The organism is Archangium lipolyticum (assembly GCF_024623785.1).
Classification (GTDB): domain Bacteria; phylum Myxococcota; class Myxococcia; order Myxococcales; family Myxococcaceae; genus Archangium; species Archangium lipolyticum.
This window is the reverse complement of the sequence record NZ_JANKBZ010000035.1, coordinates 1-56,785: the sequence shown is the minus strand read 5'-3', so window position 1 is coordinate 56,785 and position 56,785 is coordinate 1. Positions and strand designations below refer to the sequence as shown.

General features: G+C 69.3%; 48 protein-coding genes and 2 pseudogenes (1 of these 50 cut by a window edge). 22 read left to right on the top strand and 28 right to left on the bottom strand.

Translation table 11 applies throughout. The annotated features are described in order from the left end of the window. The 3 genes in view from gatA to NR810_RS43460 are tightly spaced (at most 14 nt apart) and all read right to left on the bottom strand, a layout consistent with a single transcriptional unit that may run on beyond the window. Positions 1-278 carry the 5' end (the start) of an Asp-tRNA(Asn)/Glu-tRNA(Gln) amidotransferase subunit GatA gene (gene gatA, locus NR810_RS43470; RefSeq protein WP_257461383.1) on the bottom strand. It extends 1,183 nt beyond the left edge of the window, so 278 of the gene's 1,461 nt are visible here — the first part of the coding sequence; the start codon lies at positions 276-278; its stop codon lies beyond the left edge, outside the window. Positions 279-282: 4 nt separating this feature from the next. Then, on the bottom strand, positions 283-570 hold the full coding sequence (gatC, locus tag NR810_RS43465; protein WP_257461382.1) for an Asp-tRNA(Asn)/Glu-tRNA(Gln) amidotransferase subunit GatC: 288 nt from the start codon (positions 568-570) through the stop codon (positions 283-285). A 14-nt stretch (positions 571-584) separates the two neighbouring features. Then, positions 585-914 carry a TFIIB-type zinc ribbon-containing protein gene (locus NR810_RS43460; protein WP_257461381.1) on the bottom strand — a complete coding sequence of 110 codons (330 nt, stop codon included), beginning with the start codon at positions 912-914 and terminating at the stop codon, positions 585-587. A gap of 184 nt (positions 915-1,098) precedes the next feature. Here NR810_RS43460 and NR810_RS43455 point away from each other — a divergent pair, with 184 nt between their 5' ends. From NR810_RS43455 to NR810_RS43430, 6 genes are all read left to right on the top strand, one after another. After that, entirely contained in the window at positions 1,099-4,215 is a 3,117-nt protein-coding gene (locus tag NR810_RS43455) for a DNA translocase FtsK (RefSeq protein WP_257461380.1), read from the top strand. A 393-nt stretch (positions 4,216-4,608) separates the two neighbouring features. Beyond that, a complete protein-coding gene (locus tag NR810_RS43450) occupies positions 4,609-9,078 on the top strand; it encodes an HYR domain-containing protein (protein ID WP_257461379.1) in 4,470 nt (1,489 codons plus the stop codon). Between the two features lie 216 nt (positions 9,079-9,294). Further along, positions 9,295-10,725: an OmpA family protein gene (locus tag NR810_RS43445; protein ID WP_257461378.1), complete on the top strand. Its 1,431-nt coding sequence runs from the start codon at positions 9,295-9,297 to the stop codon at positions 10,723-10,725. 10 nt (positions 10,726-10,735) lie between these two features. Continuing rightward, positions 10,736-11,785, top strand: coding sequence for a thrombospondin type 3 repeat-containing protein (locus tag NR810_RS43440; protein ID WP_257461377.1), 1,050 nt, complete (start codon positions 10,736-10,738; stop codon positions 11,783-11,785). A gap of 43 nt (positions 11,786-11,828) precedes the next feature. Then, the gene (locus NR810_RS43435; RefSeq protein WP_257461376.1) at positions 11,829-12,128 is read left to right on the top strand and encodes an antibiotic biosynthesis monooxygenase family protein; all 300 of its coding nucleotides are present in this window, start codon (positions 11,829-11,831) and stop codon (positions 12,126-12,128) included. Between the two features lie 69 nt (positions 12,129-12,197). Then, positions 12,198-13,445 carry a THUMP domain-containing class I SAM-dependent RNA methyltransferase gene (locus NR810_RS43430; RefSeq protein WP_257461375.1) on the top strand — a complete coding sequence of 416 codons (1,248 nt, stop codon included), beginning with the start codon at positions 12,198-12,200 and terminating at the stop codon, positions 13,443-13,445. On the opposite strand, the gene plsY is transcribed toward NR810_RS43430, so the two are convergent. After that, positions 13,362-13,943 carry a glycerol-3-phosphate 1-O-acyltransferase PlsY gene (plsY, locus tag NR810_RS43425; RefSeq protein WP_257461374.1) on the bottom strand — a complete coding sequence of 194 codons (582 nt, stop codon included), beginning with the start codon at positions 13,941-13,943 and terminating at the stop codon, positions 13,362-13,364. The genes NR810_RS43430 and plsY overlap by 84 nt on opposite strands. Before the next feature lie 10 nt (positions 13,944-13,953). Then, positions 13,954-14,385, bottom strand: a complete 432-nt coding sequence (locus NR810_RS43420) for a DUF2752 domain-containing protein (protein WP_257461372.1) — start codon at positions 14,383-14,385, stop codon at positions 13,954-13,956. Between the two features lie 67 nt (positions 14,386-14,452). Between NR810_RS43420 and NR810_RS43415 the strand changes: the two genes are divergently transcribed. Both NR810_RS43415 and NR810_RS43410 read left to right on the top strand, forming a co-directional pair. Then, entirely contained in the window at positions 14,453-15,004 is a 552-nt protein-coding gene (locus tag NR810_RS43415) for a DUF4920 domain-containing protein (protein ID WP_257461370.1), read from the top strand. A 3-nt stretch (positions 15,005-15,007) separates the two neighbouring features. Continuing rightward, positions 15,008-15,607, top strand: a complete 600-nt coding sequence (locus NR810_RS43410; RefSeq protein WP_257461369.1) for a hypothetical protein — start codon at positions 15,008-15,010, stop codon at positions 15,605-15,607. Between the two features lie 206 nt (positions 15,608-15,813). Here NR810_RS43410 and NR810_RS43405 read toward each other — a convergent pair whose 3' ends face one another. The 4 genes from NR810_RS43405 to NR810_RS43390 all read right to left on the bottom strand — a co-directional run bounded on the left by NR810_RS43405 (position 15,814) and on the right by NR810_RS43390 (position 22,626). Then, entirely contained in the window at positions 15,814-16,731 is a 918-nt protein-coding gene (locus NR810_RS43405; protein ID WP_257461368.1) for a hypothetical protein, read from the bottom strand. A gap of 93 nt (positions 16,732-16,824) precedes the next feature. Continuing rightward, positions 16,825-18,360, bottom strand: a complete 1,536-nt coding sequence (locus NR810_RS43400) for a B12-binding domain-containing radical SAM protein (protein ID WP_257461367.1) — start codon at positions 18,358-18,360, stop codon at positions 16,825-16,827. 144 nt (positions 18,361-18,504) lie between these two features. Then, entirely contained in the window at positions 18,505-19,386 is an 882-nt protein-coding gene (locus NR810_RS43395; RefSeq protein ID WP_257461366.1) for a hypothetical protein, read from the bottom strand. A 30-nt stretch (positions 19,387-19,416) separates the two neighbouring features. Further along, the gene (locus NR810_RS43390) at positions 19,417-22,626 is read right to left on the bottom strand and encodes a TonB-dependent receptor (RefSeq protein WP_257461365.1); all 3,210 of its coding nucleotides are present in this window, start codon (positions 22,624-22,626) and stop codon (positions 19,417-19,419) included. 241 nt (positions 22,627-22,867) lie between these two features. On the opposite strand from NR810_RS43390, the gene NR810_RS43385 reads away from it, so the two are divergent. From NR810_RS43385 to NR810_RS43365, 5 genes are all read left to right on the top strand, one after another. Further along, positions 22,868-23,623: an energy transducer TonB gene (locus NR810_RS43385; protein ID WP_257461364.1), complete on the top strand. Its 756-nt coding sequence runs from the start codon at positions 22,868-22,870 to the stop codon at positions 23,621-23,623. Between the two features lie 68 nt (positions 23,624-23,691). Further along, complete coding sequence (locus tag NR810_RS43380; RefSeq protein WP_257461362.1) at positions 23,692-24,387, top strand: MotA/TolQ/ExbB proton channel family protein; 696 nt, start codon at positions 23,692-23,694, stop codon at positions 24,385-24,387. A gap of 97 nt (positions 24,388-24,484) precedes the next feature. Further along, positions 24,485-24,910 (top strand): ExbD/TolR family protein, encoded by a 426-nt coding sequence (locus tag NR810_RS43375; protein WP_257461360.1) that lies wholly within the window; start codon positions 24,485-24,487, stop codon positions 24,908-24,910. A 2-nt stretch (positions 24,911-24,912) separates the two neighbouring features. Continuing rightward, positions 24,913-25,419: an ExbD/TolR family protein gene (locus NR810_RS43370; RefSeq protein ID WP_306819006.1), complete on the top strand. Its 507-nt coding sequence runs from the start codon at positions 24,913-24,915 to the stop codon at positions 25,417-25,419. 51 nt (positions 25,420-25,470) lie between these two features. Continuing rightward, positions 25,471-26,094, top strand: coding sequence for a DUF2378 family protein (locus NR810_RS43365; RefSeq protein WP_257461358.1), 624 nt, complete (start codon positions 25,471-25,473; stop codon positions 26,092-26,094). Here the strand turns inward: NR810_RS43365 and NR810_RS43360 are convergent. Beyond that, positions 25,995-26,567, bottom strand: a complete 573-nt coding sequence (locus tag NR810_RS43360) for a hypothetical protein (protein WP_257461356.1) — start codon at positions 26,565-26,567, stop codon at positions 25,995-25,997. The two genes, NR810_RS43365 and NR810_RS43360, sit on opposite strands and share 100 nt — an antisense overlap. Before the next feature lie 281 nt (positions 26,568-26,848). Between NR810_RS43360 and NR810_RS43355 the strand changes: the two genes are divergently transcribed. Next, complete coding sequence (locus NR810_RS43355; protein ID WP_257461355.1) at positions 26,849-28,483, top strand: YifB family Mg chelatase-like AAA ATPase; 1,635 nt, start codon at positions 26,849-26,851, stop codon at positions 28,481-28,483. Here the strand turns inward: NR810_RS43355 and NR810_RS43350 are convergent. Continuing rightward, positions 28,431-29,771 (bottom strand): NAD(P)/FAD-dependent oxidoreductase, encoded by a 1,341-nt coding sequence (locus tag NR810_RS43350; RefSeq protein ID WP_257461354.1) that lies wholly within the window; start codon positions 29,769-29,771, stop codon positions 28,431-28,433. The genes NR810_RS43355 and NR810_RS43350 overlap by 53 nt on opposite strands. Positions 29,772-29,871: 100 nt before the next feature. Between NR810_RS43350 and NR810_RS43345 the strand changes: the two genes are divergently transcribed. Together NR810_RS43345 and recA are read left to right on the top strand one after the other, a co-directional pair. Continuing rightward, positions 29,872-30,663 carry a lysophospholipid acyltransferase family protein gene (locus tag NR810_RS43345; protein WP_257461352.1) on the top strand — a complete coding sequence of 264 codons (792 nt, stop codon included), beginning with the start codon at positions 29,872-29,874 and terminating at the stop codon, positions 30,661-30,663. A 232-nt stretch (positions 30,664-30,895) separates the two neighbouring features. Beyond that, positions 30,896-31,942, top strand: a complete 1,047-nt coding sequence (recA, locus tag NR810_RS43340; protein ID WP_257461350.1) for a recombinase RecA — start codon at positions 30,896-30,898, stop codon at positions 31,940-31,942. On the opposite strand, the gene NR810_RS43335 is transcribed toward recA, so the two are convergent. The 4 genes from NR810_RS43335 to pssA are packed head-to-tail and all read right to left on the bottom strand — an operon-like array spanning position 31,939 to position 36,178. After that, complete coding sequence (locus tag NR810_RS43335) at positions 31,939-32,466, bottom strand: DUF1285 domain-containing protein (protein WP_257461349.1); 528 nt, start codon at positions 32,464-32,466, stop codon at positions 31,939-31,941. The genes recA and NR810_RS43335 overlap by 4 nt on opposite strands. A gap of 51 nt (positions 32,467-32,517) precedes the next feature. Then, positions 32,518-34,017 (bottom strand): hypothetical protein, encoded by a 1,500-nt coding sequence (locus NR810_RS43330; protein WP_257461348.1) that lies wholly within the window; start codon positions 34,015-34,017, stop codon positions 32,518-32,520. After that, positions 34,014-35,279, bottom strand: coding sequence for a competence/damage-inducible protein A (locus NR810_RS43325; RefSeq protein ID WP_257461347.1), 1,266 nt, complete (start codon positions 35,277-35,279; stop codon positions 34,014-34,016). Before NR810_RS43325 ends, NR810_RS43330 begins: the two co-directional genes overlap by 4 nt. Before the next feature lie 53 nt (positions 35,280-35,332). Next, a complete protein-coding gene (pssA, locus tag NR810_RS43320) occupies positions 35,333-36,178 on the bottom strand; it encodes a CDP-diacylglycerol--serine O-phosphatidyltransferase (protein WP_257461346.1) in 846 nt (281 codons plus the stop codon). Between the two features lie 101 nt (positions 36,179-36,279). Here pssA and NR810_RS43315 point away from each other — a divergent pair, with 101 nt between their 5' ends. Next, the gene (locus tag NR810_RS43315; RefSeq protein ID WP_257461345.1) at positions 36,280-37,419 is read left to right on the top strand and encodes a lysophospholipase; all 1,140 of its coding nucleotides are present in this window, start codon (positions 36,280-36,282) and stop codon (positions 37,417-37,419) included. Here the strand turns inward: NR810_RS43315 and NR810_RS43310 are convergent. Next, positions 37,411-38,640 carry a right-handed parallel beta-helix repeat-containing protein gene (locus tag NR810_RS43310; protein ID WP_257461343.1) on the bottom strand — a complete coding sequence of 410 codons (1,230 nt, stop codon included), beginning with the start codon at positions 38,638-38,640 and terminating at the stop codon, positions 37,411-37,413. The genes NR810_RS43315 and NR810_RS43310 overlap by 9 nt on opposite strands. A 527-nt stretch (positions 38,641-39,167) precedes the next feature. On the opposite strand from NR810_RS43310, the gene NR810_RS43305 reads away from it, so the two are divergent. Beyond that, the gene (locus NR810_RS43305) at positions 39,168-39,437 is read left to right on the top strand and encodes an HU family DNA-binding protein (protein WP_108073827.1); all 270 of its coding nucleotides are present in this window, start codon (positions 39,168-39,170) and stop codon (positions 39,435-39,437) included. A 31-nt stretch (positions 39,438-39,468) separates the two neighbouring features. Here the strand turns inward: NR810_RS43305 and NR810_RS43300 are convergent, their stop codons facing one another. Together NR810_RS43300 and NR810_RS43295 are read right to left on the bottom strand one after the other, a co-directional pair. Beyond that, positions 39,469-40,500, bottom strand: a complete 1,032-nt coding sequence (locus tag NR810_RS43300) for a M23 family metallopeptidase (RefSeq protein ID WP_257461341.1) — start codon at positions 40,498-40,500, stop codon at positions 39,469-39,471. Positions 40,501-40,530: 30 nt separating this feature from the next. Beyond that, positions 40,531-41,559: a threonine aldolase family protein gene (locus tag NR810_RS43295; RefSeq protein ID WP_257461339.1), complete on the bottom strand. Its 1,029-nt coding sequence runs from the start codon at positions 41,557-41,559 to the stop codon at positions 40,531-40,533. A gap of 79 nt (positions 41,560-41,638) precedes the next feature. On the opposite strand from NR810_RS43295, the gene nth reads away from it, so the two are divergent. Then, entirely contained in the window at positions 41,639-42,307 is a 669-nt protein-coding gene (nth, locus tag NR810_RS43290; protein ID WP_257461336.1) for an endonuclease III, read from the top strand. Here nth and def read toward each other — a convergent pair. Continuing rightward, positions 42,273-42,794 (bottom strand): peptide deformylase, encoded by a 522-nt coding sequence (def, locus tag NR810_RS43285; protein WP_257461335.1) that lies wholly within the window; start codon positions 42,792-42,794, stop codon positions 42,273-42,275. The genes nth and def overlap by 35 nt on opposite strands. Before the next feature lie 239 nt (positions 42,795-43,033). On the opposite strand from def, the gene NR810_RS43280 reads away from it, so the two are divergent. Next, complete coding sequence (locus NR810_RS43280; protein ID WP_257461334.1) at positions 43,034-43,741, top strand: hypothetical protein; 708 nt, start codon at positions 43,034-43,036, stop codon at positions 43,739-43,741. Positions 43,742-43,759: 18 nt separating this feature from the next. Here NR810_RS43280 and NR810_RS43275 read toward each other — a convergent pair whose 3' ends face one another. From NR810_RS43275 to NR810_RS43255, 5 genes and pseudogenes are all read right to left on the bottom strand, one after another. Continuing rightward, the gene (locus tag NR810_RS43275) at positions 43,760-48,025 is read right to left on the bottom strand and encodes a hypothetical protein (protein WP_257461333.1); all 4,266 of its coding nucleotides are present in this window, start codon (positions 48,023-48,025) and stop codon (positions 43,760-43,762) included. Between the two features lie 17 nt (positions 48,026-48,042). Further along, the gene (gene priA, locus NR810_RS43270; RefSeq protein WP_257461331.1) at positions 48,043-50,286 is read right to left on the bottom strand and encodes a replication restart helicase PriA; all 2,244 of its coding nucleotides are present in this window, start codon (positions 50,284-50,286) and stop codon (positions 48,043-48,045) included. A 111-nt stretch (positions 50,287-50,397) separates the two neighbouring features. Beyond that, on the bottom strand, positions 50,398-51,090 hold the full coding sequence (locus tag NR810_RS43265; protein WP_257461330.1) for a hypothetical protein: 693 nt from the start codon (positions 51,088-51,090) through the stop codon (positions 50,398-50,400). Next, positions 51,080-51,361: pseudogene (locus NR810_RS53080) on the bottom strand (hypothetical protein); the annotation flags it as partial. The gene NR810_RS43265 and the pseudogene NR810_RS53080, both read right to left, overlap by 11 nt. A 300-nt stretch (positions 51,362-51,661) precedes the next feature. After that, positions 51,662-52,033: a hypothetical protein gene (locus tag NR810_RS43255; protein WP_257461325.1), complete on the bottom strand. Its 372-nt coding sequence runs from the start codon at positions 52,031-52,033 to the stop codon at positions 51,662-51,664. Between the two features lie 18 nt (positions 52,034-52,051). On the opposite strand from NR810_RS43255, the gene NR810_RS43250 reads away from it, so the two are divergent. Further along, the gene (locus tag NR810_RS43250) at positions 52,052-52,369 is read left to right on the top strand and encodes a hypothetical protein (protein WP_257461323.1); all 318 of its coding nucleotides are present in this window, start codon (positions 52,052-52,054) and stop codon (positions 52,367-52,369) included. Here NR810_RS43250 and NR810_RS53075 read toward each other — a convergent pair. Then, positions 52,344-52,625, bottom strand: a pseudogene (locus NR810_RS53075) (Wall-associated protein precursor); the annotation flags it as partial. The gene NR810_RS43250 and the pseudogene NR810_RS53075 sit on opposite strands and share 26 nt — an antisense overlap. Positions 52,626-53,059: 434 nt before the next feature. On the opposite strand from NR810_RS53075, the gene NR810_RS43240 reads away from it, so the two are divergent. Next, positions 53,060-53,734, top strand: a complete 675-nt coding sequence (locus NR810_RS43240) for a PaeR7I family type II restriction endonuclease (protein WP_257461319.1) — start codon at positions 53,060-53,062, stop codon at positions 53,732-53,734. An 18-nt stretch (positions 53,735-53,752) separates the two neighbouring features. On the opposite strand, the gene NR810_RS43235 is transcribed toward NR810_RS43240, so the two are convergent. The 3 genes from NR810_RS43235 to NR810_RS43225 all read right to left on the bottom strand — a co-directional run bounded on the left by NR810_RS43235 (position 53,753) and on the right by NR810_RS43225 (position 56,587). Next, positions 53,753-54,304 (bottom strand): hypothetical protein, encoded by a 552-nt coding sequence (locus tag NR810_RS43235; protein WP_257461318.1) that lies wholly within the window; start codon positions 54,302-54,304, stop codon positions 53,753-53,755. 205 nt (positions 54,305-54,509) lie between these two features. Then, positions 54,510-55,361: a DUF2381 family protein gene (locus NR810_RS43230; RefSeq protein ID WP_257461317.1), complete on the bottom strand. Its 852-nt coding sequence runs from the start codon at positions 55,359-55,361 to the stop codon at positions 54,510-54,512. Positions 55,362-55,456: 95 nt separating this feature from the next. After that, the gene (locus NR810_RS43225) at positions 55,457-56,587 is read right to left on the bottom strand and encodes a protein NO VEIN domain-containing protein (RefSeq protein ID WP_257461315.1); all 1,131 of its coding nucleotides are present in this window, start codon (positions 56,585-56,587) and stop codon (positions 55,457-55,459) included. Between the last annotated feature and the right edge of the window lie 198 nt (positions 56,588-56,785).

Genomic DNA, 56,785 nt, shown 5'->3' with positions numbered 1-56,785 from the left:
GAGGCGCAGGTGGTCTCCACGCCCTCGGTGAGGAAGATGTCCTTGACGGCCACCGGCACGCCATCGAGCGGCCCGTGCGGGTTGCCGGACTTGCGGCGCGCGTCACTGGCCTCGGCGGCCGCCAGCGCCCCGTGCTCGTCCAACCGCAGGAAGGCCTTCACCTTCCCGTCCACCTGGGAGATGCGCGCCAGGCAGGCCTGGGTGGCTTCCACGGAAGTCACTTCCCCCGAGGCCAGCTTCGCCGCCAGCTCCAGCAGGGTGAGATCGGTCAGCTGCATGGCGTCACTCCAGGATCTTCGGGACGGAGAAGCTGGTGCCCACCTTGGCCGGTGCGTTGGCCAGCGACTTCTCCGGTGGCAGCGAGGGCCGCGTCACGTCCTCGCGCAGCAGCGAGGACGCGAGCGTGGCATGCGAGGTCGGCTCCACGCCGCTCACGTCGAGCTCCTGCAACTGCGCCACCGCGTCCAGGATGGCGGAGAGCTGCGTGGCGTAGCGCTCCTCCTCCTCGGACGTCAGCGACAGCCGCGCCAGGGTGGCCACGTGTCGGACCTGCTCGACGGTGAGCTTCATGGGGCTCCTCCGCGCTACTTGTTCTTGAACAGGTTGAGGACGGCGCCCATCCACTTGCCGCTGTTCTCGTGCGACATCTGCTGCTGGAGCCGCCCCAGCTCGCCCGCGTCCAGGAAGATGCCGTGGCAGTTGAAGCAGGTCTCGATCTCCACGTCGCCGTGCTTGACCGGCTGCAGGTCCATGCCGCACTTGGGGCACTTCATCCAATGGAGCTTCTTGAGCTCCTCGCGCTGCTGGGCGGCCAGGGACTGGGACTGCTCGAGCGCCAGCTTGCGCTTCTTCTCGATCTCCTCGCGCGCGAAGTATTCCTCTTCAGTCGACGACGGCTTGTCCGGGTGGGCCATGATGTAGGTCTCCTTGGTCCTGATACTCGGCCAGGGCAAGATACATGCTCCGCCCCCGGCTGGTGCTTCAAAGTGGTAGCCCCGTATACCTCCGGACGGCCAGCCGGAAAATTGACCCTACCCCCTCCCTCCCTACACTCCGCGGACGGCTGCTACAGCCCGCTACGGGGAGTGTGAGGAAGTCATGGCGGAACGGAAGGCCAGAGCGGAGAAGACGGTCCTTTCGAGGCAGGACATCGCCACGCGCCGCAAGGCGCTCGCGGAGAAGAAGGCCAAGAGAGGGGGCGGAGACGCGGGTCCCGGTCAACGGGCCCTCGTGGGCCTCTTCCTGATGGTCGCCTCGGTATTGTCCTTGATCGCAGTGGCCACCTTCGACGTGAAGGACCGCAGGGGGCCGGGCTTCCAGAACGCGGTGGGCCCCATGGGCCACCTCGTCGCCGAGGCCCTGCGGGGAATGCTCGGGGTGTGGGCCTATCTGCTCCCCCTGTGCGGCGTCTACGCGGCCATGGTGGTCTTCGTGGGCAGCCGGGAGCGGCGCCGCTGGCCGCAGCTGGTGGCCTTCGTGCTGCTGACGCTCAGCGGCGCGGTGCTGGCCCAGCTCTTCCTGGGCAACCAGCCCGGCCAGGCCCACCCGCCCGGCGGCTTCGTGGGCGCCACGCTCGGCGGCATGCTGGTGGGGCTGTTCTCCACCGTCGGCACCGTCATCCTGGTGACGTCGGTGTGCGCCGCCGCGCTCATCGTCGGCACCCAGTACACCTTCCTCAAGCTGTGCTCGCTGGCGTGGGCCGGTGCCACCGTGGTCGGCCGGCGCATCCAGGAGAACGCCCTCTCCTTCTGGGAGCAGCAAAAGGTCAACTACAAGGAGCGGCAGGAGCGCCTCGCCCAGGAGAAGGAGGAGGAGGCCGCCTTCCTCGCGCAGCTCGAGGAGGAGGAGGCCGAGCTCGAGGAGGCGGAGCGTCTGGCGGCGGAGGCCGAGGCCGCCGATGCGGAGGCCATGGCCGAGGAGGCCGTGCGCCTGGCCCGCCAGGAGGAGAAGGAGCGCGCCGCCGCCGCGAAGCAGGCCGCCAGGGAAGCTCGCGAGGCCGGGAAGAAGAAGCCCTCCGACGAGCCCGCCAGCACGCCCGTCATCGTCACGCCGCCCGCGCCCTCCCGTCCGGCGCCGGGAGCCGATCCGGTGTGGGCGTCCTTCCTGGCCCCCTCGGGTGCCGCCAACTCGGTGCCCAACGCGCCGCCCCCCGCGTCCGCCGAGGCCCCGCGTGGCAAGCGGGGCAAGATGCCGAACATCGTCACCGGACCGGCTCCGGCCGCCGAGCTGCCCGAGGCGGCTCCAGCCGACGAGGTGGTGGCCGCCCGGCCCGTCGTGCCCGCCCTGCCCGCGCAGGTGGCCCCGGCCGCGCCCTCGGCGCTCGTGCCAGCTTCGCCCTCGGCGCTGGCCGCGCGCACGCCGCTCATCGTGGAGCCCAAGGCCCCGCCCAAGCCCACCGCCGTCGTCGCCAAGAAGAAGGAGCAGGAGCAGTTCCAGTTCGTGGGCGGCCGCACCAGCTTCTCGCTGCCCCCGCTGGACGTGCTGGAGATCGAGAAGAAGGAGCGCTCCGCGCTGGACAAAGAGGCTTTCCTCACCACGGCGGAGAAGCTGCGCGCGAAGCTCGCGGACTTCGGCATCTCCGGCGAGGTGGTGGAGATCCGCCCCGGCCCCGTGGTCACCATGTACGAGTTCCTCCCGGGGCCCGGCATCAAGGTGAGCAAGATCGCCGCGCTCCAGGACGACCTGGCCATGGCCATGGAGGCCATGCGCGTGCGCATCGTGGCGCCCATCCCCGGCAAGGGCGTGGTCGGCATCGAGGTGCCCAACCGCGACCGCGAGACGGTCTACCTCAAGGAGATCGCCGAGCAGGACGTGTTCCAGAAGTCCGCCAGCAAGCTCACCATGTGCGTGGGCAAGGACATCGAGGGCATGCCGTACGTCTTCGACCTGGCCAAGGCGCCCCACCTGCTCATCGCGGGTACCACCGGCTCCGGTAAGTCCGTGGCGGTGAACTCGATGATCATGAGCATCCTCCTGAAGTCCACGCCGGAGGAGGTCCGCTTCATCATGGTGGACCCGAAGATGCTCGAGCTCTCCGTGTACGAGGGCATCCCCCACCTGCTGCTGCCGGTGGTGACGGACCCGAAGAAGGCGGCGCTCGCGCTGCGCTGGGCCGTGGAGGAGATGGAGCGGCGCTACCAGATGCTGTCCGAGGCGGGCGTGCGCAACATCGCCGGCTTCAACAAGTTCGTGGAGACGCAGGACGCGGAGAAGGCCAACGCGAAGCCCGCCGAGGAGTCCGCGAGGAAGGCCGCGCCGAAGAAGCCCAAGAAGGTGGTCGTGGTGGACGTGGCCACGCCCGAGGACGCCATCATCGAGGAGTCCACTCCGGCCAGCGCCAGCTCGGGCCCCGGGGTCGCCGCGCCCAGGGATGACATGGAGGACCTGCGCGAGGCCCTGCCCGAGCCCGAGGAGGCCCCGGTGGCCGCCGAGGCCGCGGGCGAGGACGACGACGACGGAATGTCCGATGCCGTGGAGGCCGCGCTCGAGGGCGCCGGGGACTCGGAGTCGTCCCGGGAAGAGAAGAAGGAGTGGAAGAAGCTGCCCTACATCGTCGTCATCATCGACGAGCTGGCGGACCTGATGATGGTGGCCAGCCGCGAGGTGGAGACGTACGTGGCGCGCCTGGCGCAGATGGCTCGCGCGGCCGGCATCCACCTGATGGTGGCCACGCAGCGCCCGTCCACGGACGTCGTCACCGGCATCATCAAGGCCAACTTCCCCACGCGCATCAGCTTCATGCTGCGCTCCAAGCCGGACTCGATGACGATTCTCGGTACGGTGGGCGCCGAGGCCCTGCTGGGCATGGGCGACATGCTCATCATGCCGCCCACGAGCGCGCACCTGCAGCGCGTGCACGGCGCCTTCGTGTCGGAGAACGAAATCAAGAAGGCGGTGGACCACCTCAAGTCGCAGGGCAAGCCCGTCTACGACGAGTCCATCCTCAAGCCGCGCGACGAGGACTCCGAGGGCGGTGGTGGCGAGGAGGACGAGCTGTCCGACGAGCTGTACGACCAGGCGCTCGCGACGGTGAGCGAGATGCGGGCGGTGTCCATCTCGATGCTCCAGCGCAAGATGCGCATCGGATACAACCGCGCGGCGCGCATGATCGAACGCATGGAGCGCGACGGCGTGGTGGGTCCGGCCGACGGCGCCAAGCCGCGCGAGGTGCTCATCCGCGGCGTGGGCGAGATGCCCGGAGCTGGCGCCGCCTGAGCGGGATGTGCGGGAGGGAGGCCCCGGGGAGGGGGGCCTCCTTCGTGTCAGTGTTTCCGTATATCTTCAGCGGAAATGACACCCTGGCATCGCCCTCCCGTTTCCCAGAGGAATGGGAGCCCCCTTCTCGTCTTCACGCTGAGTGCTTGTCTGACATTGCTCTTCACGGCCTGTTCTCCCACGGAGAACGCCCGGGAAGAGACCTCCGGAGCCCAGCCCTCCGCCAACGTCTCGCCCCCCTTTGACATACAGGCAGTGATCCGCCGGGTGGGCCTGTCCTTCCGTGCCGAGGAAGGGTCCTTCACGGGCGGTCAGGCAACGTACACGGCCCGTGTCGGAGCGGACGGTTCCTTCCAATTCTCTCCGCGCCACCAGCGGGAGAACCCGAGCACCGTGGCCTCCCTCGGAGCTCCGGACAGCTCGCGGCGGGCGCTGGAGCGCGAGCCAGAGCCGCTCGTCACGGGCAAGCCCCTTCGGGTGAGGACGGAGTCGATCTCCCGTGGAGGGCGGTCGCTGCTGAAGCCGGCACGGGCGTTGGTGCGTGAGGACGGCGCGCTGGCGCTGGAGCGGGGCCCGGTCGTGGAGGTGCTGCGGAACAGCGAGGAGGGAACGGAGCAGCGCTGGGAGCTGGCCTCCAAGCCCACAGGCACGGGCGACCTGGTGGTGCGGGTGGAGCTGGCGGGCCTGGAGTACGTGGGCGTAACGGAGCAGGGGCACCACTATGTGGACCCCGAGACGGGGCTGGGGGTGCGCTACGGCAAGGCGACGTGGGTGGACGCCGAGGGAGTGAAGACCCCGGTAGAGCCCGTCCGCGAGGGCGGTGCGCTGGTGATGCGCGTGCCGGCACGGGTGCTGGAGGACTCGGCCTGGCCGGCGGTGTTGGACCCGATCATCTCTCCGGAGATCAGCCCCGACACCCCGGTGCCCGCTCCCGCCAGCGGTTCGGAGTCGTCCCCCGTGGTCGCCTACGGTGGCGGCATCTACCTGGTGGCGTGGTCCTTCACCACCTACACCGAATACGACATCCAGGCCACGCGCGTGCGAGCCTCGGACGGTGTGGTGCTCGACGTGTCGGGTATCTCCCTGGCCACCGCCACGGGCAATCAGCTCGTGCCCGCCGTGGCCTCCAATGGGAGCGACTTCCTGGTGGCCTGGGTGGACAGTCCTGGCTTCGGAAGCTCCAGCATCCGGGGCGCGCGCGTGCGAGGCTCGGACGGCAAGGTGCTCGATAGCGCCAGCCTTGGCATCTCGACGGCCGCGAGCAGCCGGTTCTCGCCCGCTATCGCCTCCGACGGTACCAACTACTTCGTGGTCTGGGACGACACCCGGTCCTACTCGTATTCCGACATCTACGGCACCCGGGTGAGAGCGTCGGATGGTGCGGTGCTCGACTCCTCGGGCATCCCCATCTCCACCGCGACCTACGGCCAGTCCAGCCCGGCCATCGCCTTCGACGGAAGCAAGTACCTGGTGGTCTGGAGTGACTCCCGGAGCAACTCTTCTTCCGATATCTATGGCGCACGGGTGAGTGCAGCTGGAACGGTGCTCGATACCTCGGGCATCCCCATCTCCACCGCGGCCAACAGCCAGGGCTCCCCCACCATCGCCTTCGCCGGAGGCCACTTCCTCGTCGCGTGGGATGACTATCGGAATGGCTCGACGAGCGACGTCTATGCCGCGCGGGTGAGAGCCTCGGATGCCGTGGTGCTCGACCCCTCGGGCACCCCCATCGCGACGGGTTCCGGAAGCCAGGGTGCGGTGTCCGCCGCCACCGATGGGAGCCAGTTCCTGTTGGTGTGGCAGTACTCCACGGGCTCGAGCAGCTACGACGTCCACGGCGCGCGGGTCGGGGTGGATGGAGTGGTGCTCGATACACCGGGGGCCATCCTCTTCGCGTCCGCCACGGATTACGAGCGGGTTCCGGCCGTGGCTTTCGATGGGAGCCACTTCCTGGTGGTGTGGGAGGGCTATCAATCCAGCCGCTATGACATCTACGGCGCGCGGGTGAGGCCCTCGGACCTGACGATCCTCGACACACCGGGGAGGATGCTGTCCACCCAGGCCAACGCCGAGGGTTCGCCCGCCGTGGCGGGTGGCCGTGACAGCTACCTGGTGGTGTGGCAGGACACGCGAGATCTGAATGGCCGCTACGACGTCTACGGCGTGCGGGTCCGGGCCTCGGACGGGACCGTGCTCGACCCCGCCGGCATCCCCATTGGCACGGCGACCAACTCCCAGGCCTCTCCCGCCGTGGCGTTCGACGGGAGCAACTTCCTGGTGGTGTGGAACGACTACCGGAGCAGCGGCACCTCGGGCTCGGACATCTACGGCGCACGGGTGAGGGAGTCGGACGGAGCCGTGCTCGACGCGGCGGGCATCCCCATCTCCACCGCCTCGCGGGACCAGTGGCCCCCCGCGGTGACCTTCGGCGACGGGTACTATTTCGTGACGTGGCACGACTACCGCAATGGCTCGACCGCGGACGTGTATGGCGCGCGCGTGAGGGCCTCGGATGGCGTGGTCCTGGAGCCGCAGGGCATCGCCGTGACGATCGCGGCCCAGGACCAGCAGTACGTCTCCACCGCCTTCGGCGACGGCCACTTCCTGGTGGTCTGGAGTGACTCGCGAAACACCAGCACGTCCAACATGGACATCTACGGCGCGCGGATCAGGGCCTCGGATGGCGTGGTCCTCGACAGCGCGGGCATCGCTCTCTCCACCGCCTCGGGCAACCAGTACTTCCCCGACGTGGCGTTCGATGGGAGCAACTTCCTGACGATCTGGCAGGACCTGCGCAACAGCTCGGGGGCGGACATCTACGGCGCTCGGGTCAGGCCCTCGGATGGCGCGGTGCTCGACGGAACGAACCTCCCGCTCTGCACGGATGCCAGCTACCAGGGAATGCCCGCCCTCGCCTTCGATGGAAGCACCTACCTGATGGTGTGGCGGGACACCCGGAATGGCGTGTCCCGGCTCAATGGCTCGCGGGTGAAGCCGGATGGCACCGTGCTGGATGGGACGGGATTCCTCATCGCCGACATGACCGCGAACACGTCGAGCACGACGGTGCCCGCGGTCGCCTCGTGGGGCAAGGGGCGGTTCCTCGCCGCGTATGAGCCCTACGACGCGGTGGCCCGCCAGCTGCGCGTCAAGGTGAGGCTGGTCGGAGACCCCGTGAATGGCTCGAAGTGCGCGAGTGGTGCGGAGTGCACGAGCGGCTACTGCGTCGATGGGGTCTGCTGCAACACCTCCTGCGCGGATGGAACGTGCGGCTCGGGAACCTGTGAGCCCCTCCCAGGTCCTGACATCACCTGTCCGGAGAACGCGGAGGCCGAGGCCACCGGCGCTGACGGCGCCATCGTCGACTATCCGTCCGCCACGGCCACGGGTACCGCCCCGCTCTCATTCACGTACAGCCAGGACTCCGGAACGCGGTTCGCTCTGGGCACGAACACCGTCACGGCCACCGTGAAGGATGGCCTGGGCCGCACGGACACCTGCTCCTTCACCGTCACCGTGCGCGACACCACCGCGCCCACCCCGCGCTGTGGGGTGGACCTCGTGGCCGAGGCGACGGAGCCCGACGGCGCCGCCGTGAGCTACGCACAGCCCACGGCCTCGGATGCCATCACGTCCGCCCCGGATGTGTCGGTGAGCCACGCGAGCGGTAGCCGCTTCCCGCTCGGAGTGACGCGGGTGCTCGTCACCGCGAAGGACGAGGCGGGCAACTCCGCCACCTGCTCCTTCACCATCACCGTGCGCGACACCACCGCCCCCACCCTCTCCTGCCCCACGAACGTGACGGCGGAAGCCTCGGGCCCCGAGGGCGTCACCGTCAACTACCCATCCGCCACCGCCGAGGACGCCGCGTCCTCGACGACGCTCCGTTACAGCCAGGCGGCCGGGACGCTCTTCGGCCTCGGAACCACCGACGTCACGGTCACCGCCACGGATGGGGCGAACAACACCACCTCGTGTGTCTTCACCGTCGCCGTGCGGGATTCCACGCCTCCGACCCTCGCCTGTGGCGCGGACCTCGAGGCCGAGGCGACGGGACCGGACGGAGCCAGCGTGGACTTCACGTTGCCCACCGCCACGGACGCCGTCTCCGCCACGCCCGTCCTCACGGCCAGCCATGAGCCCGGTGCGCTCTTTCCCCCTGGCCCCACGCGCGTCACCGTGAAGGCCACGGACGTGGCCGGTAACGCCAGCGAGTGCACCTTCACCGTCACCGTGCGCGACACCACCGCGCCCGAGGTCGGCTGCCCGGGCAACCTCACCGCCGAGGCCCAGGACGCCACGGGCGCCCCTGTCGCCATCTCCGTGCCCGCGCCGCGTGACACCGTCACGCGCTCGCCCACGGTGTCGAGCAGCCACGCCCCCGGCAGCCGCTTCCCCCTGGGCACCACCGAGGTCGTCGTCTCGGCCTCGGACGAGGCCGGCAACAGCGCCTCGTGTGCCTTCACCGTCACCGTCCAGGACACCACCGCCCCCACCCTCTCCTGCCCGGCGGACCTGGCGGTGAGGATGACGGGCGCCTCCTCACAGGGCATCCCCGTGGAGTACCCGGCCGCCACCACCTCGGACGCCGTGTCCACGCCCGTGCTGAGCTACAGCCGCGCCACGGGCGAGCTGTTCCCCCTGGGAACCACCCCGGTGACGGTGACGGCCACGGATGCCGCGGGCAACAGCGCCACCTGCACCTTCCAGGTGAAGGTGGACCAGAGCATCGCGGTGCAGGTCCCGGCCGCGCAGGGATGCGGGTGCGCGGCGGGCAGCGGCACGCCAGAGGGCCTTGGCTGGGGTGCGCTGCTGCTACTCTCCTGGAGCGTGAGCCGCCGCCGCATCGCCCCCAGGGTGTGAGCTGGCGTGAAGCCTTGCATCCCCACCCTCTTTTCTTGAGAGGGTGGGAGGGCCAGGTTGAATCCTCTCGAATCATGAGATGACGCGCACCCATCCTTCAGGGTGAGCGATTCATCCGAAAACCTTCACACGGCCACGGTAGAGTCGGAAACCCGAAGAAGTCAGGCGTGAACTCTTTCACACCACGGGCTTTTTCCCGCTACCCTGTAGGTCGTGATGAAGACTCACATCGCATCTGGTCCCAAGCAGCGCGCGTGGGTGGTGCTCGCCGCCCTGGCGGGAGTGTTGTCCGCCCCACCCGCGGCAGCCCGCGACGGCGTCCCGAGTCTGGACGTCAATCGCTTTCATCCCGCACCGGGCTCCGGCCGGTTGCTCACCGTCGACCTCGCCGACGTGGGCCGCTCGCAGGAGCTGGTGTCGCAGCTCCTGCTGCACTACGCGGATCTCCCGCTGGCCTACACCTTCGGCGAGCAGGTGACGGGCAGGCTGGTGCGCGACCGCGTCACCGCCGACCTGTCGTTCGCCTATTCCCTGCTGGACAGGGTGCAGCTCAGCGTGGCCCTGCCGGTGACACTCCACCAGGCCGGCGATGTCATCAGCTACCCGGACGTGGTGACGCGAGAGCCACGCGCGCTCCCGAGCATCTCGGGCGGCGGGGTGGAGGACCTGCGGCTGGGCCTCAAGGGGCGCTTGTGGAGCAACGAGCGCTTCGGCCTGGGCGGAGTGGCCGAGGTGGTGGCCCCCACGGGCAACGCGGAGAGCTACCTGGGCTCGTCGAGCATGACGGGCTCGGTACAGCTCATCGGCCACGCCCGGTTCGAGCGCGTGACGGTGGCGCTCAACCTGGGCTGGCGGTGGGCGGCGGCCGAGCAGCAACTGCTCAACATCCGGACGGGCCACGGCCTGCTCTACGGCGCGGGCGTGCAGGTCGAGGTGGCGCGCCCCGCGGATGTGCCCATCTCCGTGCTCGGCGAGGTGTATGGGCTGGCCGCGCCACGGCTCGGCGATACCGCGAGCAGCCCCGCCGAGGCGATGCTGGCGGGCAAGGCGCAGGTGCGCGACTGGAGCTTCTTCCTCGGCGCGGGCTCGGGGCTCAACGCAGGCTACGGCGAGCCCCGGGTCCGGGTGATGGCGGGCCTGGCGTACGCCTGGCAGTACAAGCCCGCCCCCCGGCCACCGGCTCCGCCCGTGCTCCAGGTGGCTCCGACGCAGCCGGCCATCACCGTGGAGGACCAGGACGTCCGGTTGCGCCTCTGGGAGCCGGTGTACTTCGCCTTCGGCAAGGACACCATCGATCCGGTGAGCTTCGCGATGCTCGACGAGGTGGCCCGCTTCATCCGCGAGCACCCCGAGCTGGGCCCCATCCGCGTCGATGGCCACACGGATGACGTGGGGAGTGGCCAGTACAACCTGGACCTGTCGCAGCGCCGGGCCCGAGCCATCGTCGAGTACATGGGAAAGAAGGGTGTCCCCGTGGAGCGGCTGACCCCCGTGGGCTACGGCAAGCGCTGCCCGCTGCTCTCCAATACGACCGAGGAGGGCCGTGCCACCAACCGGCGGGTGGACTTCGTCATCGTCAACCGCGAGCGCCGCCATCCCCGCCCGGGCGAGTGCCCCGAGCAGCCCTCCGCCCAGGCGCGAAAGTGAGGAGCGAGTCATGCGCAATGCCTTTTGTCTGATGATGTTGTTGCTCGCCGCCGTGGCCACTCCGGCGTCCGCCCTCGAGGACGTCAACTGCAACGGCATCGATCGTTCGGTCGAGAAGGACCCCTCGACGGCCACGCCGCGCGATTGCATCGACTACTTCCGCAACGGCTCGTCGTGCGTCCTGCGGGAGCTCTCCCCCCGCCGCGCCTGTGATGACTATGTCGCGCCAGGTCCTGGCCAGGCGGCCACCTGCAGCAGCCAGCTCGCCGGGGACCAGGACACGGACCGGCTCGGAGACTCGTGCGACAACTGCCCCGCCGTCTCCAATGCCGACCAGCGGGATGGAGACTCGGACGGTGTCGGGGACGTCTGCGATATCTGCCCTCTGCAGGCCAATGCCGACCAGCGGGACTCGGACGGAGACGGGTTCGGCGATGCGTGCGACAACTGCCCCGCCGTCTCCAATGCCGACCAGCGGGACTCGGACGGAGATGGGGTCGGCGATGCCTGTGACGTCTGCCCCGCCGTGCCCAATCCCGACCAGCGGGACTCGGATGGGGATGGGCTGGGGGATGCATGCGACAACTGCTCCAGCCGGGCCAATCCCGACCAGCGGGACTCGGACGGAGACGGGCTGGGCGATACGTGCGATGTCTGCCCCTCGGCCGCCGGCACCAGCCAGCAGGACGTGGATGATGATGGGGTGGGCGATGCGTGTGATGTCTGCCCCTCGGTCCCCAACCCGGACCAGGAGGATACGGACGGGGATGGGAGGGGGAATGTGTGCGATGTCTGCCCCAGGGCCGCGGGTACCAGCCAGGAGGACACGGATGGCGATGGGCTGGGCGATGCGTGCGACAACTGCCCGCAGGAGGCCAACCCCGATCAGCAGGAGTCACCGCTCTACCCGGGACTGGGCGCGGTCTGCACCCCTGGTATGCGGGGGGGTGGAGGCTGCTCGTTGGGCGGAGGCGGCCTGGGCGGAATGCTGGGAGGGGGCGCGCTCGGGGTGGTGTTGGTGCTGCTCGGCATGAGCCGCCGGCACAAGCGGACACGCTGAGGGCGTGACCCAGGGGCCGCGGGGCGGGATACAAGTCCCGCCCATGGCCGTTGCCCCAACGATGATCGTCACCATCAATCGCTTCCGGACCTCCGCCGAGGAGGCCAACCGCCTGGAGGCCTCCTTCCGGGAGCGCTCGCGCAAGGTGGACCAGTACGAGGGGTTCCTCGGGCTGGAGGTGCTGCGCTCCTTCGAGCCCGAGCCCGAGTTCCTGCTGGTGACGCGCTGGCGGGACCGCGAGAGCCTGAGGGCCTACTTCCAGTCGGAGGACTTCAAGGCCACCAGGGCGGCGAGCGCCCAGCAGGATGCCACCTTCAGCATGTACGAGGTGGTGGCGCAGTGAGCAGCTTGTAGGGGCCGAACGGCTTTCTCGTATGCAACCGGGCCGGCATCCGTTAATGCGAGCCCCCCTATGGCTGAACGTCTCGCCCTCTTCGCCACCACCGCCCGCGGAACCGAGGATCTCCTGGCCGAGGAGCTGAAGGAGCTCGGCGCAAAAAGGATCCGCCAGGACCGGGGAGGGGTGCGCTTCCTGGCCTCGCTCGACGAGGCGCTGAAGGTGTGCCTCTGGTCGCGCATCGCCATGCGCGTGCTCTACCCGCTGGGCGAGTTCGAGGCCCATGGAGCCCAAGGCCTGTACGACGCCGTGGCCAGCGTGCCGTGGGAGGAGCACCTCACGCCGGAGACGACGTTCGCGGTGGAGGCCACGCTCAAGGACAGTGAGCACAGCCACACGGGCTTCGTGGCGCTGAAGGTGAAGGACGCGGTGGTGGACCGGATGCGCGAGAAGGAAGGCTCGCGGCCGGACGTGGACCCGCGCAACCCGGACGTGCGCGTGGTGGCCCACCTGGTACGCGAGCGGCTGTCGCTCTCGCTGGACCTGTGCGGCGAGCCCCTGCACCGCCGGGGCTACCGGGTGCGCCCGACGCCGGCCCCGCTGAAGGAGACACTCGCCGCGGCCCTGCTGCGCGCGGCCGGCTACACCGGCGAGGAGGCGCTGGTGGACCCGATGTGCGGCTCGGGAACCATCCTCATCGAGGGCGGCCTCATCGCCCGCCGTCGTGCCCCTGGCATCGCCCGGGACTTCGCGGTGGAGAAGTGGCCGCACCTGGGCGCGCGGGCGCGGGAGCTGCTCGAGGACCTGCGCGCGGATGCCCGCCGCAACGAGCGCAAGGTGGCGGTGCCGCTGCTCGGCTTCGACAAGGACCCGGAGGCGCTCGAGGCGGCTCGGCGCAACGTGAAGGCGGCGAAGCTGGCGGAGGAGATCCTCATCGAGGAGGGCGACGCGACGAAGCTCCCACCCCTCCCCCCGGGCGGCGGGCTCCTGCTCACCAACCCTCCCTATGGAGACCGGCTGGGCTCGGGCGGACAGAAGGGGATGAAGTCCTTCTATTTCAAGCTGGGCGACAGCCTGCGCTCGCTGCCGGGGTGGCGCGTGTTCGTGCTCTCGGGCAACCCGGCCTTCGAGAGCGCCTTCCATGCGCGGCCCCGGAGCCGGAGGGACCTGTGGAACGGCCCCATCGCGTGCACGCTGCTCGGCTACAACCGGGTGCCGGTGCGCGGGGAGACGGAGGGCTCAGAAGCGCCGCTCGGTGTGCCGGAGAAGCCGCAGGATGTTGCTCCGGTGCGTCCAGAGGATGAGGGCGAAGAGCAGGGCTGAGAGCCACGCGTACTCGGGAGCACGGGCGGTGAGGGAGGCGACGGCGACGGCCGTCACCCCACCCGCCAGGGAGCCGACGGAGCTGACGCGCCAGGCGGCCACGAGCCCGGCGTAGACGAGCGCCCCGGCGATCGCCGCCAGCGGCACGAGCACGGCGAGCACGCCGAGCGCGGTGGCCACGCCCTTTCCCCCGTTGAGCTTGAGCCAGACGGGGTAGACGTGGCCGAGGAACGCGGCGAGCCCCACGGCCGCGTGCACACGGGGCTGCCCGGGCAGGAGCCACAGCGCGAGGGCCACGGCCAGGACGCCCTTGAGGGCATCCAGCAGCAGCACCACGGCGCCCAGCTTCTTGCCGGCCACGCGGGTGACGTTGGTGGCGCCGATGTTGCCGCTGCCGCTCTGGCGGACGTCGACGCCACGGAACCAGCGGGTGAGCAGCACGCCGAAGGGCACGGAGCCCGCCAGGTAGCCGAGCAGGAGGAAGGCGGCTGCGTGCACGCGGAGGGCCCTAGGCGAGCAGGTAGGGGAACTTCGTCTTCACCACCACCCACGCGTAGTTGGTGAGGAAGAGGAGGGCGGCGGCGATGCGGACCCAGTGCCACTCCCTGGGGGAGAGCTGCACCTTGGGGATGGGCATGGCGAAGACGAGGTGCAGCACCGTCACCACCACCATGAAGGCGAAGAAGAAGGCGGCCACCGTACCGAGCGGGTTGGCGTCCCAGGCCCCGGCGAAGTTGAGGTGGGCCACCCGATCCGCCACGCGCGTCAGTCCGCAGCCGAAACAGGGCCAGCCGGTCGTTTCCCGCAGGGCACAGCCCCAGAAGGGGATGAGCTTCGCGATGGGGATGTAGCGGGCGACGAGCAGCCCGACGAGGCCCACGAGGCCGAGCACGTCGGCGAGACCGAAGGTGCGATTGGGCTTGGGGAGGGTGACCTTCACGTCGGGTAGTGTAACCGGGTTTCCGGGCGTCTTGCCCGGACAAAGGCTTCGGGCTATCCCCTGGGGGATGAAGACCTTCCGCTCCGCCCTGCTGACGCTGTTCGCCCTTCCCCTCGTGGCGCTGGCCGAGACCCCGGCTCCGGCCGCGGCGCAGAAGCCCGCCGCCAAGCCCGCCGTGCAGGAGAACTGCCCACACCCGGAGACGCCGGCCGATGCGAAGCCGGCCTCGGGCTGGACGCTGACGCGTGGGGAGGCGCTCAAGGGAGCTCCCGCCGTGAAACTGGCCGAGCTGCTGGCGAAGCCGCAGCCCCACGACGGCAAGACGGTGCGCGTGGAGGGCCAGGTGCGCAAGGCCTGCCAGAAGAAGGGGTGCTGGATGGAGCTGGCCGAGGGGGCGAAGGGCGCCGGGGTGCGGGTGACGTTCAAGGACTACGGCTTCTTCGTGCCGCTGGACTCGGCGGGCGCGTCGGCCCGGGTGGAGGGCGTGGTGAAGGTGTCGGAGCTGAGCGAGGACATGGCGAAGCACTACGAGGCCGAGGGCGCCATCGTGCCCCGTGGCGCCGACGGCAAGCCGCGCGAGGTGCAGTTGGTGGCCACGGGCGTGGAACTGCGCCGCTGAGCGATGGCACGCAGCTTCAGCATGAGGGGCGTGATGGGCGCGGCCGACCGGGCCGTGCAGTACGCCCGCAACTGGCTCCTGGCGACCGAGCCCGGCTCCCGAGTCCATGACGTGCAGGAGGACCCGCGGTTCCAACACCGTGGGGTGGACCTGCTGTGGGAGCTGCCCTCGGGAGAGGTGCGCGGCATCGAGGTGAAGGGAGACCGGCAGCCGCGCCGTCGGCGCTACTTCTTCGAGCTGGTGTCCAACCTGGAGCGGGACACACCGGGCTGCTTCCTCTACAGCGGCGCGGATCTGCTGGTGTACGTGTTCCTGGCGCAGGGGGAGCTGCACGTGCTGCCGCTGAAGGCGGTGCGCGAGTGGTTCCTGCCGAGGGCGAAGTCGTACGAGCTGCGGCACACCTTCACGCAGACGGGGGCCATCCGCTACACGACGGTGGGCGCGGTGGTGCCGGTGAAGGACGTGCAGGAGGCGGTGCCGGAGGTGAAGTACATCCCCTTCCCCCGCCGGGGACGCGCGGCCGAGGACGCACAGTCCACCGGGGAGGAGATGCCGGGGCAGCCGCCAGCACAGGAGAAACCCGAGGAAGACGTACCCTATTGAGGGAAGACCCTCACCCCAACCCTCTCCCAGGGGGAGAGGGGGCCTACACAGTGGCCAACCAGGTTGGACCCTCTCCCCCTGGGAGAGGGACGGGGTGAGGGTATGGGGAGCACCCGGGTTGCCCCCTGTGCATGGTCACACGGGTGAGGGAACTGAAACACATCCCCTCACCCTGACCCTCTCCCGGAGGGAGAGGGACTGTGCGCTCAGTGCTGGTGGTGGTGACGACGGTGACCCGGGTGGGCCTCGTCGTGAGCCTTCTCGACGCGGGCCCGGTCGTTGGCGAGGGCGGCGAGGGCGGAGCGGTCACCGAGCTGCTTGTGGGCGTGCTCGAGGCGGGCGACGAGGTCCAGCGCGAGGTGCCAGTCCTGGGTGCGCTCGGCCTCCTCCAGGAGGGGGCGGCCCACGGTGACGACCTTGTCGTTGGCACCGAGGTGCAGCAGAGCATCCACGGCGAGCACGCGCGAGAGCGGCGAGCGCGCGCCATCGGTGGCCACCTTCTGCAGGTCCTCGAGGGCCGGGTCGCGCTCGCCCCGGGCGGCGCGGACGATGGACCGGGAGATACCGCGGCGGTCCGGCAGGAGGAACTCCTCCAGGTCGGCGAAGGCGTCGGCGTGGCCGGTGTGGCCCGCCTTGGCGAGCATCTCGGCGAGGTCGTCGAAGGCGCGGGCGGCGCGCTCGTCGAACACGCGCAGGGCTTCCTGCATGAAGCCCGGCTCGGGCTCGCCCTTGTCATTGACGGGCAGGCGCTTGCGCAGCTCGTTCATGCGCTCGAAGGCCGGGCCCACGGGGGCCTGCTGCGAGCCCTGGAGGAGCTGTCCGAGGGAGCCCATGAGCTGGGCGAGGCCCTCGGAGAGGTCATACGGGGCGGCCCGATCCGACAACCAACGCCGCCACAGCTCTCCGGCGGCGGCATAGGGGAAGGGAGCGAACTGGCCGGTGCCCTTCCACTGAGGCATCCAGCCCTCGGCGATGCTGCCGGGGTACTTCTTCTCGGCGAGCTGGCGGAAGTCCGCCTCGCTCACCTGGACGCCGTAGTGCCCGAGCGTCCCGATGATGGCCTCCGTCGAGTAGTCCTTCAGCCCCTTGCGCTGCCACGCCTTGTCCACGCGATCCGTGCTCACCGCTGCCACAAGCCTCCTGGCGCCTGGAAACGGCGCGTGCGGCCTTCTAGCAGAGAGCGGGCGGCCGGGGGCAAGGCCCGGCCGCGCCAAGCGTCAGACGTAAGGCGGAGCCACGTTGGGGACGGAGGGCCAGACGGTGGCCCTGCGCCGGCCATCCTCCACCCGGCGGGCCAGGTAGGGCTGGCAGTCGCGCTCCTGGAAGGCGCGCTTGAAGGCGGCGAAGCTCCCACCGGCCTTCCAGGCGTCCATGGCGGCCAGACCCGCCTCGGGGCCGCACTGGGCCAGCATGTACTCCACCCAGGCCCAGCGGGCCGAGGTGGGCCGCACCTCGGCGCGCCCCTTGAGGCCCTTGCGCAGCCGCTCCAGCCGGTTCTCCACCTCGCGGATGCCGGCGAAGGGGGCCCCATCCAGGGGCGTGTTGCGCTTGGCCACGAAGGGCGCGACGCCCAACGCCACCGGGAGGATCTTCGACAGCTCCACGGTGAAGCGCGCCAGCTCGTCGATGTCCGCGTCCTCCTCCAGGGGGAGGCCGACGACGTTGTACACCTTGAGCTGCCGCATCCCCGCCGTCTTGGCGAAGTTCGCCGCCCGGATGATCTGCTCCTCCGAGTGTTTACGATCCACCAGGTCCCGCATGCGCTGCGAGGGCCCGTCCGCGGCCACGGTGAGGTTGGTGGCGCCTCCGCGCCGCAGCTGGTCCACCAGCTCCTGGGTGAGCCGATCGGCGCGCAGCGAGGACACGCCCACCTCGCGGCCGGCGTCCACGAGGGTGCGCAGCAGCTCGACGATGCGGGGGTGGTCCGTCACGGCCGCGCCCACGAGGCCCACGCGCCTGGCGTGCTCGGGGATGAGCGACAGCACGCGCTCGGGGGGCACGGTGCGCATGCCGCCGTTGGTGGTGCGCCGCATGACGCAGTAGTGGCACCCGCGCGAGCAGCCGCGCTCGGGCTCGATGAGGAACATCGAGCGCAGCTCCGTGTGCGGGGTGATGATGGCCGAGCGCGCCGGCAGCCGCGCGTCCGTGGCCTTGGCGACGTGGTAGCGCTGGCCACCGCGCCCGGCCACGCGGAAGCCAGGGATGGCCGCTAGGTGCGTGAGGAGCGCGTCCTTGTCCATGGACGCAGCGGCCTCCAGCAGGACGTGGATGAGGTCCTCGGCCTCGCCCTGCACGAGCACATCCGCGAAGGGCTCGAGCGGATCCGGATTGGAGAAGGTCAGGGGCCCGCCGGCCACCACGAGCGGGTGACGCTCGTTCCGCTCCTCCCGGAGGAGGGGAATGCCAGCCAGGTCCAGCATGGAGAAGAGCCCGGTCAGCTCCAGCTCATAGGCGACCGAGAAGGCCAGCATGTGGAAGCTGGAGACGGGGGCCTGCGATTCGAAGGAGAAGAGGGGTGTGCGGGTGCGGCGGTACGCCTCCACGTCATCGGGGAGGAAGGCGCGCTCGGCGGTAGCCCCCGGATGCTCGTGAATCTCCCGGTACATGGCCTGGTAGCCGAGCGAGCTCATGCCCACGTGGTAGGGGCTCGGGTAGCAGAGGGCCACCCGGTAGGGCGCCTCCTTGCGGAGCGTGCCCTGCTCATCGGCCAACAAGGCCGCGACGCGTTCGACGAGTGAGTACCGACCCTCCATGCACCTTCCTGGGAAATGCGGCTGAGACAGTGTTCAACCGTGCATAAACACCGCGGCCCCGCGCTGCCACTCCCGCGTGGGGGAGGAGCAACCGGGGCCGCGATTCACACCGGTCCGGGCCGGAGCCCGGCCGGTAACTGGCAACTAGCTCTTCTTCGGCTTGAAGGACGGCGGCCGACGGGCCGGCGCGCACACGCCCGGCGAGTAGATCTTCTGGCGGCCGAAGTCTGCCTCGTCCACGACGACCACATTGTTCAGCGTGGTGTCGCACTTCACGTCGAAGTCCGGGTTGAGACCGGAGCCGTCGCCGCAGTCCGCGTCCGTCTCGCAGGCGACGGTCGGCCACAGCGCCCACACCTCGTACTCGGCCTTGCAGCCGGTGCCATCGCCGTACACCACCGTGCCACGCAGCTGGGTGCCCGGAGCCGACGGCTCCGAGTACACCTGCACGTCCTTGAACTGGTACTCCGCCGTCTGGGCCGGCACGCGCACCTCGTCACCATGAGCCGGCTTGTAGACGATCTCCTTCGCCTCCACCCGGGTCTCGGGGAAGCCGGACGCCGTGCACATGTTCTCGGAGTCCGGCATCTCGGTGAAGTTGGTGGACATGTTGGTGGCCACGGTGGGAGTAACGCCCTCGGACAGACGCGACTCCTCGTAGGTGTCCATCTTCGGCTTGCCGTTCGGGTAGACGGCCGGCGTCCCGTCGTCGTTCGACTCCTGGAACGGGTACACGAACGTGATGAGCGAGGCCTGCCCGTAGGGACGGATGGCCACCTTGGACGCGGTGCCCTGCGCCTTCTGCTCCTCCGTGGCATCGGGGTTGATGTACTTGAAGACGCCGATCAGCTCACCCGTCAGCTTGCCGCAGGACGTGGTCGCCTGCGCCGGATCCTTCAGGGTGTACTTGGCCGTCCACTCCGCGGAGTCCTGAACGATGCAGCCAGCGGACGGCTGCTCGAAGCAGCCGGAGATCATGCCGGCCGCGCCCATCACGGCCACTGCAGTTGCGATACGCTTGGTCATGTTTCTCGAATCCAATTCCGGCTGGAGTTCCTAGAAGGTGTACTTGATGCCGAAGCGGATCTGCCGCGGCGTCTGGTACTGGGTCGGCTTCCTGAAGTTCTTGTTGAGGTCGTCCTGGGTGAGCTGCCCCGCGGGCTGGAGCGTGTCCTCGTTGATCTTGGTGATCATCTCCGGCTTCAGATCCCCGGGCTTCACATTCGGGTCGGTGACCGGCTGCACGCTGGCGAACGTGTAGTTGTTGTCCAGCTGCGTGGCCTCCTGGAAGTTGAACAGGTTGAACACGTCCAGGCTCACGGAGACCACGTTGGTCTTCGTCACGCGGTAGTTCACACCGATGTTGGAGTCGATGTTGTGCACCCAGGGGGAGCGGCCCGCCGTGCCACGCTGGAGGATGAAGGCCTCGCTGGTGCCGTAGGTCGGGTGCGCGCCGATGAAGCTGACGGGCGAACCGGAGTTGCCGCGGTACGACAGACCGACGCTCGCGGACAGGTCGTTGGAGAAGTTGAACTCCTTGGCGCCGAACAGCTTCACCGAGTGGGTGCGGTCGTACGGCAGCAGACCCTCGCGGTTCACCAGGAGCGAGCGCAGGTCGAAGTCCGACAGGATGTTCGGATCCAGCTGCTCGTTCTCCGGACGGAACAGACCGGGGTAGTTACCGAACAGCTTCGACCAGGTGTAGCTGGCCTGCGCCAGCCAGCCGTCGGCGAAGGTGCGGTTGAGGAACACCGTCACGGCGTCGTAGTCGCGGGTCGCCTTCGGGAACGCCGAGGCGAAGCCCTGGCCCGGGTTGCCCAGGAAGTACGTGTTGCCGTCATCGTTGCTCATGTCCTCGATGACCGAGTTCATCTTGCGGTGCGTGTAGGACGCACCGGCGCGGATGTTGGCGAACAGCTCGTACTCGGCACCGACGAGGTACTCATCCGAGGACTGCGGCTGGATGTTGGGATCCACCGGCTCCTTGTCCGACTTGCCGCCGCTGAACCTGAAGCTCGGATCCAGGCCGTAGTCGTCCTTGGTCTGGATGACCGTGGACGAATCGACGCACTGGGCGTGGCCCGCCGGCGTGTCGATGATGGCCGGATCGCACGCGCCCGCGCCCGCCTTGCGGCTCGCCTGGAAGCGGGGCTCGGTCGGGAAGTTGCGGTCCAGCAGGTTGATGGGCACCTGCTCGTAGTAGCGCGCGAAGTTGGCGAACACCTTCATGCGGCCGTTGGCGAGCGGATCGACGATCACACCCAGGCGCGGGGAGATCTGGTTGCCCAGCACGAAGGCCAGGTTGCGATCACCGCCGTACAGCCACTGGGCGTCGTAGCGCACACCCACGTTCAGCGTCACGCGGCTGGCAATCGTCCAGCTGTCCTGGAGGAAGCCACCGGCGGTGGTGCTGGTGGACAGGGACTGCTGGCTGAGGGTCGGGATCGCGGCGTCCGGACCGGTCTGGTAGCCGTAGCGGCGGTAGTCCTGCCAGGAGCCGCCCGTGAGCGACTCGCGCAGACGCACGCCACCAGGGAACGACTTGAGCACATCGTAGCTCAGCAGCTCCACGTCCGCGCCGGCCTTGATGACGTGGTTGCCGAGCAGGCTCAGCAGGTACGTGCCCTTGGTGTTCACCTGGACGCGATCCAGCTTGCCGTCCGAGAGGTTGGAGTAGCCGCCCGCGGTATAGTTGAAAGCCGGGCAGGCCACCGAGCCGGACGGGGTGTCAGCGGCACCCTCGTCGCACAGCGCGTCGATGTTGTCGTAGCGCTCGAAGTAGCCGATGGAGCGCGGCGCGCGGTAGGTGATCTCCGACAGGCCGGCCAGACCCGTGGTGTCACCGGGGCGGCTGCCGTCGAACGGAAGGGTAGCGGCCGTCTGGTGGAACCAACCGAGGTTCGCGTCCACCAGGAACTTCTTGTCCGCGAAGGCGCCCGCGTACTTGAGGGCGAGGGCCGTGGTGCTGGCGATCTCCTGGCGGGTACCGAAGCTCTCGGGCTTGCCGTTGAGACGCTCCGGGAGCCGGCCCGTCTGCGGGTCGATGGCCAGCGCGCGGGCGCTGCCACCACCCGACACGCTCGGCGTGCCCGAGACGGACAGCGACACGTTGTGGTCCTGGTTGACGAGGTACGTCAGCTTGCCCATGTACTGCATGGCGCGAGCCGTGCCCAGGAAGGTGCGCGAGGAGCCGGGGATGGGCTCGGTCAGCGTCAGACCCGTCTCCGGATCCACGCGGGGCACCGCCACCTCGGACACCTCACCCGTCGCATCGTCCGTCTGCTGGACCACGTCCGTGAGGATGCGGTTGACACCGCGGGTGTGGGTGTAGCGGCTGAACGACGGCGACACGCCGGCGAAGAACCACAGCTTGTCCTTGATGATCGGACCGCCGAGGGTCGCGCCGACGTCACCGAGCACATCCAGCGCGTTGAGGCCGGTGACCACCGAGCCGTCGTTCACCACCGTCGCGGCCCTGCCACCCAGTACGCCCGGGGTGATGCTGCCGAAGATGGTGCCGTGGAACTCGTTGGAGCCGGACTTCGTCACCGCGTTGATGACACCGCCGGTGGAGCGGCCGTACTCCGGCATGTAACCGCCGGTGATGATGTTGACGTCCTGCACGAACTCGACGCTCAGCGGGCTGGCGTTGATGCCGAAGGCCGGGTCGTTCGTGGACAGGCCGTCCACCACGTACCCGTTCTCCGGGGACGAGGTGCCGTTGATGGACACGCCGTACGAGTCGTTCTGCGCGCCAGGGGCCAACTCGGCCAGGCTGTCGAAGGAGCGCGCCGCGCCTCCCTTGCCGCCGGGACGGTTCACCGCGATGCGCTTGATGAACTCCTGATCCACGTTGACGCCCGTGCTCGTCGAGCCGACGTCGATGGTGGGCGGGCGGGCGGTGACCTCGATCACCTCCGAGAAGTTCTCCGGCAGCAGCTCCACGTTCACGCGGATGGTGCGGTCCAGACGCAGCTGGACCTCCGAGCGCGAGAAGGGCTTGAACGACTCCTTGTCGAACCGCAGCGTGTACACACCGGGCGGCAGCTGGGGAATACGGTACTCGCCCTGAGCGTCCGTCACCACGACCTGCTCGCCCTGCAGGTTGGGCGAGGTGGCGGTGACGACGACATCAGCGACCGGCTTCTTCGAATCGGCACTGACAATCTGACCGACGATCACGCTATCGGCATAGGCCGCGGTCCCGTACGAAAGACCGGCGACCACGACCACTCCGGTTGCCCGGAGCATTCGTTTCACTTGCATGCTGGGAACCCCTCCAAGGTGGGTCTACTGCAACCAAAATGGTCGGGGAAAATATCGGAGGTCCACCACTTGTCAATATGCCGTTGATTTTTGGTGACTAGTGGGGCATTGCGCGATCACGCGGGTGAACCTCCAGGGTGGGGTCACTTGCACCCGGCCAGGGTTTTTGTAATGTAGCGCGCCTTTTGCGATCCTGGCGGGACTGTGGTGGGTCTCCATTAGGAGTAGAGGAGCGTAGCGCATGTTCGACTCTGTCCTTGACCGTGGGCAAGGCCCCAAGTCTCGCGTTGGCGTGGGCGCCGTCATTTCGGTCGTCCTGCACGTGGGTGTGTTCGCCGCGGCACTCTGGCTCTCCACTCGTCCTGCCAAGCAGGAGGAGAAGGAGGTGGAAGTGACGTTCAAGCAGGCCATGGCGCCGCCAATGGCCGCCGCGCCGCCTCCGCCTCCGCCGCCTCCGCCGGCCAAGAAGAAGAGCTCCACCAAGAAGCCGGTGGTGAAGAAGCCGGACGTGATCGTCCAGCCCAAGGAGATCCCCCAGGAGAAGCCGCCCGAGGTGGAGCCGGATCCGAACGCCGCGGAGGAGGAGGCCAGCGAGGAGGAGGTCGAGGGAGGTGTCGAGGGTGGCGTCGAAGGCGGTGTGATTGGTGGCGTGGTCGGTGGTGTGGTGGGCGGGGTGCTGGGCGGTCAGCTGGGTGGCACGGGAACGGACGTGCTGCCGTTCGGCGCGGGAATGACCCGCCCGGAAAAGCTTTCTGGTCCGGCGCCTCAGTATACTCGCGAGGCGCTCGAGGCCCGCGTGCAGGGCCTGATGATCGTCAAGTGCGTCATCACCACGGAGGGCAAGATCGAGCGGTGCCGCATCATCAAGCCGCTGCCGCACATGGAGCAGGCCGTGCTGGACGCCCTGTACGCCCAGCGCTACCAGCCCGTGACGTTCCAGGGTCGCCCCGTGCAGGTCGACTACACCTTCAACATCCGTCTGAGCCTGCCCCGCTGAGGGAAGGGTTCCCCGCCTTGTCGTAATCGCCGTACCCCAACCGCGCTCGAGGAGGAGCGCTTCCCCCAATGAATCATTCCGCTGATTTCACGATTGCTGGTATCTGGGCCAGCACGGGTCCGTTCGCTCGTGCAGTCATCTTCACCCTGGCGATCATGTCCATCGCCTCGCTGGTGGTGATGGTGGAGCGCATCATCGTCTTCCGCAAGACGCGCAAGGACTCGCGCAACTTCGCCGCCAAGATGGGGGCCATCCTGGCCAAGGGCGATCTGCAGCAGGCCGCCAACACCAACATGGGCAAGGACGTCGGCCACCTGGGCCGCGTCATCAACTCGGGCCTGACGGCCTACCGCATCAGCCCGTCCAACAGGGACGTGGCGGTGGAATCGGTGGCGCGCGCGCTGGAGCGCCAGGCGCAGCGCGAGGTGCAGAGCCTCAAGCGCGGCCTGGGCGTGCTGGCCACGGTGGGCTCCACGGCCCCGTTCGTGGGTCTGCTGGGCACCACGATGGGTATCGTGACGGCCTTCCAACTCATGGCGGCCTCGGGCGCCGGTGGTCTGGGCACCATCTCCGCCGGTATCGCCGAGGCGCTCATCACCACGGCCTTCGGTCTGCTGGTGGCCATCCCCGCCGTTATGGCCTACAACTTCCTGTCCGGCTGGGTGGACTCGCGCTCGGTGGACATCTCCGAGTCCTCCAACGAGTTCCTGGACGTGGTCGCGCGCAACCTGGGCGGTGGCTCGCACTCCACGCAGCAGGGTTAGTCAATCCGAGAAGCCCGCCTCCTCGTGCGTCGGGTCCCCGTGAGAGCGGGGGCCCCACGTGGGGCGGGCACGCTCCTTTCCTGCAACAGGTGCACGCATGGGAATGTCCGTAGGTGGCTCCCAAGGGGGCCCGAAGAGCGACATCAACGTCACGCCCTTGGTGGACGTGGTGCTGGTGCTCCTCATTATCTTCATGGTCGTCACGCCCATGCTTCAGCGTGGCAAGTCCGTGAGCCTGCCCAAGGCCTCCAAGGTGGAGGACTCGGAGAAACAGGGCACTGACCCGGATCCGGTCATCCTCTCCGTCACCACGGACAAGAAGATGTTCCTGGAGCAGGACGAGTTCGACGCGGCCGGCCTCGAGGGCAAGCTGCGCGAGACGCTCGCCTATCTCCCCAACAAGAAGATCCTTCTCAAGGGTGACAGCGCCCTCACCGTGGGCGACGTGCGACAGGTGATGGAGATCACCCGCAAGGCCAAGGCCAAGAAGATCTTCCTCGGCGTCGAGGAGCTGAAGAAATAGCCATGGCCAAGACGCGCAAGTTCGTCAAACCCGCGACCCCGCCCAACTCGGACATCAACGTCACGCCCCTGGTGGACGTGGTGCTGGTGCTCCTCATCATCTTCATGGTCGTCACGCCGCTCCTCGAGAAGGACATCGAGGTGCGCATCCCGGAGACGGAAGACGTGCCCGTGGAGCAGATGCCCCAGGACAACAACCAGCTCATCGTCAAGCTGGATGCCAACGGCACCTACTCCATCAACACGGATCCGGTGAGCCCGGAGGAGTACGTCGGCAAGCTCAAGCGCATGCTGGCCGCCAAGACGAAGGAGGACCGCATCGTCTTCTTCGTGGCGGACGACAAGGCCAACTACGGCAAGCTGGTGGCCGCTTTCGACGGCGCCAAGCAGGCCGGCGCCTTCGTGCTGGGCATGGCCACCGAGGACATCCCGGCGGCCGCCGCTGGCGCCGCGGCGGGCGATCCGGCGGGTGATGCGGCTCCCGCTCCGGCTCCCGCCCCGACTCCGTAGTCTCAGCATGGTTCACATCCAGGGGCTCGTCGGCTAGAGTGTAAAATTCTCATGGCCGACGAGCTCCTCGTCTTCGAGCAGACCATCGAAGCAGTCTTCGTACGCGCGCTGCACGGGCGCCTCCCGCCCGGTTGCAAGGTGCGCCTGCGCCAGGCGGGGTTGGATCTCGACCAGAAGCTCCGCCCCGCCTATCCCTTCGACTCGTGGATGGCCTTCCTCCGCATCACGGCGGAGGAGCTCTACCCGGGCGAACCGCTGGAACAGGGCGCCTTCAAGATCGGCGAGGCCTGCATCGACGGCTTCCGCGAGACGATGCTGGGCCGGGCCGTGCTCTCGCTGCTGCGCGTGCTGGGCCCCAAGCGGGCGCTGATGCGGGCCACGCAGAACTTCCGGGCGGGCAACAACTACACCGAGTCACGCCTCAAGGAGCTGAGCCCGCGCCAGTTCGAGCTGTGGATGAACGAGGTCGGCTCGCTGCCCACGTTCACCGCGGGCATCATCCACGCGGGCCTGCGGACGGCCGGCGCGGAGAGCATCCGCATCGACCTGTCCGGCTACGACGGCCACGCCTGCACCTACTGCATCAGCTGGAGCGAGGCCTCGGTCTCCTCGGGCGTGGCCGGCAGGGGCGACTCCAAGGCCGCCACCAGGTCCGGATCCATCAGCTCCCTGTAGATGAGCTCGGCGATCAGCCCCGTCACCATCCAGATGGGCAGGATGTAGAGCGACGTCATCTGCCAGAGGATGGCGCCGCTGTCCGCGTAGTACCAGATGCGGTAGCCCGTGAGCTGCTCCAGGATGACCCCGCTGATGCCCTCGAAGACGAGGATGGCGAGGCCGTAGAGCACCGCGCGCAGCAGCGTGGGGTGGCGGAAGGTGCGGCGGTAGATGGCCTCGATGAAGTAGAAGCAGGCCACGCCGTAGATGAGGAACATCCACAGCGAACACTGGCCGTACGCCGTGACCACGGGCGTGTCCCAGATGTCGTTGAGGCCCAGCCGGTCATCCACCCGCCACTGGAAGCGGAAGAGCATCTCGAGCAGCGGCACGTGCCGGGCGATGCGGACCAGGTTGTAGAAGAAGATCTCCGACGACAGCCCCACCATGCCGTAGAGGCAGAAGCGGAAGATGGCGAACGTCAGCTTCATCCGCGCATTGCGCTTCAGGTCCGCGCGGCGGACGTGGACGGAATGGGAAGAGCTCTCCGGAGTCGGGACCGAAGTGGTGTGTTCCATAGCGCCCCAGAGTACCTGAATTCCGCACTGGCTGTCCTCTTCCCTCCCCACGGTACGAGCGGGTTCCCGGCGGCGCTCCGCCTCCTGGGACGCGCCATCCGGGCCCGGGGACGCGCCGGAGAAGGGCCCTCCTCGGAGGAGGGGCCGGTACGCGCATTGCTCCCGCGTGGCGAGGACCATTCGGAGGACGGGACATGCTGGCGCGGGTGCGGTCGGGCGCGTTGATGGGCATCGACGCGGTGGTGGTGGAGTGCGAGGTGGATATGGCCCTCGGGTTGCCCTACTTCAACGTGGTCGGGCTGCCGGAGGGAGCCGTGCGCGAGTCCAAGGTGCGCGTCGTCTCCGCGCTGAAGAACTGCGGCTTCGAGTTGCCCTCGAAGCGCATCACCGTGAACCTGGCCCCCGCGGACATCCGCAAGGAAGGGGCGGCCTTCGAGCTGCCCATCGCGCTGGGCGTCCTGGCGGCGGCCAGGCTGATGGAGGAGGAGCCCCTGTCACGCTACCTCTTCGGCGGCGAGCTGGCGCTGGACGGGTGGGTGAAGCCCATCAAGGGCGTGCTGCCGCTGGCCGTGGCGGCGCGTGACGGAGGTTACGAGGGGGTGATGGTGCCGGCGGCGAACGCGGCCGAGGCCTCGCTGGTGGAGGGCATCCAGGTCCTGGCCGTCCAGCACCTGCGCGAGGCGGTGGACCACCTCACCGGAGAGAAGCTCCTGACCCCCTTCATGCGCGAGAACGGCTCCCCTGCCCTCCTCCGCGGACGCCAGGCCCCGCTCGACATGTCCGACGTCCGGGGCCAGGGGGACATCAAGACGGCCCTGGAGCTGGCCGCCGCTGGAGGCCACAACGTGCTGCTCTGCGGCCCTCCAGGCTCGGGCAAGACGATGCTCGCCCGGCGGCTGCCCGGCATCCTCCCCGCCATGACGTTCGACGAGGCGCTGGAGGTGACGAAGATCTACTCCGTGCTCGGCTTGCTCGGAGACGACCAGGCGCTGATGCGCGAGCGGCCCTTCCGCGCTCCCCACCACACCATCTCCGACGCGGGGCTCGTAGGAGGGGGTCCGGCCACGAGGCCCGGAGAGCTCTCCCTGGCACACCATGGCGTGCTGTTCCTCGACGAGCTGCCCGAGTTCCGCAAGAACGTGCTGGAGGTGCTGCGCCAACCGCTGGAGGAGGGCTCCATCCACCTGGCGCGCGCGACACAGCACATCACCTATCCCTGCCGGGTGATGCTGGTGGCGGCGATGAACCCCTGCCTGTGCGGCTACTTCAACGTCCCCGGGCGGAGATGCCAGTGCCAGGAGCACCGCGTCTTCGACTACCACTCGCGGGTGAGCGGTCCCCTGTTGGACCGCATCGACATCACCCTGCAGACGCGCCCGGTGGAGTACCACCACATCTCACGCAACGGCGAGGAGGAGCCGCCGAGCACCTACTACCGGGAGCGCGTGGAGGCCGCCCGCGAGCGCCAGCGGTTCCGCTACCGCGACGAGCCGGGAGTCCACTGCAACGCGCAGATGCCGGTGCGGCTGCTGCACCGCTACTGCAAGCCGTCTCCGCTCGCCGAGAAGAATCTCCAGATGGCCATGCACCGCTTCGGCCTGTCCGCGCGCGCCCATGACCGCATCCTCAAGCTGGCGCTATCCCGGGCGGACCTCGAAGGGCACGACCGCATCGAGGACGAGGACATGCTCCTCGCCATCGACTGCCGGCAGATCGACCGGCGGGACTGGCTGCACGCCAACACCTTTGGCGGCCCTCCACCCCGCCAGGATGTCTTCAGCCAAGTGCGGCGTCCCGGGGGGAACTCCCGGTATCCGGGGGACTCTTGAGCGCGCCCTCCCCCACCTTCACGGGCCGCACCAGCTCGGGCAATGGGCCGGTGATGAGACGGGCCGAGCGCTTGAAGGCGACGTACGAGTAGGCCCAGTCGAGGAGCACGGCCAGCTTGCTGCGGAATCCGATGAGGAAGAGGATGTGGATGCCGAGCCACGCCATCCAAGCGGAGAAGCCCGAGGACTCGAAGCGCTGGAAGGCCACTCCCACCGCCTTGCCGCGCCCGATGACCGCGTAGGTGCCCCGATCCCAGTAGCGGAAGGGCTCCATCGGCTTGCCCTCCAGGTGGCGACGGATGTTGCGCGCGGCATGCTTGCCCTGCTGGATCGCCGCGGGCGCCACTCCGGGGATGGGATTGCCGTCCTGGACGAAGTGCGCCAGGTCCCCGATGACGAAGACGTCCTGGCGGCCCGGGACGGTGAGCTCGGGCGACACGTGGACGCGGCCCGCCCTGTCCAGCGGCGAGCCCAACGAGCGCGCCACCGGGGAGGCGGCCACGCCAGCGGCCCAGATGGTGCTCCACGCCGGAATGTGCTCCTCGCCGATGTACACCCCCGTCTCGTCGATCCGGGTGACTCGCGTGTTCGTGCGGACCTCCACGCCCAGCTTCTCCAACGCGCGGCGGGCCTTCTCCGAGAGGTCCTCCGAGTAGACGGGCAGCACGCGCGGCAGGCCCTCCAACAGGAGGATGCGGGCCTGAGAGGGATCGATGTTGTGGAAGTCCTTGGCCAGCGTGTGACGGGAGATCTCCGCGAGCGCCCCGGCCATCTCCACGCCCGTGGGCCCCGCGCCGATGATGACGAAGGTGAGCAGCTCGCGACGGCGGACCGGGTCCGGCTCCCGCTCGGCCATCTCGAAGGCCAGCAGTACCCGGCGGCGGATCTCCAGCGCGTCGTCGATCGTCTTCAACCCCAGGGCGTACTTCGCCCACTCGTCATGGCCGAAGTAGGAGTGCGTCGCCCCGGTGGCGATGACGAGGTAGTCATAGGACAGCTCGCCGTCGGCCAGCAGCACGCGCTTGTTGGCCACGTCCACACCCGTCGCCTCGGCGAGCAGGACCGTCGAGTCCCGGCTCAACAGGCCTCGAATCGGCGAGGCAATCTCCCCCGGGCTGAGGGTGGCCGTGGCCACCTGATACAGCAGGGGTTGGAATAGATGGTGGTTCTGCCGATCCACCACGGTGACCCGCACCGGGGCATTCCGCAGTGCACGCGCCGCGTACAGGCCGCCAAAACCACCACCCAGGATGACCACGTGGGGAAGCTTCTCGCGTAGGCCCGTCATGTTCAGGAAATTCCTCCCGGCGGGCTCGAATTCAAGGCAATCGACGTCCCCACGTCTAGCCCGTACCCGGCGGCGATGGAGCGAGCTAGAAGGCCGGGTGATGAAGCTCCTGTCCCCCCTCATCCTGCTCTTCCAGGCCGTCTTCCTCATCCTGTGGCTGGTGTTCTGGATTACCGTGTCCGGGCTGGCGGCGCTCCTCACGCTCAATGGGGAGCTGCCACTGATGATGGCGCGGCGCTTCTGGGCGCCCATGCACTGGCACATCACCGGCTCGCCCCTGCACGTGGAGCCGCTGCCGGACGTCGACTGGAGCAAGCCCCACATCTTCCTGATGAATCACCAGTCCGCCTTCGACATCCCCGTGGCGTTCGCGGTGATTCCGGTGAACATCCGCTTCATCGCCAAGCACGTGCTCAAGTGGATTCCCTTCCTCGGCTGGTACATGGCGGCAACGGGGATGATCTTCCTCAACCGCTCCAACCGGCGCGAGGCCATGCGCAGTCTGAAGTTGGCGGGTGAGCGCATCCGCGCCGGCTCCAACATCCTCGCCTTCCCCGAGGGGACGCGCTCGAAGGACGGGCGCATCCTCCCCTTCAAGAAGGGCTCGTTCGTGCTCGCCGTGGAGGCCGGAGTGCCCATCATCCCGATGGCCGTCGAGGGCACGCGCGGGATGCTCCCCAAAGGCAGCATCCGGCTGCGGCGCCACCCCATCCGGGTGAAGGTGGGCCAGCCCATCTCCACCGAGGGAATCAAGGGAGCCGAGCGCGAGGTCCTCATGAACCAGGTGCGCGACATCATCATCCAGCTCCACCGGGACATCGGGGGCGAAGGAGGCGTGCCAGAGGAGCCCCCCGCGTCGGAGAACCCCCAGAACGCCGACCTCGCCCCCTGAGCCCCCTCCCCTCTCCCTCCGGGAGAGGGACGGGGTGAGGGTACCCGTCACCGTCCTCCTGCCCCCTCCGCTCCACCGCGCGAGACCCTTCACGCGGAACGAGACGCCCGAGCACCACGTGCACCGAGGGAGACACACGCGGCACGACCATTGCTCAAGCACTTCGCGGCGCGCCCGGGCCACTGCGGCACCGAGGCGCGGCCCCACTCATGAAGGGCGGCGAGGAGCGACGATGAACAAGCTGACGGAGAAGTTGAAGGCGGTGGCGGCGGCGGTGGCGGCGATCGAGAAGCAGTTCGGCAAGGGCGCGGTGATGCCCCTGGGCGGCGAGGTGCGCGAGCAGCGGGTGGCGGTCATCCCCTCGGGCTCGGTGGGGCTGGACCGGGCGCTCGGGGTGGGCGGCTACCCGCGCGGGCGCGTGGTGGAGATCTTCGGCAACGAGTCCTCGGGCAAGACGACGCTCACGCTGCATGCCATCGCGCAGGTGCAGGCGCAGGGAGGCGTGGCGGCCTTCATCGACGCGGAGCACGCGCTGGACGTCAACTACGCGCGCAAGCTGGGCGTGCGCGTGGAGGAGCTGCTCATCTCCCAGCCGGACACCGGCGAGCAGGCGCTGGAAATCACCGAGCAGCTCGTGCGCTCGGGGGCGGTGGATCTCATCGTGGTGGACTCGGTGGCGGCGCTGGTGCCGCGCGCGGAGATCGAGGGCGAGATGGGGGATGCGCACATGGGCGTGCAGGCGAGGCTGATGAGCCAGGCGCTGCGCAAGCTGACGGGCGCGGTGAGCCGCTCGGGGTGCTGCATCATCTTCATCAATCAAATCCGCATGAAGATCGGCGTGGTGTTCGGCAACCCGGAGACGACCACGGGAGGCAACGCGCTGAAGTTCTACTCCTCGGTGCGCATGGAGATCCGCCGTGCGAGCAACCTCAAGGACGGCGAGACGGTGGTGGGCACGCGGGCGAAGGTGAAGGTGGTGAAGAACAAGGTGGCCCCGCCCTTCCACGAGGCGGAGTTCGACCTGCTGTACGGCGTGGGCATCCACCGCGCGGGCGAGGTGCTGGACCTGGGGGTTCAGGCGGGGCTGGTGGACAAGGCGGGCAGCCACTTCAGCCTGCGGGGGGAGCGCATCGGACAGGGCCGGGAGCGGGCCACGGAGTGGCTGCGCGAGCACCCGGATGCCATGGAGGCGCTCGCCCGTGAGCTGGTGGGGACGGCGCTTCCCGTGCCCCCGCCGAGCGCCAGCACCGAGATGGAGATGCCCGCGGCGGTGGCCTAGGCACCAAGCGCGTCGAGCGACACGGAGGGCACCGGGAGGCGGCGCTGGCCCGCGCGCAGGAACAGGTGGCCGCCCTCGTCCTGCTCCAGCAGCTCGCCGAGCTGGTACTGGGCGTCCCGGGAGAAGCGCGCCTTGCCCCGGCCGCCCTTCACCCCACACGTGAGGACGCCGTCGGAGCCCACGGCGAGGGTGGCCGGATCGAGCGCCTCGGCGGTGCGGTCACTCAGGCGCACGGACACCCGCTCGTCCGAGGTGACGTCCACGGTGCGCACCTCGTAGGCGGCGTCCTCCACCTGGACGTAGCACCAGTCCTTGCCAATCTGGAGCTGGTAGCGCCCCTCGTCATCGAGCACGAGCGAGGTGTTGAAGAGCTCGATGATGCGCGGGTGCTCGATGGGCTCGTCGTCGTGCCACCAGCGCAGCCGGGCATCGAGGCGGATGCCGCTGTCCTCGCGGGTGTGCCAGCGCTTGCCGAAGGGCGGAGGGCCCGAGGGCGGTGTGGGTCCTGAAGGCGGTTGTGTCACGCGTGTTATCTGCGCGCCCGGAGGCGGCCGGTCAAGCCGGCGCGCCCGGCGCTACCAGTTCCGGACAAGCTCGGTGTAACCCCGGAAGGCCACCGCGCCCCAGAAGTTCACCAGCACCCCGAGGACCACCGCGGCCTGCACCGCCCGGTTGCGCAGGGACCAGCCACCCACGGCGAAGAGGAGCAGGAGGTAGGGCGTGTAGTCGATGCTGAACCGGAAGCCGAACTGCATGTAGCCGTCGTTCTGGTAGAAGAGCCCGGGCAGCGCGGTGACGGCCAGGGTGAGCCACAGCGGCCAGTGCAGGCGCGGCCTCAGCTTCGGCACCACCAGGAAGACGAGCAGCGGCAGCGTCAGCAGCAACGACAGGCCGTGCGGGTCGTACGCCAGCCGCAGCGGATTGAGCGAGATGTCCGGCAGCAGGAGGAAGGCCGCCCGCAGGTTGCGCGAGAGGTAGACCAGGTTGAAGAGGCCCCACCGGTCGATGTCCACGTTGACGCGGTTGTTGTAGAGGAACGCGTGGCCGAACTCGCCCGGGCTGCCGAAGCGGTAGAGGTTGTAGGCCGCCGCCAGCAGCGCGAGCGGCGCGGCCCCCAGGGCGAACAGGCCCAGCTTGCGCAGGGCGGGCTTCCAATTGGAGCCCAGCTCGCGCAGTTGCGCGAACCGCCCCTCCGGCCCGGGACACAGCGCCTCCAGCACGAAGAAGAGCCCGGCGAACAGCAGCGGCGTGCGGGTGAGCGTGGCCATGGAGAAGAAGAGGCCCGCCAGCACCGGGCGGTGCGCTCGCACCGCGTTGCGCACGTAGAGGCAGGTGAAGGCCACGCCCATGACCTCCGCGCTGAACCACACCTCTCCACGAATGGCCGCGTAGAAGAAGAGCGTCCCGAAGGCCAGGATGAGCGCCAGACCCACGTTCTCCGTGCGGTCACGCGCCGTCTCTCCCTCCTTCGCGAGGAAGCGCAGCAGTGAGTAGAAGAGCGCCACCGCCAGCGCCCCCACGATGACCCCGAACGAGGTGTCGTTGAACTGGTAGCCGTGCAGCGCCACGAAGGGCAGCATCACCACCGCCGGGAAGGACGGGAAGCTCACGTACCAGCGGTCTCCCGGCTGTAGCCGGCCCTCGCACCGCACCTTCTTCCCCGCCACCTCGCGCACGCACGCCCAGTCCTCCAGGTTGGGCAGCACCTCGGGGTCCAGATCCAACCGCCCCTCCAGCCACGCCTTCGCCTGGTACACGAAGTGCGGAGCCTCGCTCTGCCGCAGGAAGCGCTGCGAGCTGAAGCTGGCCAGCACCGCGAAGCTCACCAGGAAGAGCACCACCTCCACCCGGTACGCCGCCAGCCACATCCGCAGCGCCGTCCCCACCACCCCACCCCGAGCCTCCGTGTGCACGGTGCGCTCACCAGGCTCCGCTGGCGCACCCGCGCCCGAAGGGCTCTCGGGAGCGGCGGGTGCGGCCGTTGGCGACCCGGAGGCCGCCTCGGGAGCGGGCGGCGCGGGCTCGCGGGTCTGGGCGGAGGACGGCTTGGAACGCTTGGACTTGGAGCGGCTCATGGGGTGGAAGGCGCGGTCAGCAGGCGCTCACGCAGCAATTCGAGCGCGTAGGAGGCGGCGAAGAGACGCACGAGGTCCCGATCGCCAGGAATGGAGAAGCGCTCGCAGCGGGTGGGGGCCCCCTCCGCCGCGAGCGCACAGTAGACGGTGCCCACCGGGTCCTCGGGCGTGCCCCCCGTCGGGCCCGCGAAGCCGGTCACGGACAGGCCAAAGGTCGTCCCGCAGGCGGCGCGGATGCCCTCGGCCATGGCCACCGCCACCGGGCTCGATACGGCCCCGTGGCGGGCCAGCAGCTCGGCTGGCACTCCGGCCCAGGCCGTCTTCATCTGCTCGGTGTAGACGACTGCTCCGCCCATGAGGAAGTTGCTCGCACCGGACACGCCGGTGAGCTGCGCCGCGATGAGGCCCCCGGTGCAGCTCTCCGCGAGCGCCAGCGTGGCCCGGGCCTCCGTCAGCAGCTTCGCCAGCACGACGGCGTAGGTGTCCCCATCCGCGCCGTACACCGCCAGGCCGAGCTCCCGGCGCGCGGCGGCCTCGGCGGCGGCCAGGGCGGACTCGGCCTCGGCCTGGGAGGGCGCCTCCGCCAGCAGCTTGAGCTGGTTCTCCGGCGCGTGCGTACGGAAGCCGAACACCACCCGGGGGTGCGCCACGGCCAGCGGAGCCACGCGCGCGTCGAGGACGGACTCGGGGATGCCCACCGTCCGCAACAGGCGGAAGGCGCGGTACGTGCGCTCCGGCTTCTTCTCCAGCTCCGAGCGCACGCGCGGCAGCACCTCACCGTCCACCAGCGCCCGGTACTCGCGGGGCACTCCGGGAAGGAAGAAGAGCCGGCAGCCCTCCATGCGGACGATGAACAGGGGCGCGGCGCCCACGGGGTTGGGCACCACCTCCGAGCCCTCGGGAACGAGCGCCATGCGAGCCACGTTGGGCGTCAGCTCCCGGCCCCGCTTCCTGGCTCGCTCGCGGAGGAACTCGAGGGTCCCCGCGTCCTGGACGAGCGGCACGCCCGCGGCGGCGGCGGCACACTCGGCGGTGAAGTCATCCGCCGTGGGGCCCAGCCCGCCGGAGACGATGACCATGTCCGCCCGGCTCGCGGCCTCGCGCAGGGCGCGGGTGATGTCCTCGCGCACATCCCCCACCAGCACCACCCGCGTCACCTTGATGCCCAGCTCGAAGAGCCGTGCTTCCAGGTAGGGGCTGTTGGTGTCAGGGGTCAGACCGGTGACGAGCTCGTCACCGGTACACAGGAGCTCGACGCGCATGGGCGGGGCATCCTAGCGGCCCGCGCCGCCCCCGGCACGCACCGAGTCACGGACTACCTGGCGAGCGTGTCTTCCTCGTCCCCGTCTCCGTCCTCGTCGTCCTCCTCATCGAGGACGGCCGCGGCGACGCCGGCCCCGGAACCCAGCTTCCGGGCCACGAGCCGGTTGCGGACCAGGAAGGCGGACTCCAGGAGGCCAAAGGCGAGGTAGGCGAACGAGTAGGCCACCAGCACGTAGGCCGGGTGGAAGCGGGTACCGATGATGACGCCGCTGGCGAGCACCAGCATCATCACGAGCGCCGAGCGAGGGGACAGGCGCAGGTCCTTGAAGGTCCGATACCGGACGGTGGACACCATCAGCAGCGCGAGCGTGACCACCGCCACCGCCACGGGAGCACGGGCCTCGGCGGCGAGCACCGCACCGCCGGTGGCGGCGTGGTGGGCGATGATCATCGAGACGAACACGCTGGCGGCCAGCGGGATGGGCAGGCCGACGAAGAAGCTCCCACCACCGCCGTGGGGGTTGCGCATGGCCAGCACGTTGAAGCGGGCGAGCCGCAGGGCACCGCAGGCCGCGAAGGAGAAGGCGAGGAACATGCCCAGGAAGCCCAGGGGCTCCAGCGCCCACTTGTAGGCCAGGAGAGCGGGCGCAGCGCCGAACGAGACGACGTCCGCCAGGCTGTCCAGCTGCATCCCGAAGTCGCTCTGGGTCTTCGTCAGGCGGGCCACCCGGCCGTCGAACCCGTCGAAGAACATGGCGAAGAGGATGGCCAGGGCCGCCTGGTAGAGGTGCGTGGGACCCGCTTCACCGGTGCACAGGGTCAGGGCATAGAAGCCGCAGAGGATGGATGTGACGGTGAACAGGTTGGGCAAGATGAACAACAACTTGCGGGGTCTCACGTTCTCCTGCCTCCTCTGTCGGCCATCGGCCGTTCCGGTTTGAAGCCGGGGGAGAACGGACCATAGCAGGGTTTTATTTGCCCGGTCTTCGTGGAGGGGTGATGGACGCAGCGCGTTGGGCCCTATGGCTCGTGGTGGCGGTGCTCGTTCTGGCCGCGGTGAATGGCCTGTGGATTCTCGGGGTGCGCCGGAGATACCGGCTGCGCACGACGCCTCCTCAGCGCCTGAGAGCCCGCTGCGAGGATGGGTGGGAGTTGACCCTGTACGAGCGGCGTGCCGCGCACCGGCGCTTCGAGGAGCCGGTGCTGCTGTGCCATGGGCTGGCCGCCAATCGCTGCACGTTCGACTTCGAGCCGCCCTACTCCATGGCCCACTTCCTGGCCGAGGCCGGCTTCGACTGCTTCAGCGTGGAGTTCCGGGGCATCGGCGACTCACGGCCCTCGCCGCGGGGACGCCGCTGGCCGGACGTCACCGTGGACGACCTGGTCACCCAGGACGGGCCCGCGGTCATCCAGGAGGTGCTGGCCCGGACCGGAGCGAGGCGCGCGTTCTGGATCGGCCACTCGCTGGGCGGCCTGGTGGGCTACGCCGTGGCGCAGGGACCCGCCGGGGCGAGGCTCGCCGGGCTGCTCGCACTGGGCTCGCCCGTCTTCTTCGCGCCGGATCCCCTCCTGCACAGGCTCATCCACCTCGGCGCCCGGGCCGCGTGGCCCCGAGGCTTCCGCAACGAGTGGCTGAGCCACACGATGGCGCCCTTCCTCGGCTACGCCACCCTGCCGCTCTCGGACGTCATCATCAACCCGAGGCACATCCTCCCGCCCATCCAGCGCAAGGTGTACGCGAACATGATGTCGTCGATGAGCCGCAACGTGCTCCAGCAACTGCGCGACTGGCTCGACCATGACGCCTTCCGCTCCTTCGATGGGAGCGTGGACTGGCGCGCGGGGCTGGCGAAGCTGTCGCTGCCGGTGATGGTGATGGGAGGGAGCATGGACCGGCTGGCGCCGCCCAAGAACCTGCGTGCGCAGTACGAGCTGGTCGGCTCACCGGACAAGAAGCTGCACGTCTTCGGCTGTGAGCGGGGAGACAAGATGGACTACGGGCATGGGGACCTGCTCTTCGGCACGGGGGCGCCGATCGAGGTCTACCCCGAGATACGCGACTGGCTGGCGGCCCGCGCCACGGCGCTCCCGCTGGGCACCGTGCAAGTCCCCTCTCCCTCTGGGAGAGGGCTAGGGTGAGGGTCGTGCCACGCAATCCACCTCGGCTCCCGGGGTGTCCTGACCCGTCACGCGGCCCAGCATCACCTCGGTGCCCCCCTGGCAGTCGGCCCACACGAGCCCCGCGGCATTCTCCCGCGCCGTGAGCGCATCCACGCGCAACACACCATTCTCCATGGCGCTCAACGCGGGCCCGCCAGAACCTCGTACCACGAGCCCCTCGGCCGTCACCCGCCCCAGAGTCTCCGCGAGCACCCCGGCCTCCTGGCACGACTCCAGGGACACGTCGCGCAGCAGTACCCGCGAGCCCTGCGCCCCCAGCACGCCCACGCCGGCCACGTTCCGCACCAGGAGCCCCTCCACCTCCACCTCCGCGTCACGCAGGTGCAGCCCGTCACCGGAGTCCCCTCCGCGCGACGTCAGGCGGGTCATGACGGCGTGTTGAAGCCGCAGCCGCCCGCGCGTGACCGAAATGCCATACTCATCCGCTCCGTCCACGCGGACGCCGCGCAGCACCAGGTCCGAGCCCACCAGCAGCATCGCACCGTAGTTGCCGCTGCCCAGCACCACCGTCTCCTCCAGCTCCCCCCGCGAGCCGATGAGCACCACGCCCGCCCGCACCGCGCGCACCGAGGTGAAGCCCCGCGCCTCCAGCGTGGTCTCCACGGTCTGCAGGCCATACTCGTGTCCGGTGACGGTGACGTCCTCGAGCCTCAGCGAGCCCCGCTGGGCGAAGAGGCCCGCCTCCCGTCCCTCCCCCACCGTCACGTGACGCAGCCGCACCCGGCCCGCCACCTGGTACAGCGCCGTCACCGCGCCACGGAAGCGCACGGACTCCAGCTCCAGCTCGACCTCCCGCGCCTCCACGCCGCGCCGGAAGGCGCCGGTGAACGAGCTCTCCCGCACCTCGCCCCTCGCGCCACCTGACAACAGCACCCCCACCGCCCGCTCCCCACCCGCCTCGAACGCGCACCCGGCCGCCGCGAGCTGCCCCGCCTCCATCCGCACCGCCCCTTCTTCCTGCCCGCCAAAACGCACCGCTTCCAGCCGGACCGGTCCGGCGGCCTCCAGGCCCCAGGCACCACCCTGAACGCCCAGGCTCCTCACGGTGACCCCCTCCGGCGCCCGCACCACCGGCCCCGCTCCCTCCCCGGCCAGCACGGAGCTCTCTCCGGCCCCCACCAGTTCCACGCTGGCGGGCAGGACGAAGGGGCCCGGATACCGCCCCGGAGCCAGATGCACCCGGAGCGGAGGGCCCCCTGGCACCGCCCGGGCCAGGGCCCGCGGCAGCGAAGAGAAGGGCCTCCGCGGTGACCCGTCCCCCCCCTCACCCCGCGCACCGTCCACCCACACCTCGGTCCACGCGGTGGACTCCCGGGGTGGGATCAGCGCCCCCGGTGCGTGACAGGCCGGAAACGTCAGGCAGGAGATCATCAGCAGGCAGCGGAGCATTCGATCGCACACACTAATACCCGCCAGCCATCCGGGCCCATCCGGATCAGGAAGCACCGCGCAAGTGATCGAAATGACAAAGAAAAACATCGCCAATCGATCACATCCACACATGGCGCCGATCAGACGCCACGCAGGGAGCACCGCCCGCTCCGTGCACTTCTCCTCTCTAGAGGAGCCCCGGGCTCCGTCAAATTCATCGCGATTCGCGCGGAGGCCGATCTACCGGCCTCGGGGCGGTTGCCAGCATTGACAGACAAAAGAGCGATTTGTTACCAACCCTGGGCTTTCGCATTTCAACGCGCACGGAGAAGCGGATGACCAAGGCAGAGCTCGTGGAGGTGGTGGCGGCGCAGTCCCGGCTGACGAAGAAGTCGGCCGCGGAGATTCTCGACATCGTCTTCGCCAACATCGGCAAGGCGGTGAAGAAGGACCAGCGCTTCAGCTACCCCGGCTTCGGCACCTGGTCGGTCCGCTCCCGCAAGGCGCGGAAGATCCGCAACCCGCAGACCAACGAGATGATGAAGCTCAAGGCCTCGAAGACGATCGGCTTCCGGCCCGCCAAGGAGCTGAAGAACTCGCTGTAGTCCGTGGGGCCCGCGAGCGCGCGAGCCGACCTCACTGGGGGCGTCGTCCGAGAGGACGGCGCCCTTGTCGTTTTCCGGCGTCCCCACTGCCCGAGCGCTGGACGAAGGAGGGCTCCTCGCCGGACTCGGTGGGGCCCAGCTCGTCGAGCGGATCGCACGGCATGCCCTCGCGCCACAACTCGAAGTGCAGGTGCACGCCGGTGGCCAGGCCCGTCTTGCCGGCGGCGCCCACCACATCGCCCTGCTCGAGCACCTCGCCGGGAGTCACCAGCACGCGCGACAAATGGCTGTAGCGGGTGGTCATGTCCCCGTCGTGCTGGATGACCACCTGGTAGCCGTAACCCCCGTTCCACCCGGCCCGCACCACCACGCCCCCGGCCGCCGCCGTGACGAGCTGGCCCGACTTCGCCGCGAGATCCAACCCCTGGTGGTCCCGCTCCTCGCCGAGGATGGGGTGCAGCCGGCTGCCGAAGACGCTGGTGATGACCACCGGGTCCACCGGCCAGGTGAAGCGCGGCGCCCGCTTCGAGGGCTGAAGCTGAAGGCGCCGCAGCTCGGCCATGCGCACCGCGAGCAGATCCACCCGGGCGAGCACCGCGTCGGCCAGGTCCGCGGGGATGTCGCCGTAGGCGCGAGCGTCCTCCTCCAGCTCGGCCTCCAGCGTCACCCGGGCGCGCACCACGTCCAGCGGTGAGGTCTTGCGCGTGGGCGTCCGGAGGAAGGCATCCAGGGCGGCGTTCATCTCGCGCCAGTTCTCCACCTGGGCCGCCGGCATGGCACCGCCCCGGGGCACCTCCGCCCGCGAGGCGCGCGCCTGCGTGGCGAAGGACCCGAGCGCGTCCCGCAGCAGCCGCGAGCCCGGGGAGATCAACACCTGCTCGGCGTTCTTCGGCCGGGAGCGGACGACCCGGGCCGCGCCGTCACGGGAAGGTGCCGCCTCCGCGTCGGCCGGAGGCGGCGCGCCCTTCTGGGAGTACAGCTCGTCGAAGCTCATCTTCTGCCGTGCGCGAGGGGTGGTGCACGCGGAGAGGACCAGCAGCATGAGGGCGGCGAGGAGACGCAAGGCGCCGCCCAATCTATCACGCCGGGGGAATCAGCCAGAAACCGCCCGGCGGATGCGCACCAGGGCCTCGTCGATGTCCGCCGAGGACACGTCCAGGTGTGTCACCAGGCGGACGGAGCGGGGCCCCACGCCGGAGGAGCCGCAGAGGACGCCGTGAGCGGCCAGCTTCGCCTGCATCTCCTGCACCGGCAGCGGGAAGTCCGCGAAGACCATGTTCGTCTCCACCTGGGAGGCATCCACCGTCACCCCCGGCATCTCCGCCAGGCCCGCGGCGAGACGGCGCGCGTGGGCATGGTCCTCGGCGAGCCGCTCCACGTGGTGCTCCAGGGCATGCAGCGCCCCGGCGGCGATGATGCCCACCTGCCGCATGGCACCGCCGAGCCGCTTGCGCAGCCGGCGCGCCTCGGCGATGTGCTCCTTCGAGCCCACGATGGCCGAGCCCACCGGCGCGCCCAGCCCCTTGGAGAAGCACACGGCCGTGGTGTCGGTGAGCGAGGCCCAGGCCGAGGCCGGCGTGCCCGTGGCCGCCGCGGCGTTGAAGAGGCGCGCCCCGTCCAGGTGGATGGCCAGCCCCGCCTTGCGGCCCGCCTCCACCACCGCGCGGAAGCGCTCCAGCGGCCACACCTTGCCGCCGCCGCGGTTGTGCGTGTTCTCCAGCGACAGCAGCCGCGAGCGCGGGCTGATGAAGTCCGTGCGCACCGCCGCCGTCACCTGCTCGGGCGTGAGGAGCCCGCGATCACCCGGGAGCCCGCCCGGCTGCACGCCCCACAGGCCCGACACGCCGCCGCTCTCGTAGTGGAAGATGTGGCTGTTCGCGTCGGCGAGGATCTCGTCCCCCAGGCGGCAGTGCAGGCCGATGGCGATCTGGTTGGCCTGCGTCCCGGAGGGCACGAAGAGGGCGGCCTGCAGACCGAGCTTCTCGGCGATGCGCTCCTCGAGCCGGCGCGCGGTGGGGTCCTCGCCGTAGATGTCGTCACCCACCTCGGCCTCGGCCATGGCGCGGCGCATGGCGGGGGTGGGCTTCGTCACGGTGTCGGAGCGGAAGTCGATGGGTTTCATGGGTGTCCTGGCAGGTCGTGAAAACTGCTTTACTTCGGAGGTCGGTCTGTCATACAGCCGCCGCGTGGCACGCGAGAAGATGGAGTCCAGACGCGGACGGGCGGTGGAGGTGCTGGACCGGCTGGAACGGGCCATGCCGGACGTGCGCATCGAGCTGGACTATCGCACCCCGCTGGAGCTGCTCGTGGCGGTCATCCTCTCCGCCCAGTGTACGGACAAGCGGGTGAACATGGTGACACCCGCCCTCTTCCAGCGATTCCCGGACGCACCGGCCTACGCCCGGGCGAGCGCCGCGGAGGTGGAGCCCTTCATCCAGTCGTGCGGCCTGTACCGCGCCAAGGCGAAGAACCTGGTGGCGGCGGCGAAGGCGCTGGTGGAGGAGCACGGAGGCGAGGTGCCCCGCTCGCGGGCCGTGCTGGAGAAGCTGCCGGGCGTGGGACGCAAGACGGCTGGTGTGGTGTGCATCCACCTGGGCGGTGACGACGCCTTCCCCGTGGACACCCACGTCAAGCGGCTGGCGTATCGGCTGGGATTCTCCCGGCACGAGGACCCGGACAAGGTGGAGGAGGACATGCAGGCCCTCCTGCCTCCAGAGCGGTGGGCCAAGGGCCACCAGCTCCTGGTGTGGCACGGGCGGAGGACCTGCTTCGCGCGGGCGCCCGCGTGCGAGCGCTGCCCCGTGGCGGACCTCTGCCCCAGGAAGGGCGTGCCCGCTAGACCGACGGGCGCTCCTCTCGCGACGCCTTGACGCGCTTCATCCGCTTGCGGATGAGCTCGCGCTTGAGCGTGGAGACGTGGTCCACGAAGACGGTGCCGTTCAGGTGGTCCGTCTCGTGCTGCACGGCGACGGCCAGCAGCCCATCGCACGTGAGCGTCTGCTCCTGGCCCTCGGTGTCGAGGTACTTCACCGTCACCACCGCGGCGCGATCCACGTCCTCGGACTCGCCGGGGATGGACAGACACCCCTCGTTGTAGGTCGTCTTGCCTTCCAGTCCGATGATCTCCGGGTTGATCATCGCCAGCGGCTGGGACTCGGGCTGGCGTGGCCGGGTATCCAGGACGATGACGCGCTGCAGGACGCCCACCTGCGGGGCGGCGAGCCCCACGCCATCGGCGGCGTACATGGTCTCGAACATGTCCTTGACCAGGGTGCGGATGGAGTCGTCAACCCGGGTCACGGGCCTGGCTTTCTGCTTCAGGATGGGATCGGGCCAGATGAGGATTTCGCGAACCATGGCGCCCCTCTTAACCCCGTGAGAACGGACGGGCAACCGGCCCGGTGAGCCGAAACCCCACACCTCCCACACCCCCGGACGCTCCCCCGCCCCACCTGCGGTCGGCCGCCGGACACCTGTGGGGAACAGACATCCAGAGTGTGAGAAAAAAGACATTCTGTGGCTTTCCACCGGGCAGGCGTCCAGGCACACTGAGTCAGTCCGGATACCCCGGCAGTCCGGCTCAGGAGGAATTCACTGTGCTCCGGAAAACAGTTCTGCTCTGCGTCCTGTTGCTGAGCGCCTGCGAGCCCTCCTCGTCGCCCGCGCCCAACATCGTCTCCATCGAGCCCGAGGAAGTGATGCGCGGCGAGACAGCGACGATCGCGCTCGAGCTGGATGCTCCACTCCCGGTGAAGGTGGATTACGGGAAGAGGACCGCGACGCTGCTGGGCACACCGACCCTCCGGATCGGCGGGCAGGAGGTGACCGTCCAGGGACTGGGACAGGACGGGAGGCTGCTGGCCACGGTGCCCGCGGACCTGACGGAGGGACTCCAGGACGTCCAGCTGGAACTGGGAGACGGGAGCGGGTCGATCCGCGAGCAGGGCCTCACGGTGCTGCCGCCCCCTCCCCCTCCAGCACCCCTGTCGTCGGATGGAGGCGTCGCGGGCCCGCTGCTCCTCCTCACCGGCATCCAGGTCGATCCCATTCCGGATCAGGTCCGTGGTGTTCCCTTCGACATCACCCTGCGGGTCGATGGCCCGGAGGCGGCCACCTTCCAGGGCCAGGTGCTGATCAGCACCAACAAGGGCCGCGTCACCCCGAACATGAGCGGGGCCTTCACCCAGGGCGTGCGGCAGGAGCAGGTCGTGCTCGACAAGCAGGGCGGGAACGTCATCCTCACCGTCCGGCTCGGGGACAGCCTCGTCGCCCAGTCCAACCCCTTCAAGGTCTCGAACAAGTAGGCCGGGAGGACGCCCCCCTCAGTCGAGCAGGCTGCGGGCGTACTCCTCGCGCAGCCGGTCGTCCGCGAGCGCCCGGGCCGCCTCGCCCAGGGCGTTGGAGATCTGCTGGGCGCGGTGCTGGAGCGCCGGGTCCGGGTGCCCCGCGAAGCGCAGCGGGTGGAACTCGGCGGTGAGCAGCTCGTAGGCGCGCTTCACCTCCTCGCTGCCCGCGGTGCGCGCGAGCCCCAGCACGGTGAAGTAGTCCGCGTCCTGGATCTCCTCGAACTTGGACTCGAGCCGGCGCACGTCCAGCTCGCCAGGAGCCGCCTCGGAGGAGACCTCGGCGGCGGGCCGCAGGGTGATGAGGCCCAGGGCGCGCGCGACGGCGAAGACCTTGAGGGCCGTGTCCTGCGGCATCCCCGCGCCCAGCAGCAACTGCTCGAGCGTCTGCTCCCCGTCGACCTCCTCCAGGAGCCGCAGCTCGCGAGAGGAGAGCCCGAAGGCCTCCGGCGCGGGCTCGGGCTCGCCGCGGATGACGACCGCGCGCAATCCGCCAGCGGCCTCCACGAAGGAGTCGGTGGAGACGGCGTTGCGCAGGGCCTCGGCCAGCAGGTGCAGCAGCCGCCGGGTGGAGGCGGCGAGGGCCACCTCGTGCGGAGGTGGCTCCTCGGAGAGCCGGTACAGCGAGGAGGGCTCGGCGAGCGCGTCCAGGGCGACCTGCTCCGTGTAGCGCTGCACGAGCGGGACGACCTCGTTCTCGCGCACGTAGCCCCGGCCGCGCATGGCGTCGATGAGCATCCCCGTGGAGGCACCACGCACCAGGCGCAGCTCGTTCTCCTGGCGCGCGTCGATGAGACCATCCGCCCGGGCGCGCTCCACGAGCGACTCGTCCTGCGCGGAGGAGACCGCGCCCACCAGCGCTCCGTCCTTCAACCAGAGGATGCGCAGGGCTCCGGCCACCTTGAGCTCCAGGCGGACCCCGGCGCGCCCCTCCTGCAGACGGGTGATGAGCCGCGCGAGCCCCTCCTGGTTGACGCTGCCCGCGCGGGGGATGTCCACCTCGAAGCCGCCGGGCACCTCGAGCGTGACGAGCGCCGCCTTCGCGCGGGCCGCCATCTCCTCGGCCTCGGCACGGGCCTTTGCGACGACCGCCTCCGTCTCCGAGCGCAACTTCGAGACGGTCTGCTCCGCCTCGCGCAGCGCCTTCTCCTCGGCCTCGCGCCGGGCCCTCTCCGAACGGGCGAGACGCTCGGCCGACTCCGTCTCCGCCTGGGACTTCGCCGCCTCGAGCCGCTCCACCTCGTGAGCGAGGAACTCCCGCTCCTCCCGCTCCTGGGCCAGCGTCCGCTCGAGCCGCTCCGCCCGCGCCTCCAGCTCCGCCTGGACGAGGGACTGCTCCTCCTTCGCCCGGGACGCCTCCTCCACCCGGGCCCGTGCCTCGGCGGCCCTGGCCTGCAGGGCGGCATGAGCGGCCTCCGCGCGCTCGACCCGGGCCTCCAGCTCGACACGCAAGCGCTCCATGGTGGCCGCCCGCGTCTCCGCGTCGACTCGCGCCCGCTCCAGCTCCTCTGCCTGCCCGAGCGCCTCGGCCCGCTCCCGCTCCGCCTCGGCGACGCGCGCTTCGGCCTGGGCCCGCGCCTTCTCCGCCGCCTCGGCCCGCGTCTCCGCCTCGGTGCGGGCCCGCGCCGCGGCCTCTACCCGCGCTTCCGCCTCGCTCCGGGCAGACTCCGCCGCCTCGACGCGCGACTCCGCCTCGCTCCGGGCCTTCTCCGCCGCCTCCGCGCGCGACTCGGCATCGGTGCGGGCCTTCATCTCCGCCTGCACGCGCGAATCCGCGCTGGTGCGCGCGCGGGCTTCCACCTCGGCCCGCGCCTTCTTCTCCGCGTTGGCCCGGGACTCCGCCTCGGCCCGCGCCTTCTCCGAGGCCGCGAGACGCGACTCCACCTCCACGCGGGCGCGAGACTCGGCTTCCACACGGGCCTCGGCCTGGACACGCGCCTGGTGCTCCGACCCGGCCCGCGCCTCCGCCTCCGCACGGGCCCTGGCCTCCTTCTCGGCGCGCGCCGTCACGTCCTTGCGCGCCTTGGCCTCGCCGTGGGCCCTCGCCTCCCATTCCTTGCGGGACCTCGTCTCCGCCTCGAGCCGCGCCTCCACTTCCGCCCGCGCCGCCTTCTCCGCCTGGGCCCGCTCCTCGGCCCGCGTTCGCGCCTCCGCCTCGGACGTGGCGCGCTGCTCCGCCCTGGCGCGCTCGCGCTCCCGCTCCTCGGCCTTCTCCCGCCACTCCGCGAGCTGCGCCTGGAGCTCCGCGACCCGCGCGTTCACCTGGGCGAGCTGCTGCTCCCGCTGCGGCCCCAGCAGGGCCTCCCGCTCGCGCGTCGCGCTCGCCTCGGCCTCCACCGCCTGGCGCCGCTGCGCCTCGGCCGTGCGCGCCTGCTCGAGCTCCGCCTCCCGCGCCCGCGCCGCCTCCAACTGCCGCTCCACCTCGAGCCGCAGCGAGGCCTCGAGCCCCCGCTCCTCCGCGAGCGCCGTGAGCCGGACGCGCTGCGCCTCGGCCTCGCGCCGCAGCGACTCCTCCCGGGCCCACGCCTCCTGCTTCAGGCGCTCCACCTCGGAGCGCAGGGACGACTCACTCGCGCGCGCGGCCTCCATCTCGCGCTGGAGCGCGTCCAGGCGCGTCCGGGCCTCCTCGGCCTCGCGCCGCAGCGACTCCTCACGGGCCTTGGGCGCGTCCGCCTGCTTCTCCAGGGAAGCCTGGAGCTCCGCCACGCGCTCCTCGAGCTCCGTGGTCTTGCGCTCCGCGTCGTGCCGGCGAGCCACCGCCGTATCCCGCTCGGACAGCACCTGCGCGAGCCGCCGCTCCGCCCGCAGGATGCGGACCTCCAGCACCGCGAGCGCGTCGTCCGACGAGAGGGAGGCCACGTCCGCCGCCACATCCGTCATCCCCGGCACGGGCCGCAGCGCGAACTTCGACGTGGTCTCCGGGACCGCCTTCGACACGAGCCGGGCCTCCACCGGCTCGGCCTTCGCCGGTTCGATCTTCACCGGCTCTGTCTTCACCGGCTCGCTTCGAGGCGATGCCGGGGGCGCGGAGTCGAGCCAGTCCGGGCCCACGCTCTCCTGGTGCGGCTCCTCCCAGCCCTCGGGAGCGCCGCCCTCCGTAGGCAGCGGTGCGTCCTCCGGCACGGGCTCCAGGTCGAAGAAGCCCACGTCCCCGAGCCGGGGAGAGGCCTTCGCTCCGGTCCGCTCGCGCTCCAGCGCCGCTTCGATCTCGAGCTGTGCGAGCCGCTCGGCCTCCGCGCGGGCCTCCGCCTCGACGTCGACGACCTTCACCTGGGGCAGCGGAGGCAGGGGCTCGACGGGCCCCGGCTCCGGAGCCACGACCGTCACGGGCCCCATCTCGCCCGGCGACACGGCCGTGATGGTGGGAATCGCCGAGCCCATGGCGGGAGTCCGGGCGAAGAGCCCCGCGGACGACGTGGGCAGCGAGGACTCCTCCTGCTTGCGGCGGCGCCGGGCGGCGGCCTCGAGGCGGACCTCATCCTCCAGGCGCAGCATCTCGTTCTCGTCGGGTCCGCGAGGCGCCTCCATCGGCACCTGACCCGACACCACCACCGCCTGCTCCGTCTGACCGAAGAGCGACTCCGCCTCGTCCCCGGGGTCCTGCTCGGACAGGGCCGAGGCCTTCGGCCCGGTGCGCTCCGCCGGGGCCGGCATGGCCGGGACGGGGGCCACCACCGCCCGCTCCGTCTGGGCGAACAGATCCTCGGCATCGAGGACGGACTGGAGCTTCCGCCCCTCATCCGTCTTCGGCAGGTCGTCGAAGAGCGAGTGCTCCAGGGCGGAGTTGCGAACGGGCGTGGAGGACTTCTGGACGAGCCCCGGAGGACCGGACCGGGCCGGGGCCGGTTCCGCCGCGGGCTCCTCCACGTCGTCCTTCACCGCGTACCAGGCCTCCGGGCCCGAGGGGGAACGGATGACGGTGGCCACCTGCTCCACGAAGCCGGAGCCGTCCAGGGGGAGGGGCGCCACGGGGGCGGCGCTGCCGGGGACGGGCTCGCCGAGTAGCAGCACGCGTGCCAGCCGCATGTCCGGGTGCTGTCCGAGCTCCTCCAGGACGAGGGGGCCACGCCCGCTCTCCACACTGGGCGCCAGGATGATGAGCGCGGGCAGATGATGGCCGAAGGCGATGAGGGCATCGGCCACGGAGGTGGCGAGGATGACCTCATAGCCCTCGCGCGCGAGCAGCCGGCGCACGGTGGCGATGGTGGCGATGTCGTCGTGGACGAGGAGGACCGATTCGGCCATTGGAAGCGGGCGCGAGTCTACAGCATGGCCGCCGGATCCACGTCGATCGTGACACGCACGGCGGACGGAATGTCCACCAGCTTCGCTTCCAGGCGGGCGAGCAGCGGGGCGAGGGCCGCGTGGGTAGGGGCCTTGAGCAGCAACTGCCACCGGGTGCGGCCCCGGATGCGGGAGATGGGGGCGATGGCGGGCCCCAGCAGGCGGACCCCCCAGGAGGCGGGGGGCATGTTGCGGCCGATGAAGTCCCCGAGGAAGCGGGCCACGCTGGCGGTCTGCTCGGCGCTCTCGCCCTCGAGGCGGACGGCGGCCATCCGCGTGTAGGGCGGCCAGGCGAGCGCCTTGCGCCGTACCAGCTCCCCCTCCGCGAAGCCATCGAAGTCATGGGCGAGCATGCGCTTCACGGGCTCGGCGTCCGGGTTGTACGTCTGCACCAGCACCCGGCCCGGATCCTTCCCGCGCCCGGCGCGGCCGGCCACCTGGGTGAGGAGGTGGAAGGTGCGCTCGGAGGCGCGGAAGTCGGGGATGGCCAGCGAGGTGTCCGCCATCACCACGCACACCAGCGTCACGCCGGGGAAGTCGTGCCCCTTGGCCACCATCTGCGTGCCCACCAGGACGTCGAGCTCCCGGCGGGCGAAGGAGGCGAGCATCTCCGTGAGGCGCTCGGCGCTGGTGGCCGAGTCCCGGTCCAACCGGGCCACGCGGGCCTGGGGAATGCGCTCGGCGACCTCGGCCTCCACGCGCTCGGTGCCGATGCCCATCTTGAGCAGCGGCCCGGTGCACTCACGGCAGTGCTCGGGCACCGGGTGGGCCACGCCACAGTAGTGACACACCAGCCGGTTCTGCGAGCGGTGGTAGGTGAGGCACACGTCGCACTCGGAGCACTTCACCGAGGTGCCGCACACCTCGCAGATGAGGAAGGTGCTGTGGCCGCGGCGGTTGAGGAAGAGGATGACCTGCTGGCCGCGCGCGATGGTCTCCGCCATGGCGTCGAGCAGCGGCGGGGAGAGGATGGGGGCCTCCTCCTGCGCGAGCGGCTCGCGGGGGCGCTCCTGGCGCAGGTCCACCAGTTGGATGGTGGGCATGGGCCGGTCATCGACGCGGTTCTTGAGCTCCAGCTTGCGGTAGCGGCCGCGGCGGGTGTTCTCCAGCGTCTCCAGCGAGGGCGTGGCCGAGCCGAGCACCACCACGGCCCCGGCCTGCTTGGCGCGCACCACGGCCAGGTCGCGCGCCTGGTAGCGCAGCTTGTCCTCCTGTTTGAAGGAGGGGTCGTGCTCCTCGTCCACCACGACGAGGCCGAGGTTCTCCACGGGGGCGAACACGGCCGAGCGCACCCCCACGGCGATGCGCACCGAGCCCTTGCGCAAGGCCTGCCAGTGGAAGAGGCGCTCGCGGTCCTTGAGGGCCGAGTGCAGCACGGCCACGTCGGCGCCGAAGCGGCTGCGGAAGCGGCCCACGAGCTGGGGCGTGAGGGCGATCTCGGGCACCAGCACGAGGCTGCCCTTGCCGTGCTCGAGCGCACGCTCCACGGCGCGCAGGTACACCTCTGTTTTTCCGCTGCCGGTGACGCCGTGGAGGAGGAAGGGCTGGAAGCCGCCGAGGTCGACGGCGGTGTGGAGCTCCGTCACCGCGGCGGCCTGCTCGGGGGTGAGCTGCTCGGGACGGCCCTGGGCGAGCCCCTCCTTCACGCCCGGAGCGATGACCTCCTCCTCGATGCGGACGAAGCCCCGGTCGACCAGCTTGCGCAGCGTCTCGCGGGCGCCGGGGATGGCATGGGCCACCTCCTCGATGGGGGCGCGGCCACCCACGGCGAGGAGATAGGCGAGCGCGGCGGACTGCGCGGGGGCGCGGCGGAGGACGGCGGGCGCCTCGGGGACGAGCGCCACGGCGAACTCCTGCACGTCGGGCTTCGCCTGCTTCTCCTCCTCGGCCTTGGTGAGACCGGGGGGAAGCGCGCTCTTGATGACCTCGCCGAGCGGGTAGCGGTAGTGCTCGGCGGCGAAGCGCAGGAGCGAGATGAGGTCGGGAGGGAGGGACGGCGAGTCCTCCAGCACCTTCATGATGGGCTTGAGCTTGACGCTCTCGCTCTCGGGAGGAGGCGTGGCGGGCCCGAGGAAGAAGCCGAGCGACATGCTGCGGCCGAAGGGCACGAGGATGCGCTGGCCCGGAGACAGACGGCCGGAGAGCCCCTCGGGGACGACATAGGTGAACTCGCCCCGGACAGGACGGCCGACGGCAACGGAGGCGAGGTTCGAGGAGCTCACGGCGACAGGGGAGCACTGTAGCGGCGGCCTCTGACACCGGTAGTTTTCTGGCCACGGTGCACCCCGTGCTGTCCGCGAATGCACTGGGGGTGATGGAGGCAGAAGGACGGCTTACGCGGAGCCCTGTTTCGTGGTGGGCAACGGGTGCGGTCCCCGGGGGTTCCACACGTACTCCTCGCTGGGCGTCAGCCGCATGTTGGTGAACCCGTGCCGCGCCACGAAGCGCTCGAAGCGCTCGGACACGGTCCAGACTCCCAGCAACCCCCGAGGGTTGAAGATGTCCTCTCCCCGCCAGGTGCCCGGCTCCAGGGTGAAGCTGTAGATGGCATCCAGACCCGAAGAGCGACACTCCTCGCAACGAGGCGGAGTGCCATAACGAATCTGGCTGCGCGAAAGGTCCACCGCCGCATGGCCGAAACAGACTGTAACGATGAAATAGCGAGGGATGTTCAAGGGCTTGGGGCCTCGCCGCCGCCTACGCACCTGGAGCACCTCCACTGGGAGGAAGCCCTCCAACCCCGTCAACCCTTCTTCACGAAAAGCCTGGGCGAACCGCTCGGACACCAGAAGGTCATCTCCACCGGCTTTGATGAAATCCCCGAGTTCCTCGCCATGCAGTACCAGTTCGGCACGATGAGGAGGAAGCCATGGCTTCATCCCAATGACACCGCCGCACCGCGGGCAGCGGGCAGCCTTGCCGAGGTTGTAGGGCTCGACTTTGTCGACCTCGACGTCGTAACGGGAGCAGGCGATGCCCTGCTCCAAGGCGAAGAAACGCGAGGAAGTAGAGGGCTCAGAACCCATGGGGGAACCTCTTGAGCATGTCGGGCCGCCTATATATCTCTCGAAGGAAGGCCTCGAATTGCTGCGGTGTCGCTTCGCGGAAGCGCTCGAGCCAGGAGATGACCTCCGCATCCACTTTCCGGTGCCAGTCCTGGTAGCCACAATGGGACTTCTCATCCACGGCCCGGGTGACGAAGCGTGGATCGCGCGGCTTGTAATGGCCGCTCAACGTTTCATGCCTTTCCAACGCCTCGGCGATGGGCCGGGAGATGGCGTGGTGCAACTGCCCCTTGCACTCGGGGGGCTCGGGCGAGGCGGGGGATGACTCGCCCTCGACCTTGACCTCCTTGGCCGCTTTCTGTGCTGCCTCCAGCGCCGCCGCGGCCTGCGCCGCTGATTCCAACTTCTTGGCCAGCTCCGGGTTGATCTGCCGCAGCGCCTCGCAACCGCTGCCGATTCCCTGCCGGCAGGAGCACATCACCGTCGTCTCGAACCCCTCGCACGGCACCTGCGCGAGCAGCACCAACAAGATCGCGAGCATCTGGCTCCTCCGAGGCAATTACTTGGGGCCCGGCAGGATACTACCCCGTGCTCATGCCGAGCCCTGTCTGGTGGTGGGCAACGGGTGCGGACCCCGGGGGTTCCACACGTACTCCTCGCTGGGCGTCAGCCGCATGTTGGTGAACCCGTGCCGCGCCACGAAGCGCTCGAAGCGCTCGGACACGGTCAGGACGCCCTGGAGGCCTCGGGGGTGGAAGATGTCCTCCGACTGCCAGGTGCCCGGCTCCAGAGTGAAGCCGTGGATGGCATCAATGCCCTCGCAGCGGCACTCCTCGCAGGTGGGAGTCTGCCCGTAATGGACGCGGCTGCACGAAAGGTCCACCGCCGCGCGACCGAAGCAGACCCTGACCATGAAGTAGCGTGGAATGCTGGAAGGAATGGGGCCTCGCCGCTTCCTGCGCACCCGGACCACCTCTACCGGGTGGAAGCCCTCCAGACCCGTGAGCCCCTCTTCTCGGAAGGCCTGGGCGAACCGCTCAGAGAAGAGAAGGTCATTGCCCAAGACCTTGATGAAATCCCCAAGCTCCTCGCCGTGCAGAACCAGCTCAGCACGGTGAGGAGGAAGCCACGGCTTCATCCCGATGGGCTCTCCGCACAGTGGGCAACGGGGCCCTTTTCCGATGTTGCGGGGCTCGGCCTCTTCGACGTCGACATCGTATCGGGACCCAAGAACACCTTCTTCCAGAACGAAGAAGTGTGGGGACGTAGAGGACTCAGAACCCATGAGGAAACCTCTTGAGCATATCGGGCCGCCTGTAGAGTTCCCGAAGGAAAGCCTCGAACTGCTTTGGTGTTGCCTTGGTGTAGCGCTCAAGCCATGCGATGACCTCCTTGTCCACTTTGCGGTGCCAGTCCTGGTAGCCACAATGGGACTTCTCATCCACGGCCCGGGTGACGAAGCGTGGATCGCGCGGCTTGTAATGGCCGCTCAACGTTTCATGCCTTTCCAACGCCTCGGCGATGGGCCGGAAGATGACGTGGTGCAACTGCCCCTTGCACTCGGGGGGCTCGGGCGAGGCGGGGGATGACTCGCCCTCGACCTTGACCTCCTTGGCCGCTTTCTGTGCCGCCTCCAGCGCCGCCGCGGCCTGCGCCGCTGCTTCCAGCTTCTTGGCCAGCTCCGGGTTGATCTGCCGCAGCGCCTCGCAACCGCTGCCGATTCCCTGCCGGCAGGAGCACACCACCGTCGTCTCGAACCCCTCGCACGGCACCTGCGCGAGCAGCACCAACAAGATCGCGAGCATCTGGCTCCCTCCCGGCCATTTCCTTGGGGCCCGGCAGGATACCACCCAGCAGGCGAGACTCCCCGTCCTGAGCGCCGCCCCAAGCCAAAAGCGGCCCTTGCCATGGAAGGAACCGGTGGAGATGATTCCGTGGGTAGACTCATCCGACATGACTGGACATGTCACACAAAAGGAGAGCATCTCCTATGGGAGCCGTTCTCACGGACTACGTGGCCCGCACACGGCAAGCCGTCGACTGGTACTGGAAGGCACTCAATCAGCCCACCAGCCGGATGGAGGGTTTCCATGCGCTCGTAAGCCGGATTGTCGCGGACAACGACCTGCCGAATGCCCGTGTCCACACGAGCCATGAGATGAAGCTCCCCGGCTTCTTCACGCCCGCCCGAAAATGGGACATGGTTGTGATGCATGAGGGAAGGCTCGTGGCGGCCCTTGGCATCAGGGCGTGGGCAGGTCCACCGTCGGAGCACGGCCTCGTCGCCATGGCCGAGGAAGCCATCTGCACGGGCAAGGAGATGGATACCCTGTCCCGGCAACAGGCATTCGGCTCAGGGCTCCGTCCCTGGTTCGGCTGGCTGGTTCTCCTGAAGGACAGCCCCGCCATCACACAGCCAGCGCCCGCGACCGCGACCTTCTTCCGGCTCCTCCCCGAGTACCGCAACAGTTCCCAGGCCGAGCGGTGTGAACGGCTTCTGCGCGAACTCGAGCGCCACCGGCTTTTCGACGCCTGCTCGCTCCTCCTGTGCAACGAGGAGCGGAAACAGCCCGGCTACTACCGTGAGCCCACGCGCGATCTCGGTATCAAGCGGTTCCTCACGCATCTGGCCGGCCATACCAGCGTGTTCGCGGCGTGTCGCTGACAGGAGGCCCGGCGTTCGTCACTCGGGCCGCTCGAAGCGGCGCGTCACCGTCATGGGGGCCTGCCTGCTGATGCTGAAGGTGCCCGGCTGCGTCCCCGGCTCCTTCCAGTATCCCCCCTGCTCGTCGAAGCCGAGCACCATGCACACCGGCATCTTCGCACCGTTGGGCAGTTCCGCCCGGGTCCAGTAGGTGTGGACCTTGTCTCCGCCCGTCCACATGAACCCGTACAGCTTCGTGCCCAGTGGCAGCAGGTCGACCGCATCCATATCTCGGATGCCGCTCACGATGGGCCCCGCGCGGAAATCGTCGAACTGGCTCAGCGCACCCGGCCGGTTGATGTCGAGCGTGACATAGCCCTGTGTGCCCGGTCCGAAGCCCCTGATGCTCATGGCGGCGAGCGCCTCCTGGGGACAATCCTGGGGCCAGGTGGGGCTCACCGGCACGCTGGCGCACCCGGCCGACACCAGACACACAGCCGCAGCGAGCGACTTCATGAAGTCCATGTCCAGCGAGGAGGGCACTACCTCGGGAGCCGACGAGGAGCTGGCAAGAGTCTTCGCTTCACACATGAGGGGGTCTTCCTGTGTCAGGTGATTGAACTCGGAGGGTAGAGCGACCCCGCCACCCTCCGCGGGCTGCCCGCCGCGAGAGCAGGTGACGAGCCCCGTAGCAAACACGACCAACGGGACCGCCACCAGGACGAACGCCCCCCGATGACCCACCAGCCACCGGCGCACGAGCGCTCCGCTCATCCCTTCCGCGTGGGTATCCATATCAGCGCGACTCCTCCACCCGCACACTTCGGATTCCACCCGCCTCCCGCACCTCCAGGAGCACGGGCACACCCGCCGCCTCCACCGACTCCAACACCACCAGCCCGGTGCCCCCTGGCTCGATGGGAGCCGCCATGCTCACCGTCCATCCACTGCCTTCCTGGCTCACCTCACCCGCCACCGGCAAACGCACGACCTCCGAGGCAAACCAGGGCCTCGCTCCCACATTGAGCACGATGAAGGTGATGGCCCGCCCATGAGCCGCCCGGTAGTCCCACGCGGTATTCGCGAGCACCCCGCGCCCAACGGTTCTGCCCCGGAACATGCCGGCGGTGATGCCGGACTTGCCCATCACGCCCGAGAACACCAAGCGGGAGAACGGGCCATCTTCGCGCCGGGAGGATGCGACCTCCGGCTCCAGTTCCGGCCGGACCGAACGCGGGCGCAGTTCCACGTCCACCCGCGCGTCCACTTCACCGGGATGCGAGACGAGCTGGAAGACCAATCGGGTGCGCGCCGGGCCCTGCGCGAGGACCACCTCCATCTGTAGCTTCTCGTCGGAGGCCAATTCCCGCCGCGGTTCGAGCAAGAGGGAGTGCCCGGCCACGTCCACCCAGACGAGGCGCCCTGGCCCCTCATGACTCACCTCGACGTGCACCACCTCCGCGTCGAAGCGCATGACGGTGGGGAGGCCTGGGGCAACCCGCAGCTCTGGCTCACGTCCAACGGGTACACGGGAGAGTACGAGTTGCTGCTCGCGGCGCACACGGACCCCGGGCGGCTGCTGGGCCTGGGCGATGGTGGCGCAGACGAGCAGAGCCGTCGCGGCGGCGAGGTGAAGACGAAGTGGCATGCGCATGACCTTCACGGTTCATGCGTATAACATGACCTGAGCCGTCCAGTACCAGGGCCTCGAACACCTCTGTCGGGCGGACCGCGCGAACAGTGCTACGGAAGCGCGTAGGAGTACGTGATGGAAGCGATGTCGAGGGTGCCGCTATCAACATCCCACGGGTCACTCACCCGCTCCTCACCACCTTCGACAATCATCTCTCCATTCACCTCGCGGACCCGCATGGAGTGAAACACATACAAGACCATCTTGTCTCTGTTTCGCCTTGCGAACTCAACCTCATTACGAGTCAGAAGGATACGGGAGCCGACTGTTTTCGTGCCCTTTACTTCGACGAAAAGTTCGCGTTCCCCGTCCTGCACGTGAAGGTCGAAAGACTTCTGGCGCGAGACATCCACAATTTTGGTGAAACCAGCCTTCTGAAAGTACGCCCTGGCCCGCTCCATGGCATGGCGCTCGATTTCCATGCGGACCCGAGAATCGGAAGAGAACCCCTGTCCCGAGGACCTGCTGGCCTCGGCGGCCACGGGAAGCTCCATGGGCTCTGCCACCAGTTCCACGGATGGAGGAGGATTGGAATCCAGAACCCACGCGGTCCAACTCTTGGGGGCTCCGCGCAGGGCTTCCTCGGGGCTCCCTGCCCATCTGCGTGAGTGCAACCACGAGACCGGAACGGAATCCATGCCAAGAATGCGGAGCTGACAACGATAGTTGGCAACACGCCGGCCTTTCTCCTCGAAATGGCCCAGCGACAGCGCCGTCATCTCGCAGAGTCCCGTAAAGGTGACCCAGCCACTCTCGTATTTCACGAAGTGGAGGATCGGCGGCAACACATCCCTCTTGCCAGCTTTGACTGCCTTCCAGACCCTTTCGAGAACACGGTTGCCAGGGAAGTCGGTGACGCGCCGCTCTGAGTGCAGCTTCGCATCACCCCAATAGGTAATCGTCTCGTTATCCCAGTCGAGCTCATCATTCCAGGGGTTGTAGCTCCCTCCCGTGGTCGACTTCTTCGTCACCAACACCAGGAGGGAGGGGAGCTTCGTGAACGCTGGCTTCGAGAGATACTGGAGCGGTCGAATCCCCGGGGAGTTCGGCATCCCACTGCGCGGAAGATTGATCCAGCGCATGAACTGGTCGTCAGGATCCTTTGGGACTCCCTTGTCCCGATAATCCTGATCCGGGCTGAAGGACTCTTGTCCTGGCTTGAAGAGCACGTCCCTGGCCATGTTCCTGAAGGAAACCGGCCATGACCTTAGCCCGACCCGCCAGTGCCGCAAACCCGCTTAGAACCCATAGGGCTGAGCCATCCCCTCATTTTAGCAGGGGAGCAAGGGAGCGGTGTGTAGGCTGAGTGGTGCGAAAAGTAGGACGGGCGCTATTACTTCTGCGGTCATGCGCAAGCCACGCCTCAATGACCAGCAGGT

Excerpts from the sequence above, each read along its gene's own strand:
- NR810_RS43345 (WP_257461352.1), top strand. The coding sequence starts at position 29,872 with ATGAAGCTCCTGTCCCCCCTCATCCTGCTCTTCCAGGCCGTCTTCCTC.
- NR810_RS43415 (WP_257461370.1), top strand. The coding sequence starts at position 14,453 with ATGAAGACCTTCCGCTCCGCCCTGCTGACGCTGTTCGCCCTTCCCCTC.
- NR810_RS43400 (WP_257461367.1), bottom strand. The coding sequence starts at position 18,360 with ATGGAGGGTCGGTACTCACTCGTCGAACGCGTCGCGGCCTTGTTGGCC.
- NR810_RS43330 (WP_257461348.1), bottom strand. The coding sequence starts at position 34,017 with ATGAGCCGCTCCAAGTCCAAGCGTTCCAAGCCGTCCTCCGCCCAGACC.
- NR810_RS43265 (WP_257461330.1), bottom strand. The coding sequence starts at position 51,090 with ATGGGTTCTGAGCCCTCTACTTCCTCGCGTTTCTTCGCCTTGGAGCAG.
- NR810_RS43440 (WP_257461377.1), top strand. The coding sequence starts at position 10,736 with ATGCGCAATGCCTTTTGTCTGATGATGTTGTTGCTCGCCGCCGTGGCC.
- NR810_RS43325 (WP_257461347.1), bottom strand. The coding sequence starts at position 35,279 with ATGCGCGTCGAGCTCCTGTGTACCGGTGACGAGCTCGTCACCGGTCTG.
- gatC (WP_257461382.1), bottom strand. The coding sequence starts at position 570 with ATGAAGCTCACCGTCGAGCAGGTCCGACACGTGGCCACCCTGGCGCGG.
- NR810_RS43360 (WP_257461356.1), bottom strand. The coding sequence starts at position 26,567 with ATGAAGCTGACGTTCGCCATCTTCCGCTTCTGCCTCTACGGCATGGTG.
- NR810_RS43455 (WP_257461380.1), top strand. The coding sequence starts at position 1,099 with ATGGCGGAACGGAAGGCCAGAGCGGAGAAGACGGTCCTTTCGAGGCAG.
- NR810_RS43225 (WP_257461315.1), bottom strand. The coding sequence starts at position 56,587 with ATGGCCAGGGACGTGCTCTTCAAGCCAGGACAAGAGTCCTTCAGCCCG.
- recA (WP_257461350.1), top strand. The coding sequence starts at position 30,896 with ATGAACAAGCTGACGGAGAAGTTGAAGGCGGTGGCGGCGGCGGTGGCG.
- NR810_RS43445 (WP_257461378.1), top strand. The coding sequence starts at position 9,295 with ATGAAGACTCACATCGCATCTGGTCCCAAGCAGCGCGCGTGGGTGGTG.
- NR810_RS43395 (WP_257461366.1), bottom strand. The coding sequence starts at position 19,386 with ATGACCAAGCGTATCGCAACTGCAGTGGCCGTGATGGGCGCGGCCGGC.
- NR810_RS43355 (WP_257461355.1), top strand. The coding sequence starts at position 26,849 with ATGCTGGCGCGGGTGCGGTCGGGCGCGTTGATGGGCATCGACGCGGTG.
- NR810_RS43380 (WP_257461362.1), top strand. The coding sequence starts at position 23,692 with ATGAATCATTCCGCTGATTTCACGATTGCTGGTATCTGGGCCAGCACG.
- NR810_RS43390 (WP_257461365.1), bottom strand. The coding sequence starts at position 22,626 with ATGCAAGTGAAACGAATGCTCCGGGCAACCGGAGTGGTCGTGGTCGCC.
- NR810_RS43305 (WP_108073827.1), top strand. The coding sequence starts at position 39,168 with ATGACCAAGGCAGAGCTCGTGGAGGTGGTGGCGGCGCAGTCCCGGCTG.
- NR810_RS43410 (WP_257461369.1), top strand. The coding sequence starts at position 15,008 with ATGGCACGCAGCTTCAGCATGAGGGGCGTGATGGGCGCGGCCGACCGG.
- NR810_RS43385 (WP_257461364.1), top strand. The coding sequence starts at position 22,868 with ATGTTCGACTCTGTCCTTGACCGTGGGCAAGGCCCCAAGTCTCGCGTT.
- NR810_RS43240 (WP_257461319.1), top strand. The coding sequence starts at position 53,060 with ATGGGAGCCGTTCTCACGGACTACGTGGCCCGCACACGGCAAGCCGTC.
- NR810_RS43375 (WP_257461360.1), top strand. The coding sequence starts at position 24,485 with ATGGGAATGTCCGTAGGTGGCTCCCAAGGGGGCCCGAAGAGCGACATC.
- NR810_RS43275 (WP_257461333.1), bottom strand. The coding sequence starts at position 48,025 with ATGGCCGAATCGGTCCTCCTCGTCCACGACGACATCGCCACCATCGCC.
- NR810_RS43235 (WP_257461318.1), bottom strand. The coding sequence starts at position 54,304 with ATGTGTGAAGCGAAGACTCTTGCCAGCTCCTCGTCGGCTCCCGAGGTA.
- NR810_RS43430 (WP_257461375.1), top strand. The coding sequence starts at position 12,198 with ATGGCTGAACGTCTCGCCCTCTTCGCCACCACCGCCCGCGGAACCGAG.
- NR810_RS43350 (WP_257461354.1), bottom strand. The coding sequence starts at position 29,771 with ATGACGGGCCTACGCGAGAAGCTTCCCCACGTGGTCATCCTGGGTGGT.
- NR810_RS43370 (WP_306819006.1), top strand. The coding sequence starts at position 24,913 with ATGGCCAAGACGCGCAAGTTCGTCAAACCCGCGACCCCGCCCAACTCG.
- def (WP_257461335.1), bottom strand. The coding sequence starts at position 42,794 with ATGGTTCGCGAAATCCTCATCTGGCCCGATCCCATCCTGAAGCAGAAA.
- NR810_RS43435 (WP_257461376.1), top strand. The coding sequence starts at position 11,829 with ATGGCCGTTGCCCCAACGATGATCGTCACCATCAATCGCTTCCGGACC.
- NR810_RS43460 (WP_257461381.1), bottom strand. The coding sequence starts at position 914 with ATGGCCCACCCGGACAAGCCGTCGTCGACTGAAGAGGAATACTTCGCG.
- NR810_RS43365 (WP_257461358.1), top strand. The coding sequence starts at position 25,471 with ATGGCCGACGAGCTCCTCGTCTTCGAGCAGACCATCGAAGCAGTCTTC.
- NR810_RS43315 (WP_257461345.1), top strand. The coding sequence starts at position 36,280 with ATGGACGCAGCGCGTTGGGCCCTATGGCTCGTGGTGGCGGTGCTCGTT.
- nth (WP_257461336.1), top strand. The coding sequence starts at position 41,639 with ATGGAGTCCAGACGCGGACGGGCGGTGGAGGTGCTGGACCGGCTGGAA.
- NR810_RS43295 (WP_257461339.1), bottom strand. The coding sequence starts at position 41,559 with ATGAAACCCATCGACTTCCGCTCCGACACCGTGACGAAGCCCACCCCC.
- NR810_RS43230 (WP_257461317.1), bottom strand. The coding sequence starts at position 55,361 with ATGCCACTTCGTCTTCACCTCGCCGCCGCGACGGCTCTGCTCGTCTGC.